Origin of the sequence: Pseudomonas sp. MYb60 (assembly GCF_002979555.1) — a bacterium.
Lineage (GTDB): Bacteria > Pseudomonadota > Gammaproteobacteria > Pseudomonadales > Pseudomonadaceae > Aquipseudomonas.
Genome location: NZ_PCOZ01000005.1, coordinates 338439 through 394596, shown reverse-complemented (window position 1 = coordinate 394596; position 56158 = coordinate 338439). Strand labels below are relative to the sequence as shown.

Here is a 56158-nt window from a genome sequence, read left to right as displayed (position 1 = left end):
CCGGTCAGGACAGCCTGCGGGTTTTCGAAAGCCTCAATCGTGGCATGTCGCGCCGTAACGCCTTGCAGATGCTCGGCGTGGCCGGTGTCGCCGCTGCCGGTGCAGGCAGCCTGTTTGGCGCCGCCGGCAAATTGTTCGCCGATGAAGCCGCCACCCCCGGCAAAGGCAAGCCCGGCGGCAAGATCCGCGTGGCGGGCATGTCCAGCTCTACCGCCGACACCCTCGACCCGGCCAAGGGCGCGCTGTCCACCGACTACGTGCGCCACTTCATGTTCTACAACGGCCTGACCCGTTTCGATAAACACCTGGTGCCGCAACTGGAACTGGCCGAGCGCATCGACAACACCGACGCCACCCTGTGGACCATCACCCTGCGCAAGGACGTGACCTTCCACAACGGCAAGAGCCTCACCGCTGCCGACGTGGTGTTTTCCCTCAGCCGCCACAAGGACCCGCTCACCGGTTCCAAGGTCATGCCGCTGATGGAGCAGGTCACCGAGATCAAGGCCACGGGCCCCAACGAAGTGCAGATCCGCCTCAGCGCGCCCAACGCCGAGTTGCCGTCGATCCTTGCCGTGTCGCACCTGTTGATCGTTCCCGAAGGCACCACCGACTTCAACAAAGGCATCGGCACCGGCCCGTTCACCGTCGGTGAGTTCAAGCCTGGCGTGCGCTCGATTGCGGTGCGCAACAAAAACTACTGGAAACCGGGCCTGCCTTACCTCGACGAAATCGAGTTCATTGCCATTGCAGACGAACCGTCGCGGGTCAACGCGCTGCTGTCGGGCGACGTGCACATGATCAACGAGGTCAACCCGCGCTCCACCACTCGCATTGCCGCCAGCGCCAAACACCGCGTGGTCGATGCGCCGTCGGGCAACTACACTGACTTGATCATTCGACAGGATCAGTTGCCCGGTAAAAACGCCGATTTCACCCAAGCCATGAAACTGCTGCTGGACCGTGAACAGGTCAAGTCCGCAGTGTTCCGAGGTTTCGCCGTGGTGGGCAACGACCACCCGATTGCGCCGGGCTCGCGTTACTTCAATGCCGACCTGCCGCAGACCGTCTACGACCCGGAAAAAGCCAGGTTCCTGCTGAAAAAGGCCGGGATGGAAAGCATCACCATGCCGGTCATGGCTTCGCCGGCCGCTACCGGCTCGGTGGACATCGCGGTGCTGCTGCAGCAGTCGGCCAAGCAGGCCGGGCTCAAGCTGGATGTGAACCGCCTGCCGAGCGATGGCTACTGGTCCAACCACTGGATGAAACACCCGCTGAGCTTCGGCAATATCAACCCGCGGCCGAATGCCGACGTGATGTTCTCGCAGTTCTTCCAATCCAAGGCGCCGTGGAACGAGTCCGGTTGGCAGAACGATCAGTTCGACCAGTTGCTGATGCTCGCCCGTGGCGAAACCGACGACGCCAAGCGCGGCAAGATGTACGCCGACATGCAGACCCTGGTGCATGACCACAGCGGCATCGGCGTGCCGGTGTTCATCAGCAACATCGACGGCGTCGACCAGCGCATCAAGGGCTACGACTCCAACCCGCTGGGCGGTTTCATGGGCTACATGTTCGCCGAGCAGGTGTGGCTGGACGCGTGAACACAGTGAGGGCAGGGCGATGAATAGCAATACACTGTGGTTGATCGGCCGGCGCCTGGGTGCCGGGGTCGTGACCTTGTTGATCGTGTCCATGGTCGTGTTCGCGATCACGGCGGTACTGCCGGGGGACGCGGCGCAACAATCCCTGGGCCAGTTCGCCACCCCCGAACAGGTGGCGGCGCTGCGCCTGAAACTGGGGTTGGACCAGCCCGGCGTGTTGCGTTACCTGCACTGGTTGATGAGCTTGCTCAGTGGTGACTTGGGCGTATCGGTGTCCAACGCCATGCCGGTGGGTGAGCTGATGGCCGGGCGCGTGCCCAATACGTTGATGCTGGCGGCTACCACGGCGCTGGTCTCGGTGCCGGTGGCCCTGGTGCTGGGCATCGGCTCGGCGATGGGCCGGGGCGGGCGCATCGACAGCTTCCTGAGCTTTGTCACCCTGGCCATGGTCGCGGTGCCGGAGTTCCTGGTGGCGACCCTGGCAGTGCTGATCTTCGCGGTCAACCTCGGCTGGTTGTCGGCGCTGTCCTACGCCAGCGACATCACCTCGCCGCTGCAATTTCTGCGCACGTACGCCTTGCCGGTGATGACCCTGTGCTGCGTGATCGTCGCGCAGATGGCGCGTATGACCCGCGCTGCCGTGATCGATCAACTCGACAGCGCCTACGTGGAAATGGCCCGCCTCAAGGGCGTCGGCCCGGTGCGCATCGTGCTGCAACATGCGCTGCCCAATGCCATCGGCCCGATCGCCAATGCCATCGCCCTGAGCCTGTCGTACCTGCTGGGTGGGGTGGTGATCGTCGAGACCATCTTCAACTACCCCGGCATTGCCAGCCTGATGGTCGATGCCGTGACCAACCGTGACATGGCGCTGGTGCAAGCCTGCACCATGTTGTTCTGCGCGGCTTACCTGGGCCTGGTGTTGCTGGCCGACCTGTGCGCGATCCTGTCCAACCCGAGGCTGAGAAACCAATGAACAATCTCATTGTGAAATCAACGCCTGCTACTCCCGACCTGTCGGCGGGCAAAGTTTCCAGCGGGCCGTCCTGGCTGGGGCTGGTGGGTGCCGCTGTCTGTGTGATCTGGCTGCTGGTGGCGCTGTTCGGCCCATGGCTGGCACCGCACCCGGTGGGTGAAGTGGTCTCTGACAATATCTTCGAAGGCCTCAGTGCCGCGCACCCGTTCGGTACCGATTACCTGGGCCGCGACATGCTCAGCCGCGTGCTGGTGGGGGCGCGTTTTACCGTGGGCCTGGCGTTGGTGGCGGCGATTCTGGCCAGCGGCCTCGGCACTGGCTGTGCGTTGCTGTCAGTGGTGTCGCCCAAATGGCTGGATGAAATCATCAGCCGTTTGATGGACGCCTTTATCTCGATCCCGAGCAAGATGCTGGCGCTGATCATGGTTTCGGCATTCGGCTCGTCGGTGACCCTGCTGATCTGCACCGCCGTGCTCAGCTTCAGCCCCGGCGCGTTCCGCATTGCCCGCAGCATGGCCGTGAATATCGAAGCCCTGGAATACGTGCAGGTGGCGCGCACCCGTGGCGAACGCCGCCTGTACATCGCCTGCGTGGAAATCCTGCCCAATATGCTCAACCCGGTGCTCACCGACCTGGGCCTGCGCTTTGGGTTCATCGTGCTGCTGCTCAGCGGCATGAGTTTCCTGGGACTGGGCGTGCAGCCACCGGATGCCGACCTGGGTTCGCTGGTGCGGGAAAATATCGGCGGCCTCGGCCAGGGCGCGCCGGCCATCGTGCTGCCAGCGCTGGCCATCGGCACGCTGACCATTGGGGTCAATTTGTTTATCGACAGACTGTCATCCCGACGCAGTCGCCGCACGGGAGGCCATTGAAATGACCGAATTGATTCGTGTCGAAGACCTGCGCGTGGTCGCCTGTGGCGAGCGCGGCGAGGTGGAAATCGTCAAGGGCGTGAGCTTTGCCCTGGAAAAAGGGCAAGTCCTGGCGCTGATCGGTGAGTCCGGCTCGGGCAAGACCACCATCGCCCTGGCCTTGCTTGGTTATGCGCGGCGCGGCTGTCGCTTGTCCGGCGGGGTCGTGCAGGTGGGCGAGCACGACATGCTCGCCCTCAGCGAAAAACAGCTGCAGGGCCTGCGCGGCAACCGCGTGTCGTATATCGCGCAAAGCGCTGCTGCGGCGTTCAACCCGGCGAAAAAACTCATCGACCAAGTGGTGGAGGGCGCCCTGATCCACGGCCTTGGTAGCCGCGCCGAGCTGCAAGCCAAGGCCATCGGCCTGTTCCGCGACCTGGCGCTGCCAGACCCGGAACACATCGGCCAACGCTACCCGCACCAGGTCTCCGGCGGGCAACTGCAACGGGTGATGGCGGCCATGGCGCTGATCAGCGATCCGGTGCTGGTGGTGCTCGACGAGCCCACCACCGCGCTGGATGTCACCACGCAGATCGAGGTGCTGCGCGCCTTCAAACGCGTGGTGCGCGAACGCGGCGCGACGGCGGTGTATGTGTCCCACGACCTTGCGGTGGTGGCGCAAATGGCCGACCAGATCGTGGTGCTCAATGGCGGGCAGATCCTTGAACAAAGCGCCACGGCGCCATTGCTCAAGGGTCCGGCCCACGAGTACACCCGCAGCCTGCTCGCCGCTGCGCGCCCCGACACCACCATTCGCCCGCCGACCGGCATCGCCGAAGAGGCGCCGCTGCTGACTGTCCAGGGACTCACCGCTGGCTACGGCAACAAGAATCTGCATGGCATGCCATCGATCCGCGTGCTGGAAGACATCGACCTCACCGTGCGCCGGGGCCAGGCCATTGGCGTAATCGGTGAGTCGGGTTCGGGCAAGTCTACCTTGGCACGCGTGGTCGCAGGCTTGTTGACGCCAGCGTTGGGCGGCCTGACGTTCGACGGCCAACCCCTGGGCGGCAGCCTGGCGGAGCGCACCCCGGAACAGTTCCGCCGCATCCAGATGGTGTTCCAGAATGCCGACACGGCGCTGAACCCGATGCACAGCGTGGCGACCATCCTCAGCCGCCCGTTGAAGATGTATTTCGGCCTCAAGGGCGCCGCTTTGCAGGCGCGTGTCGGCGAATTGCTCGACCTGGTGCGCCTGCCGCGCAACCTCGCCGAACGTCGCCCCAACGAGCTGTCCGGCGGGCAGAAGCAACGGGTCAACCTGGCCCGTGCACTGGCGGCCAAGCCGGACCTGATCCTCTGCGATGAAGTCACCTCGGCCCTCGACACCGTGGTCGGCGCGGCGATCCTTGAACTGCTGCGCGATCTGCGCCAGCAACTGGGCGTGTCCTACCTGTTCATCAGCCACGATATTTCCACGGTGCGCGCGCTGTGCGATGACATTGTGGTGATGTACAGCGGTCACAAGGTGCAGGCGGGCAGTCGTCAGTCGTTCAGCGAAGCGCCGTTCCACCCCTACACCGACCTGCTGATCCACTCGGTACCGGAACTGCGCCAGGGCTGGCTGGAAAACTGCGGCACCACCTGCGGTGCATTGCCGCCGATTGGCGAGCGCGCCAACGTGCCGGAGCTGTGCACCTTCCTCAACCGTTGCCCGGTGCGCGTCGATGGCCTGTGCAACCGCACTGCGCCGAACCGGCGCACGCTGGACAACGGTAGCGAGATCCTCTGTCACCACGACGGTGCCCGACTGCTCGAAACGCAGCAGGGCGTCACCACACTCAGCTTGGGAGCCTACGCATGAGCGGGCGTTTTGTGAGGCTGGCCGAACAGGGCCGGCCGACGGTCAGCCTGACCGTGGATGGCGCACCCATCGACGCGCTGCAGGGCGATACCCTGATGGTCGCGCTGCTGACCCAGGGCAACGCGCTGCGCCAATCCGAATTCGACAGCGGCCGCCGCGCCGGCTTCTGCCTGATGGGCGCGTGCCAGGACTGCTGGGTCTGGACCCGCAGCGGCGAGCGACTGCGTGCCTGTTCCAATGAAGTGCGCGAAGGACTGGACATCGTCACCACACAACCGGAGGCGATATGGCCACTGCACGGGTAGTCATCATTGGTGCGGGGCCCGCAGGTGTGCGTTGTGCCGAGACCCTCCTGGCGGCCGGCGTCAAGCCAATCCTGATCGACGAAAACCGTCGCGACGGCGGGCAGATCTACCGTCGCCAGCCCGCAGGCTTCACCCGCGATTACACCACCCTGTACGGCAGCGAGGCCGCCAAGGCTTACGCCCTGCACCAGAGCTTCGACCGCCTGCGTGCGGCCATCGACTACCGCCCTGACACCCTGGTGTGGAACCTCACGCCGGGGCAATTGTGCTGCGTGAGCCAGGGCCGCCACAGCACGGTGGATTACGACGCGCTGATCCTCTGCACCGGCGCCACCGACCGCCTGATGCCCATCGAGGGCTGGCAATGGGCGGGTACCTACAGCCTCGGCGGAGCGCAGATCGCCTTGAAAAACCAGGCCGTGTCGATCGGCCATCGTGTGGTGTTCATGGGCAGCGGGCCATTGCTGTACCTGGTCGCCAGCCAATATGTGAAGGCCGGGGCCGAGGTGGCGGCGGTGCTGGACACCTCGCCGCTGAGCCTGCGGCTCAAGGCGCTGCCCAAACTGCTGGCGCGGCCCGCCGTGCTGTTCACCGGGCTCAAGCTGTTGGCGCAGTTGTACCGGGCCAAGGTCGCGGTGCATCTGGGGATCAAGCCGTTGCAGGTTTTGGGCGACGCTGAAAATGGTGTGATGGGTGTGCGCTTCACCACGGGCGGCGGGCGGGTTGAAACGGTGCAGGCCGATGCTGTCGCGCTGGGGTATCACCTGCGCCCGGAAACCCAATTGGGTGACCTGGCCGGTTGCGCCATGGCCTTCGATCAGGCGTCCAGCCAATGGTGGCTGGATACCGACGGGCTGGGACGCACCTCAGTGCAGGGCGTATACGCGGCCGGTGACGGCTCGAAAATTCGCGGTGCCGATGCCGCTGAACACGCGGGGCGCTTGGTGGCGATGGCGTTGCTGGAAGATTTGAAACTGCCGGTGAACGCTGGCCTGCGTGACGAACAGCAGCAAGCTTTGGCGGTAATGGACCAATTCCGCGTCGGTCTGGCCGAAGCTTTCCCATGGCCCAGCGAACAAGCCAAGGCCTTGCCCGACAGCGCCATCGTCTGCCGCTGCGAAATGATCAGCGCCGGTGAATTGCGCCGCACGGTGAACCAGAAGGGCGCCTGCGAGGTCAACCGGGCCAAGGCGTTCAGCCGCGTTGGCATGGGCCGTTGCCAGGGGCGTTATTGCTCCCAGGCCGGTGCCGAAGTGATCGCCGCCTGTGCGGGTGTGCAGGTGCAGGAAGTCGGTCGTCAGCGTGGCCAGGCGCCGGTCAAACCCTTGTCGATGCTGACTGAAGAGGTTGCGCCATGAGTGTGCAAAAAGCAGATGTGGTGATTGTCGGCGGCGGCCTGATGGGCGCCGCGACCGCATTTTTCCTGCGCCAGCGCGGGCAGTCGGTGATTCTGCTCGAGCGTGACCAGATTGGTCAGTACGCCAGCGGTGTGAACTTCGGCAACGTGCGGCGCCAAGGGCGTTTTCTGGGTCAACTGGCCCTGGCCAATCGGTCGTGGGCATTGTGGAAGCGCCTGCCGGAGCTGATCGACGACGACCTGGAATTCATCCCCAGCGGCCACATGCGCGTGTGTTATCGCGACGATGAAATCGCCGAGCTGGAAGCCTACGCCGCGGCGCCGGAAGCCGCGCAACTGGACTTGAAGATTTATCGCGGTGCCGACTTGCATGCGCGTTTTGGTTTTCTTGGCCCGGACGTGAAGGGCGGTTCCTACGCACCCCATGACGGCCACGCCAACCCGCGCCTGGCGGCGCCTGCGTTCGCTCGGGCGGCCAAGCGCCTGGGGGCACAGATCGAGGAGCGCACCGAGGTCGCCGAGGTGCAAAAGGTCGGGGGGGATTTCCATGTCACCACCACTGATGGCCGCCAATTCCACGCCGCGCAACTGTTGATCACCGCCGGCGCCTGGGGCCAGAAGCTCTCGGCACAGTTCGGCGAACCGGTACCGCTGGACACCCACGGCCCGCAAATGGCGGTGACCGAACCGGTGCCCTATGCGCTACCGACCGTGATCGGCGTGTACACCAAGATCCCCGAGGAAGTGATCTACTTCCGTCAGATCCCGCGGGGCAATATCGTCATCGGCGGCGGCTACCGCAGCAAGCCGGACATGCTCAACCGCCGCGCCTACGTCGAACCGCGCAGCATCCTCAACCAGATCAGCCAGATGCGCCGTCTGCTGCCTGGGGTGGCCAACCTGAACATCATCCGCGTGTGGAGCGGCATCGAAGGCTACCTGCCGGACTCGCTGCCGATCATGGGCCCCAGCGGTACCGTCGATGGGCTGTTCTATGCATTCGGGTTCTGTGGCCATGGCTTCCAGCTCGGCCCCGGCGTCGGCGATGTGATGGCCGAACTGCTCAGCACCGGCGCCACCAGCACCCCCATCGCGCCGTTTTCCATCACACGCTTCGCCCTTCCTGACGTACAACGGAGCCAGGCCTCATGACCCCCCGCGTTCTCGATATTCTCAAGCAGCTGATGGCCTTCGACACGGTGTCATCGGAGTCCAACCTGGCCCTGATCGACTACGTGCGCGACCTGCTGCTGACCAAGGGCATCGAGTCGCTGATCGTCAAGGACGAAAGCGGCAAGAAGGCCAACCTGTTCGCCAGCACCGGACCCAAGGACCAACCCGGCGTGTTGCTGTCCGGCCACACCGATGTAGTGCCGGCGGCGGGGCAGGCGTGGACCTTTCCCGCGTTCGCGGCCACCGTGCAGGACGGGCGCATCTACGGGCGCGGTAGCTGTGACATGAAGGGTTTTATCGCCTTGGCTATCGACGCCATGCTCGACGCCGCCGACCACAACCTGACCCGCCCGCTGCAACTGGCCCTGTCCCACGATGAGGAAATTGGTTGTGTCGGCGTGCGCCGCCTGCTGGATGTACTGCACCTGGCGCCGGTTCGGCCGTTTCTGTGCCTGATCGGCGAACCGACCAACATGCAGTTCGTGCTCGGCCACAAGGGCAAGGGTTCCTATCGCACCTACTGTCGCGGCCTGGAAGCGCATTCATCGCTGGCGCCGCGCTCGGTCAATGCCATTCACGTGGCCTGCGATTTTATCGCCGCCCTGCGCGAGAGCCAGCGCCAACTGGAACAACACGGCGCCCAGGACCACGACTACGATGTGCCCTACAGCACCGTGCACGTGGGGCAGATCGTCGGCGGCAAGGCACTGAATATCGTGCCCAACCTGTGCACCCTGGATTTCGAAGTGCGCAACCTGCCGGCGGATGACCTCGACCAGTTCCTCGACCAGATGCGCGAACGCGCCGAAGTGATTGTGCGCGAGGCGCAGAAACTCTCCAGCGTGGCGGCCATCGAGATCGAAACGATCAACGTCTACCCTGGCCTCGATACCCACCCGACGGTCGAGGCGGTGAGTTTTCTCAAGCGATTCGCCGCGCCGGGCACGGGTACCTCGAAGGTCTCGTTCGGTACCGAAGGCGGGCTGTTCAAACAGCGCCTGGACGTGCCGGTGGTGGTCTGCGGGCCGGGTTCCATCGAGCAGGCGCACAAACCCGACGAGTTTATCGAGATCAGCCAGATGGACGCTGGCGCGCACTTCCTGCAAGGCTTGCTGGGCTCGCTGAAGGCGTAGCAGAGCCTGCCGTCCTGGGCGCAATTTCAGCACGGCGCGCTGCTGTAGCGGCACTTTCGGCATCCTTATCCGTGGCGGCTCCCTAGACTGGAACCTGTCTCGGATCAGGACTCGACCATGCTCAAGAATCGCTTGCAAGACCCCAGCCTGCTGGCTGAATTCGCTTATGTAGATGGCCAGTGGATCGCTGCCGACAGCGGCGCGACCCTGGACATCCGCGACCCTGCCACCGGCGCCGTGTTGGCCCAAGTGCCAGCCATGGATGCGGTGGACACCCGCCGCGCCATTGACGCCGCCGAACGTGCCTGGCCGGCCTGGCGTGCACGCCCGGCAGCAGAGCGTGCGGCGCTGCTCGAGCGCTGGTTCCAGGCGATGATCGACAACCTCGACGACCTCGCGCTGATCATGACCAGCGAGCAGGGCAAGCCCCTCAATGAAGCCAAGGGCGAGGTGCGCTACGGTGCCGGTTTCGTCAAATGGTTCGCCGAGGAAGCGCGGCGGGTGTACGGCGAAACCATGCCGGCACCCAGTGGAGATCGGCGTCTTTTGACGTTGAAGCAACCGGTGGGAGTCTGCGCGGCCATCACCCCCTGGAATTTCCCCAACGCGATGATCACCCGCAAATGTGCGCCGGCGCTGGCTGCGGGTTGCCCGATCATCGTCAAGCCTTCGGACCTTACACCGCTGTCGGCCCTGGCCCTGGCAGTGCTGGCCGAGCGCGTTGGCATTCCGGCCGGGGTGTTCAACGTGATTACGGGTTTGCCTGCCGGCATCGGTGAAGAACTCACCGGCAATCCGGCGGTGCGCAAGATCTCCTTCACTGGCTCCACGGCGGTCGGTCGCCTGCTGATGCGCCAGAGTGCCGAACATATCAAGCGCCTGAGCCTGGAACTGGGCGGCAATGCGCCATTCGTGGTGTTCGACGACGCCGACCTGGAGCAGGCGGTGGCCGGGGTGATGATCAGCAAGTTCCGTAATGCCGGGCAAACCTGCGTGTGCGCCAACCGCATCCTGGTGCAAGCAGGAATTTATGAGCGCTTTGCCGCGCGGCTGGTGGAAGAGGTGGGCAAGCTCAAGGTCGGCAATGGCCTGGAAGACGGCGTGACCATCGGGCCGCTGATCAACCCGGCGGCGGTGGGCAAGGTGGCGCGGCATATCGACGATGCCTTGAGCCAGGGCGCCAAACTGCTGTGCGGCGCGATCCCCGGTGGTGACAGCCAGTTTGTGCAGCCCACGGTACTCGGTGACGCCCATGCCGGCATGCTGCTGGCCAACGAAGAGACGTTCGGCCCGGTGGCGCCGCTGATGCGCTTTAGCACCGAGGCCGAAGCACTGGCCCTGGCCAACGCCACGCCGTATGGCCTGGGGGCCTACTATTTCACCCAGGACCTGCAACGCTCGTGGCGCTTCGGCGAGGCCCTGGAATTCGGCATGGTCGGGCTCAATACCGGGATCATTTCGATGGAAGTCGCGCCGTTTGGCGGTATCAAGCAATCGGGTCTGGGCCGTGAAGGCAGCAAGTACGGGCTGGACGAATACCTTGAAGTCAAAGCCTTCCACATCGGCGGTTTGAACTGAATTCTTACGAGGCATGCACCATGAGCAAGGCATTCAGAATCGCCGCGATTGCCGGCGATGGCATTGGCAAGGAAGTGTTGCCCGAAGGGCTGCGGGTATTGGAGCAGGCGGCAAAAACCTGGGACCTGAACCTGAGCATCGAAGTGCTCGACTGGGCCCACTGCGATTACTACCTGGAACACGGGCAGATGATGCCCGATGACTGGTTCGAGCAGCTCAAGGGCTTTGACGCGATCTACTTCGGCGCCGTGGGCTGGCCGGACAAGGTGCCGGACCACATTTCCCTGTGGGGGTCGCTGCTGAAGTTCCGGCGTGATTTTGACCAGTACGTGAACATCCGTCCGGTGCGGCTGTTTCCCGGCGTGCCGTGCCCACTGGCGGGGCGTGAGCCGGGGGATATCGATTTTGTGGTGATCCGCGAAAACACCGAGGGCGAATATTCCTCGGTGGGTGGCAAGATGTTCGAAGGCACCGAGCATGAGTTCGTGTTGCAGGAGTCAGTGTTCACCCGGCGTGGTGTGGACCGCATCCTCAAGTTCGCCTTCGACCTGGCGCAGACCCGCCCACGCAAGCGGTTGACGGCGGCGACCAAGTCCAATGGGATCTCGATCAGCATGCCGTACTGGGATGAGCGCACCGCGTTGATGGCCGCCAGCTATCCCGAGGTGACGTGGGACAAGCAGCACATCGATATCCTCTGCGCACGGTTTGTATTGCAGCCGGACCGGTTTGACGTGGTCGTGGCGTCGAACCTGTTTGGCGACATCCTCTCCGACCTGGGGCCAGCGTGTGCGGGGACCATCGGCATCGCGCCGTCGGCCAACCTCGATCCCGAGCGGCGGTTTCCGTCGTTGTTCGAACCGGTGCACGGCTCGGCGCCGGATATCTACGGGCAGAACATCGCCAACCCGATCGCGATGATCTGGTCGGGGGCGTTGATGCTGGATTTCCTGGGCAATGGTGATGAGCGCTATCGAGCAGCCCATGACGGAATCTTGCGCGCCATTGAAGCGGTGATTGCCGAAGGGCCGATTACACCGGATTTGGGCGGGAAGGGCTCGACTCAGGAGGTGGGCGCGGCGATTGCGGCCAGGCTGTAACCGGGTCGAAAAATGGGGGAGGGGCGGTGTGTTTGTTGTCTGCGCCTGGCATCGCCCCTCCCGCCTTTTGATCTTCCTACATCCCTCAATAGCCCAGTGTTCGGTCCACTTCGCCCAGCATGGGCTCGCCGCGCTCGAAGCGGCGGATGTTTTCCAGCAACACGCCGAAGGCACTCTGCGGCTGGGTCATCGCCGCAATGTGCGGGGTAAGCACAATCTGCGGATGGGTCCAGAACGGGTGATGTGGCGGCGCAGGTTCTTCCTGCAATACATCCAACACAGCACCACTCAGTTGCCCGCTGTCCAGCGCTGCCAGCAAGTCCGCCTCAACCAGATGCCCGCCACGGCCCATATTGATCAGCGCGGCCCCCTTGGGCAGTTGGGCAAACAGCTGTCGATCCAGAATGCCTTGGGTCTGTTCGGTCAATGGCAATACACACAGCAAGATATCGCACTGGCCCAGGAAGTCTGGCAGCTGCTCTTCGCCCGCATAACACTTCACCCCTGGCAAATGCCGGGCACTGCGCGCCCACCCCGACAGGGCAAACCCCAACGGCGCCAGTGTTGCCAGGATCTGTTGGGCCTGTGTGCCCAATCCCATCACGCCAATCCGTCGATTGGCCGCTGGCTGCAGCAAGTGCGCCTGCCAGCACCGTGCAACCTGCTGTTGACGGTAGCGCAGCATGTCCCGATGCAGGCTGAGTACCGCCCAGCTGGCGTATTCGCACATGCCACGGGTGATGCCGGGGTCAAGTAGACGTACTACCGGCAAGTCAGGCGGCAGGCGCGACAGGTCCAATTGATCAACTCCGGCTGACAGTGCAAACAACACCTTTAGATTGGGCAGCACCTGCGCCACATCATCCGGCGCTGTCCAGGCCGCGAGGTACTCAATCTCTTCGGGGTTGCCAATGTCCGGCCAGGCGCGCCATTCGATATCCGGTGCGTGTTCGGCGAACAGTGCCTGCCAGTGTTGGCCGCGCACCGGGTCAGCTTTGTAGAGCAAGGCCATGGGCATTTCCTGCTGGTTTAAGGAAGGCCTCATCATCGCCCAAACCCCGGCGCAGGATCTGTTGAAACGCGGGTGTAAAACAGTCGATCCGAATTTCTCACGGGCCAAGTTCGGCGTAGTGCGTTGTTCACACACCGTAATCTGGACAGCATCGCAACCACCTCCCGGTTGCCGGACTCACGATGGGAAATGCCATGAATAGCAAAGTCGATGAAACCCCTCATTTGCTCCGTCAGCGCGAGCAGTTCGTGCCCCGTGGGCTGGTCACCGCGCACCCGCTGGTGATCGATCGCGCCCAGGGCGCCGAGTTGTGGGACGTGGATGGCAAACGTTACCTGGACTTCGTCGGCGGCATCGGCGTGCTCAATATCGGCCACAACCACCCCAAGGTGGTCGCCGCTGTGCAGGCCCAGTTGCAGAAGGTCTCCCACGCCTGCTTCCAGGTGGTCGCTTATCAGCCTTACCTCGACCTGGCCCAGCGCCTGTGTGAACTGGTCGGCGGGCAGGAGGCCTATAAGGCGGCGTTCTTCACCTCGGGCGCCGAGGCGGTGGAAAATGCGGTGAAAATCGCTCGCGCGCACACCAACCGGTCGGCGGTGATCGCCTTTCGCGGCGGCTTCCATGGCCGTACCCTGCTGGGCACCACCCTCACCGGCATGAGCCAACCCTACAAACAGAACTTCGGGCCGTTTGCGCCTGAGGTGTTCCATACCCCGTATCCGAACGCCTATCGCGGTGTCACCAGCGAAGTCGCCCTGAGCGCGCTGGATGAGTTGCTGGCAACCCAGGTTGCACCTGAGCGCGTCGCGGCAATCATCATCGAGCCAGTGCAGGGCGACGGCGGCTTCCTCACCGCGCCGCCGGAGTTCCTGAAGGCACTGCGGGCGTTGGCCGACAAACACGGCATTGTGTTGATCCTCGACGAGATCCAGACCGGTTTCGGTCGCACCGGCACCTGGTTCGGTTTCCAGCACGCCGGTATCCAGCCTGACCTGGTCACCGTGGCCAAGAGTCTGGCCGGTGGTTTGCCGTTGTCCGGCGTGGTCGGCAAGGCGCACATCATGGATGCGCCGTTGCCCGGCGGCCTCGGCGGCACCTACGGCGGCAACGCCCTGGCCTGCGCAGCGGCGCTGGCGGTGATCGACGCGTTCGAGCAAGAGCAATTGCTGGCGCGCAGCCAGGTGCTGGGCGACCGCCTGCGTAAAGGTCTACTCGGTTTGCAGGCACGCTACCCGAACATCGGCGATGTACGCGGCACCGGCTTCATGCTGGCCATTGAGCTGATCAAGAACGACGCTGCGCGCACCCCGGACGCCGACCTCAACCAACAGGTGATCGACGCCGCCCGCGCCGGTGGGTTGCTGGTGATCAAATGCGGCGTGCACCGCAACGTGCTGCGCTTTCTGGCGCCGTTGGTGGCCACCGAAGCACAGATCGACGAAGCCTTGCAGATTCTCGACGCGGCCTTGGCACGGGTCTTGAACTGAGGCTGTGCCCGCTACGGGTGAAACGCATCAAGGAGGCTTGACCCACCATGGGGCTGACAGATTATCGGGCGTTACTGATCGATTGCGATGACGTGCTGGTGGACCGCGACTCGGGGGTGTGGGCAGCGTTGCAACCGCTGCTCGACAGCCGTGGCGGGCAGCCGCCGAGGGAGCAGGTGTTGGTGGAGTTCAATGCGGTGGTGGCGAGCCTCTATCCGCGCTTTGCCGAGCTGGGCTTCAGTGGGGTGTTGTGTTTCGCCCATCGCCAACTGGCTGAAACGTGGGGGCTGCACGCCAGTTGGGAGGAGGGCATGAGCTTTGCCCGATCGGCGGGCAACTGGTCACTGTTCGAAGATGCGCCGGGGGCGATGTTGTACTTGCGCAAGTTCTATCGCCTGTTGGTGCGCGGCGACCGCGATGCAGAAGATCGCGGTGCCTTGTGCGAGCGGTTGGGAATTGCACCGGAAGACTTCATTTCCCTGGCGGAAGACCCACAATGGCTCAATCGGCAAGGGGATGAGGTGCAGCCGATCCTGCACATCACGCGTCCATCGGTCGGCGAGCAGGTGGCGCTGGATCGCTGTTTGATCGGCCGCCACCGGGCGCGGCAGCCTTCTCCGTGCGCGGCGGACTACTGCATCAACAGCATGGCGGATCTGGTGGCGCAGCATCAGCTGTCTTTACGGCGCTGATTTTGCTAGAAGATTGTCTTACAAACGGCAGTCACGAGGTACGCAATGGAAGGGCAAGTCAAGCTGGACCGAATCGACATCAGTATTCTGGTTGAACTGCAAAAGGACGGCCGGATGACCAATGTCAGCCTCGCCGACGCCGTTGGCCTGTCGGCGAGCCCTTGCCTGCAACGGGTCAAGCGGCTGGAGTCGGCGGGGTACATCTCCAGCTACAAGGCCCACTTGAACCTGGCCAAGATAACCGATTCGGTCACGGTGTTTACCGAGATCACCCTCAGCGACCACAAACGTGAAGACTTTGCCAAGTTCGAATCCAATATTCGCTTGGTGGATGAGGTACTGGAGTGTCATTTGATCAGCGGCGGGTATGACTATCTCGTGCGGTTCATGACCCGCAGCATTCAGCACTATCAGGAGGTGGTTGAGAGTTTGTTGGACAAGAACATCGGCATATCCAAGTACTTCAGCTACATCGTGATCAAGTCGCCGGTGCTCAAGGATGGGGTGCCGTTGCGCAAGCTGCTGCGGCACTGAGGGCCGCTTTGCTGCCTGGGTGTAAACCGGATCAAAGGTGGGAGGGGGCAACCCCCCCTCCCACCTTTGATTTAAGTTTGGCCCGGACTCGGTGTTTGCTCCGTTGTGACGTTATTCCTGCAACAACAACGCCCGCTGCTTGAGCGCACGCTTACGCTCGAATGGCAGTTTGTCGTCGTCCCCATACGGCGCGCTGTACCAGTTGCCATACGTCGGGTTCGGCAGCAGGAACCAGCGCTGCCCAAACCAGTTTACAAACGGCTCGGCGGCCTTGCGCTGATCAGCAAGGGTGTTGTGTTCGGCTTGCACAAAGTCCCCAAGTGAATCCCCGGCCATCAACAACACCCGAGCATGGCTGGCAATCCACTGTCGCCGGCAGGTCTTGCCATAGCCGGCGCTTTCGCAGTGGCCGGTGGGAGTGCTGGCCGCGAGGATCTGCTCTTCGCTTTCAATCGGAAAACCGCGCAGGCGCAGATTCTTCAAGGTGGCCGCGACCTGGCTGTGTTCTCGATTGGTCACGTAGTACACCTTGATACCCTTGCGCCCGACCGCCTGCAAAAAGGCCGCTGCCCCGGGTAACGCCTGGGCCTTGGCCTCCTCGACCCAAGTGTTCCAGCGGTCGTAGGAATAGATCTGGTTGTAGACCACATCGCGGGCGTTGAGCGGCACGTTATCCAGCACGGTTTCGTCGATATCCACCACCACCGCTGGCGGCAGGCCATCCAGGTTGCGCGGGGCGAAGGGCAGGGCGTCCCAGGTGGGGTCGGCCAGCGCCACGTCAAGTTGGCGCGTGGCGTTGGCGAAGAGCTGGCGGTAGATCAACTCGTGTTCGATGGAGGTCTGTGTCCAGAGCACGGCGTCGAGCTGGTCGTTGGCCGGTGGCGTCTGTTGGCAGCCGGCGAGCAGGCACAGGCTGGCGATAAGCAGGTTTCGCATGAAGGGAATCTCGCAGGTCGGTGGCGCGTGGGCAGCACCTTAACCTGATCCCAGTGGGATTCACCACGTTGCGAAAGGTTTGTCCGAATGAGAGGCTGGCGAAATTGTGCGGAATCATCATGGGGCCGGCCCTTGATCACACCCTCCCGCTTTTGACCACGGGTACCCCTTGCGGCACCATTGCGCCCAACCGCATGCAAAGGAACCCCGCGTCCATGAGCGCACTGATCGAAACCCGCGCCCTCACGCGCCAGGACGAGCGCCGCCAGGTGCTGTTGCTCCAGCCTACCGATTTCATCCTGAACCCCAGCGACCGCGTCTCCATCACCGGCTCTTCCGGTTCCGGCAAAAGCGTATTCCTGCGCGCCTTGGCCCTGCTGGACGCGCCCACCTCCGGGCAGATCCTGTGGAATGGCCAGGTGATCACCAGCGCCGAGATTCCCCATTACCGCTGCCACATCAGCTATTTGTCCCAGCGTCCGGCGCTGCTGGAAGGCACGGTGGAAGACAACCTGCGTTTTCCCTTCAGCCTCAAGACGTCGCGCAAGCGCCGCTTCGACCAGGCGACAGTCACCACCTTGCTGGGCCACGCCGGCAAGGCCCCGGACTTCCTGGCGAAAAACGCTGCCGACCTGTCCGGCGGAGAATCCCAGGTGGTCTCGCTGATCCGCACCCTGCAACTCAACCCCGAAGTGTTGCTGCTGGACGAACCCACCGCCGCCCTCGACCCTACGTCATCGCGCGAAGTGGAGGCGCTGATCGACGCCTGGTTCGCCGGCGATCCCTCCCGCGCGTGCATCTGGGTGTCCCATGACCTGGACCAGGCGCAGCGCATGAGCAAGCGCCACCTGCACATGAACGCTGGCGTATTGAGCGCAGAGGCCCAGGCATGAATTATCAGAACCTTTCTGTCCTGGACATGGGAATCGCCGCGTCGTTGATTTTGATCAACGGCGCGTTGTCGCTGGCCCTGCGCCTGGGCCTGGGGCGCCAATTGTTATGGGCGGCGGTGCGCACCGTGGTGCAGTTGCTGGCGATTGGTTACCTGCTGGGCTGGGTGTTCGCGTTCGCCTACTGGTACGTGGTGCTGCCGCTGATGTGCGCCATGACCCTGATCGCCGGCGTTTCGGCCGCCGGACGCGGGCGGCGCACGTACCGGGGGCAGCGCGTCGACAGCATCCTGTCGGTGTGGGGCAGTTCGTGGCTGGTAACCGCGATCGGGCTGTTCGCGGTGATCCGCATCCACCCCTGGTACGAACCGCAGTACGCGATCCCGATCCTTGGCATGATCCTCGGCAACACCCTCACCGGTGTGTCCCTGGGCATCGAGCGCATGACCCAGGAACTGACCACCGGCCGCAACACCGTCGAAATGATCCTGGCCCTCGGCGGCACCCGCTGGGAAGCTGCCCAGGACGCCATTCGCCAGGCCGTGCGCGCGGGCATGATCCCCACCCTCAACCAGATGACCGTGGTCGGCATCGTCAGCCTGCCAGGCATGATGACCGGCCAGGTCCTCGCCGGAGAAAGCCCGGCGGACGCAGTGCGCTACCAGATCGTGATCATGTTCCTCATCGCCGCCGCCTCGGCACTCGGCACCGTCGGCGCAGTGCTGCTGACGTACCGCCGATTGTTTTCGACCGACCACCGCTTTCTGCGGGAGCGGTTGCAGGAGCGTTGAGCGTTTGTGTAGGTGCCCGTGCTACCTAGCCGTTCGGTCAGTATTTAACCCGCGCCTGATTTGTTAGGTTGAAAAACTTAAAACCAGCCGGGGGCACCAACATGATCAGAGTGGTCGTAGTCGACGGTTTTTCATCCGGCAAATTCGTGGCCAAGCGTTTGAACGAGGAGGGCTGTGTGTTGATGCATGTGGCGTCGTCGGTCAATCTGGACAGTTATTACTACAACCTTTTCGACTACGCGCTGTATGACCAGTTGATCGTCAATGCCGATTTCCCTGCCACCCTGGCAGAGGTCGAGCGATTTGAGCCGCAGTTCATCATTGCCGGTGCTGAAACCGGTGTGTTGCTGGCCGATGAGCTCAATGAACGCCTGCAGTTGCCGTATCGCAACGACTTCGACCAGAGCCTGGCCCGGCGCAACAAGTACGACATGATCCAATGCGTGACCCACGCCCAGTTGCCCGCTGCGCGGCAGTTTGCTGCCGCTAGCTGGGCGCAGGCCGAGGCGTGGGTCATGCTGCACGGGCGCTTTCCGGTGGTGATCAAGCCCCTCGAAAGTGCCGGCGCCGACGGGGTGTTCATCTGTGATGACCTGTACGATTGCGAGGTGGCAGTGGGCAAGCTGTTGGGCAGCACCAACAAGCTGAATATCCTCAATACCCAGGTGCTGATCCAGGAGTACCTGGCGGGGTTGGAGTACGTGGTGAACATGGTGTCGCTCGACGGCCAGCAACTGGTGACCGAGGTGGTGCGCTACCAGAAGCAACGCTCGCGGCACGGCGGTATTCTCTATGACATCGACGAACTGATCGGCCCCGATTCGGCGGTGTACCCGGTGCTGGTGGCGTACACACGCGCGGTGGTGCAGTGCCTGGGCATTCGCAACGGTGCCAGCCACGCCGAAGTGATGTTTACCGATGATGGCCCGAAGCTGGTGGAAATCGCCGCGCGCACCGACGGCATCCTGCGCCCTGGGGTGTCGCGGCAAACCACCGGGCTGGGGCAGATCGATGCGCTGGTCATGTCGATCACGGCGCCGGATGAGTATGCGCAGGTGCTGGCGCGCGGTTATGACTACCGGCTGTTGCAGCACACCTACACCGTGTGCCTGATCAATCGCGCGCCAGGTTGTTTTGACAAGGGGTTGTTCCTGACCGAGTTGCTCAAGCTCGAATCATTTTTCGATGCGGTATTTTACGTTGACGACGGCCAGGAAATCGGACTCACCCATGACGTGTTCAGCCAGCCGGGCACGGTGTACCTGGTGCACGCCGACTCCAGCGTGATCGCGGCTGACTACCGCAGGATTCGTGTTCTGGAGACGCAGGGGATCTATCTGGTCACCGAGTAACCCTGGGTGATTGTTTCGCAGGCTGAAATACTGGATTGTGGAAGCTGGTGATTCCAACGCACGGGGCAGGGGGGGAACATGCCTGGCGTCAACCCCCACTTTTCGGAGCCTTCCATGTCCCAGCCTGCGATCAAACTCTACGGTTTCCCGTTGTCCGGCCACTCCCACCGGGTCGAGCTGATGCTGTCACTGCTCGGCTTGCCCACGGAATTCATCTTCGTGGATCTCAAGCAAGGCGCCCACAAGTCCCCGGACTATCTCGGCGGGATCAACAGCTTCGGCCAGGTGCCGGCGATTGATGACAACGGCACCGTGTTGGCGGACTCCAACGCGATTCTGGTCTACCTGGCGAGCAAGTACGGCAAGGGCCAGTGGCTGCCGAGCGACCCGGTGGGGCTGGCCCGCGTGCAACGTTGGCTTTCGGCGGCGGCGGGGCAATTGCACGGCGGGCCGGCATCTGCACGGCTGATCACCGTGTTTGGCACTGAGCTCGACCCGGTCGCTACAATCAACCGTTCCCACGCCTTGCTCGCCTTGCTGGAACAACAGTTGAGCGACAGCCGCTGCCTGGCGGGTGCTGAACCGAGCATCGCTGACATTGCCTTCTACACCTACGTGGCCCATGCACCGGAAGGCAATGTATCGCTGGCCGGCTACCCTCATGTGCGCGCCTGGCTGGCCAGCATCGAAGCGTTGCCGGGGTTTGTCGGCATGCCGCGTACGGCGGTGGGTTTGCAGTCAGCGTAATTTCAATCGAGGTGTGGATGGATCGATTTCATGAAATGCAGGTGTTCGTGGCGGTGGCCGAAGCAGAGGGCTTTGCCGCCGCCGCGCGTCGTTTGGACACTTCGCCGCCCAGCGTGACCCGGGCCATCGCCGCCATGGAGGAACGCATCGGCACTCAACTGCTGGCCCGCACCACGCGCAGTCTGCATTTGACCGAAGCCGGCCAGCGTTACCTGGAAGACTGTCGGCGCATCCTCGCTGAACTGGGAGAGGCCGAAGAAGCCGCCGCCGGCAGTTATTCCATTCCCTGCGGCCAATTGACGGTGACCGCGCCGGTGCTGTTCGGCGAACTGTACGTGGCGCCGGCGCTCGGCGAATACCTGGACCGCTTCCCCTTGGTCAATATCAACGCGCTGCTGGTAGACCGCGTGGTCAACATGACCGACGAAGGCGTCGACGTGGCCGTGCGCATCGGCCATCTGCAGGAGCCGGGGCAGCAGGCGATCAAGGTGGGGGAGGTGCGGCGGGTGGTGTGTGCCTCACCCACGTATCTGGAGCAGCACGGTCGGCCCCGGCATCCGGCGCAATTGCGCGAAGCCAGGATCGCCACGGCAGCGTCAAGCCAGTCGGCACGCGAGTGGGGGTTTGTCGAGGCCGGCCGGCCGCTGAATGTGCCGATCGAACCGCGCCTGGTGGTGTCGGCCAACAACGCCGCCATCCATCTGGCGCGCCTGGGTTGGGGCGTCACCCGCGTGCTGTCCTATCAGGTGGCGGCGGCGGTGGCGGCAGGTGAGCTGGAGATCGTGCTGGAGGACTTCGAACCGGCGCCGCTGCCGATCCAGGTGCTGTACCAGAAAACCTCGCGCGTGCCGGCCAAGGTCAACACCTTTGTGGACTTTCTCAGCCAGCGCCTGGCCCAGGACGCCGCCCTCAACCCGGCAATCAAGCGGCGCGGCTGATGGAGCGTTATCGCGACATGCAGTTGTTCGCCGCACTGGCCGGACATCCCAGCCTGGCATCGGCAGCGCGCGGTGCCCAGGTCTCAGGGCCGACGGTGGTCCGCGCCGTTGCCCGCCTGGAAGCGCGCCTGCGCGTCGCGTTGTTGCACCGCAGCACCCGCGGTGTGCGGCTGACCGACGCCGGCAGCGCTTACCTGGCGGATTGCGTGCGCCTGCTGGCGGCAGTGGATGCCGCCGAAGCCTCGGCGCAAGGCCTGCACGTGCACGCCCAGGGCAACCTGCGCGTGTTCATGCCGTTGCTGTTCAGCCGTCATGTAATGGCGCCGGTGTTGGCGAGCTATATGGAGCGCTTCCCCGACGTGCACCTGAGCGTTCATTACCACGACTATTACCCCAACCTGCACGAAGAAGGGCTGGACGTCGCGATCCTGGTGGGCGAGCTGCCTGACTCCGCGCTGATCGCCCGGCGGGTGGGCCAGGTGCGGCCGATCCTGTGCGCCAGTCCTGGCTACCTCGCGGAACACGGCGAACCTGAGCATCCGGACGCACTCAAAGACCATCACCTGATCGCCAGCAACCAACCGGTGCACTGGGAATTCAAGGATTACCCGTTGAAAACGCGAGCCCGCCTGGGTTGCACCACGGTGCAAGGCGCGATCAATGCAGCGTTGCAGGGGGCGGGGTTGCTGCGCTGCCTGAGCTATCCGGTTCACGAACACGTGGTCAGCGGGCAATTGCGCCGCGTCCTGGCCGACTACGAGCCGCCGGGGTTGCCGGTGCAGGTGGTGTACCGCGAAGGCCGCAACGCATCGATGCGTGTGCGCAGCTTTGTCGACCACTGTGTCACAGCGCTGCGCGAGCATCCGGCGTTTCAGTTGGCGTAATGGTGGATTGCTTTTGGTGAGTATTCTCTCGCCGGCGGGTAGGGCGCAGCATTGAGTGATCCAACCTGAGGTGCTCGCCATGAACCCTATCGAACAGTCTCCCTGGCATGCCGGTGAACGGCACATGCAAACCCTGATCGGCGTGGCCGAGCGCATGGCGATGATCGGGCCCAAGGTGATTCGCGATCACTTGCCCGAGCAACATCGGGATTTCTACCCCTTGCTGCCGTATCTGGTGCTGGGCGTGGTGGATGCCCAGGGCACCCCGTGGGCAACGATGGTGGAAGGCGCGCCAGGGTTTGCTCATTCGCCGGATCCGCAGTCACTGCAGATCGACAGCCTGCCGTCGGTGGGTGATCCGGCCCGCGCCGCGCTGCGGGACGGTGCCGCGGTGGGCCTGCTGGGTATCGACCTCAACACCCGTCGGCGCAATCGCATGAATGGCCGTGTGGGTGTGCTGGGCCACGACGGTTTTGCCGTGGACGTGGTGCACAGCTTCGGCAACTGCCCCAAGTACATCCAACTGCGACCGGTGGCCGGGGTGGCGCGCAAGCCCGGCACATTGAGTGAGTTGGACAAGGGCCTGGACGCTGCCGATCAAACCCTGATCGGGCATGCCGACACCTTCTTCGTCGCCAGCTTTGTCGACACCGAGGGGGAGCGCTCGGTGGACGTCTCCCATCGCGGCGGCCCTCGCGGCTTTGTGCGGGTGGACGGCAACGTGCTGACCATTCCGGACTTTGCCGGCAACCAATTCTTCAACACCCTGGGCAACCTGCAGGCCAATCCGGTAGCGGGGTTGCTGTTTATCGATTTTGAATCGGGGGATGTGTTGCAGGTCGCCGGGCGCACCGCGTTGATTCTCGAAGGGCCTGACGTCGACGCGGTCGAGGGTGCACAGCGCCTGTGGACGGTGACCGTGGACCAGGTGGTCCGCCGCCCGGCAGCGCTGGCGCTGCGTTGGCAGTTCGCGGAATTCTCGCCGTTCAACCCCTCTCTGCAGGGCCGGTGATCACCGTGCAGTAGTCAGCCCCCCCATCCCTCCCGTACCATGCGCACCCCCTCGCAATGACGCGAGGTGCAGCGCCAGGAGGGCCATCGCATGCTTGTCCTGGATCGTCTGCCGCTTTTTTCAAGCCAGCGTTCAGGATCGATCATGTCGTGCTTTTCCAGGCCCTTGGCCTTGCTTTTGATGGCCGCCGCCTTGTCCGGCTGTGGCACCCAACCGGCGTCGCTGGTCAGCGAGCCGCTGCAACCGGGTCCCCAGCAACCGGTGGCGTATCTCGTCGGTTCCATCGGCCCGCAAAACCTGATGGCATCACCGGCGCCCAACCAGCGCCTGTTGTTTCGCAAGCGCGGATCCGCGTATGGCGCCGCCGGTGTGTGGATCGGCATCGGCCGGGAAACGCCCCAGGACGTGAAGGACCCGGGCGGCGCCGCCAGCGTGTTCGTGCTGCCGCTCAAGCCAGGGGATTACGAGTTTTACGACTTCCAGTTCTTCTCCGCCAACTATTCACCCTACATGGGCACGACCTACACGTCGGTGCAGGCACGTGAGAAATTCAACCTGCCGCTGCGTTTGCAGGCGGGCAAGGCTTATTACCTGGGTGAGTTTCGCTCGTTGTGCCTCGGCGCGCAGTGCGCCTTCCGTTGGCGCGACCAGATGGCCCGTGACGAAGCCATCGCTCGCCAGTCGGCCCCGGGCATGCCGCCGCTGGAACTGCTGCCGCTGGACTACCGCAGCGCCGCCCCTTACATCCTCACGCCGTCGCCTACCTCTGAAGAGACACGCCCATGAACCGCCTCATCGCCCTGAGCGCCCTGGCCATGCTCACCGGTTGTGCCGCCACCAATACCTTGCCTGAGCGCACCTTGACCGATGGTCAGGACTACCTCCAGCCGATCCACGTGATGGTCGATGACCCGCTCAGCGCCGCGCAGATCCGCAACCAGCTGCGGGAAACCGGGGTGTTTCGCAGTGTCGAGACCGGCATGGGCAAACCGGGGGATTATTCGGTATTGATCCGCTACAACAGCCAGCGCGACCTGCCGCCTTTCCCGGTGGTCCTGCTGAGCGCAGCCACGCTGTTCCTGTTGCCGCTGTCCCAGAGCATCGACACCACCACCGAGTTCGCCCTGCAACAGGACGGCAAACCGTTGAAGCGTTACAGCTACCGCAACGTCACCCACAAATACACCTGGCTGTTGGACGGCAGCGGCGGCATGCAGCAGGAGAACGTCGACCGCATCACCCGCGCCTTTGCCCAGGATGTGCAACGCGATGGCCTGCTGCCCAAGGAGCACGTGCAATGATCAGGATGACTTTATTGGCCGCCGTGCTGCTGCTCGGTGGTTGCAGCACCGCGCTCAAACCCCTGGACTACAAGGCCGAGCACGCCTACGTGCCGATGAGCGTCACCATGCCACCGCCGGCGTCGCGGTTCGATCAGCAAAAGCAGCGCGAAGTCATCCAGCGCCTGCGTGAAACCGGGGCCTTCAGTTTTCTTGACGGGGGCTTCAGCAAGACCGGCTACAGCCTGCTGGTGGACCAGCGCGGGGGCAAGGGCGCCGGCGTGTTCCCTGCCGTGCTTGGGGCACTGACGCTGTTGACGATACCCGTACCGTACACCTACGAGCGCCAACTGCACGGCTCGCTGTACAAGGACGGTGAACTGATCAAGTCCTACGCCTACAAGCGCGGTGGCTGGACAGCCACCACCTGGTACATCCCCATGACCGAACCGCGCAGCGAAAGCGAAATGCTCGGCGAACTGATGCGCGACCTCGACCGTGATCGCCTGATTCCCTACCAGTGAATCACGGTGCGCTGGACACCTGCTGCGTCGCATAGGACGCCGCCGGAAACAGCTGGTTGGTCATCTGGATGATCTTGCGTTGCGCATTGATGTACTTGTCCAGGCGCAGCCCACCCCAGGTCGAGTCATACAGTGTCTGGCCCACGCGGCGGCCGTTTTCAAACACCTGGATGTCGGCCCACGCCATATACAAGCCCAGGTCCCAGCTCCATCGGCCGACGTACAGGGTTGACAGGGCACAGGTCGACGGCGGCGTGCCGGGTGGCAACTCACGGGTCTTGAAGCCCTTGTTGCGCAACTGTGCGGTGTAGACGGTATTGAACCCGGCGCGCAGGCCCTCGGCGGGAATCATGCAGATTTCCGGCGGATGGTTGGCGTAGAACGACACCGGCGTAACGGTTTGCTTGATGCTGCAGCCGCAGAGGGCAATGCAGGCCAGGGTGAGCGCGGCGGTGGTTGGCAAGCGCATGAAGACCTCCGTGTCGTTGACGTGTGGCTTGAGGATAGCAGCCGTGGGCCAAGTTGACGGGGCGCCTGAAATCAGCGCCCAACCACCCTCTGCCCGCCACATGGAGATCAAAATGTGCCCGCGAAAGCGGTGGTTCAGCCAATGACCAGTGGGCGTACACACTGCCATCGCAAGCGCGCCGCCACGTGGGCATTGGATTTCCTAGGCCGCTGAAATCTTGCGCAGCAGGGGCAGCACCTCCGCCCCCACATGAATCGCCTCTTCCAGGTGGGGAAAACCCGACAGGATAAAGCTGTCCACCCCCAGTTGGTGATACTCCTCGATCCGCTCCGCCACCCGTGCATAGCTGCCCACCAGCGCGGTCCCCGCACCGCCGCGGACCAGGCCCACGCCGGCCCACAGGTTGGCCGACACCTCCAGCTCCCGCGCGCCCCGACCGCGCCCTTGCATCAGTTGGGTCTGGCGACTTTGGCCGACGGATTCATAGGCGGCCAGGTGCCGTTGGGCCTGGTCGATGGCGTCCTTGGGAATCTCTTGCAGCAGCCGTTCCACATGAGCCCAGGCGGCGTCATCGGTGGACGCGGCGAAGACGTGCAGGCGCAGGCCGAAGCGCAGGGTGCGGCCCTGGGCGGCGGCAAGGTCGCGCATGCGCTGGAGACGTTCGGCGATCATCGCCGGCGGTTCGCACCACATCAGGTAGGTCTGCCCATGGGCCGCGCCGACCCGTTCGGCCGCCTCGGAAGCGCCGCCAAAGTAGATCGGCGGCACCTGTGCCCCAGGCGCAATCGGTGTAAAGACGCCGCTGCGGTAATGACGCCCGGGGTGCAGCGGCGGCTGTCCGGACCACACGGCCTGGAACACCTGCAGGAATTCGGCGGTGCGTGCGTAGCGTTCGTCGTGTTCCAGGAAGTCTCCCAGCGAACGCTGTTCAAAGCGGCTGGAACCGGTCACCACGTGCAAGGCCAGGCGGTTTTCGCTGAGCAACTGCAAGGTGGCCGCACGGTGCGCCGTGTAGGCCGGTAACTCGGTGCCGGGGCGCAGGGTCAGCAGAAATCTCAGCCGGCGCACTTCCTGAGCCAGCACGGCGGTGATCAGCCAGGGGTCTTCGAAGCCGCTGGCAGTGGGCACCATGATGCCGTCGAAACCGGCCTGTTCGGTGGCCCTCACGATCTGGCGCAGGTAGTCCAGGGTCGGCGCGCGCTCGCCCTGCTGGAACAGCCCGACCTTGGGCAGCCCGCTGCTGGTGAGATGGCGGCCGTCCCCGTTGGTGGGCAAAAACCAATCGAGTTGGATCGGCGGGCGTGCCTCAGTGGTCATGGTGCAGGCGCTCCTTGCGCAAAAGGGGGACGACCTGCTCACCGAACCGCAGCACCTCGCTCACCGCCGGGCCGCCTTCCAGGATCAGGTGGCCCAGGCCAAGCCCGTGCAGCTCTTGCAGGCGCGTGGCGATCTGCTGCGCGGTACCCACCAGGATCAACGGCTGCCCCGGTGCCCGTTGCAGCAGATTGGGATGCACCTCCCACTGGCGCAGCGGATGGCGCGCGCGGGGCAGGGTAGCGAGGGGTTCGGCGGGCAGGTCCGCTGCCGGCAACAGGCTGGCGGCGGTTTCCCAGGCGAGGTCTTCGCTGTCTCCAAGAATCAGGCCGAATGTGCAGGCAAAGGTCAGCGAAGGGTCTATCTGCCGCCAGTGCTGGATCTGCTTGGCCAGCCCCAGCGGAGGGTTCGGTGCGAGCAGGCAGGTCTGGGCGTGGGCCGCCACCAGCGTGTGGCTCTGGCTGTCGTCCAGCACCAGGCGGGGGGCGGGCAGTTCGCGGCGTGCGACGCCGGCGTTTTCCAGCTGGAAGTACAGGCCCTGATAGTCCAGACCCCCCTCGCTGGGCGCCAGCAAGTGTTGAAGAATCTCCAGGTATTCGCCAATGCGCTCGCTGCGCTGGTCGCGGTTCAGCCATTCACCAAACGCGCTGCGCTCATTGTTGGGCAGGTGCAGTTGCACGCGGTGGCCGCTGATGGATTGCAGGCTCTGCAAGGTGGTGGCGAGTGCCGCGGGCAGCATCACCTCGGGCGGCACGCTCACGGAAAGTAGCACCCGCCGCGTGTGCGCGCACAACGCCGCCGCCACGCCCAGGCTGTCGGCGCACAGCGCGCCGCCCGGGATCCACAGGCCATCGAGACCGGCGTATTCCACCGCCTGGGCCAGCTGGATCCACTGCCCCGGTTGCGCCGCCCAGTCGGGGGTACACAGGGGCATCAACCAGCTGAATTGAAGGGGCGTGCAGTGACTCATTGTGGTGTCCAGCCCAGCGCCGGGGCGATGTTCAGCGCGAGGATCTCCAGGCGCTTGAGAATCTGCGCCTGGGTCGAGCTTTCGGCCTGGACCACGGCAATCAGGTAATCAGCATAAGGCAGCAGGGAAGGGTCCTGCTGCAAACTTTCGATCACTTCATCGGGATGGCCGTGGTGCACGTTCATCAGGCGCAGGTGTTCCTGCACATCCACGGCCTGATCGATCAGGCCTTCACGTTGCAGGCGCGGGATGTGTCGTTCGATATCCACCGCCAGCTCGGCCTGGGCGCTGGCCCGGTCGGCGGCGGGGAATACCGCGCGCACGACGCCGATGCGCGGTTTGCGTTGCGGGTGAGACCAGGCTTGCAGGTAGGCATCGGCCAAGGGTTTTTGCACCGTCAACGGGTCGTGGGTGGCAGTGCCCAGCAGCAGGCCATTGCCTTGTTGGGCGGTGTACACGGCGCCGTCGATGCTGCCATGGGAATGCCACAGGCGTTCGTTCAAACCGGGAGCAGGCGGCTGCAAGGTCAGTTCACCGGCCAGCGGCTGGCCTTGCACCAGGTGCTGCACGCGCTGCTGGCGCTCGGCGAAATCCACCTGGCGTTGGCCGGGGTCGCGGTCAAATGCGCTGAAGTTATCCAGGTTGGCACCGCCGCTGCCCAGGCCCAGTTGCACCCGGCCACCGCTCAGGGCGTCGAGCACACTGGCGTCTTCGGCCAGGCGGATCGGGTCTTCGAACGGCAGCACGATCACCCCGGTGCCCAGCGCTATCCGTTGCGTGCGCTCGGCCACCGCCGCCAGCAACACCAGGGGCGACGGCAGCCGACCAAAGCCGTTGCTCAGGTGGTGCTGGGCGATCCAGCCACCGTCGAAGCCCAGTTGCTCGGCCACTTCGAATTGCTCGATCAGGTCGCGGTACACCTGCTGCGGGTCGTCGCCAAAGGCATGGCTCAAAAAGCCCAGTTTGAAACTCATGTCGAGGTTCCTGCGGGTTGCCAGCCTAGGGCCGGGGCGATGTGTTCGCGGATGATTTCCAGGGCGCGGATGGCTTCGCGCAGCGGCGTGCGAGTGGTCTGCACTTGCAGGATCAACTGGTCGTGGACGGTCAGGGCCGGGCCCTGCTGCAGCTGCTCGACAATCTGCTCCACCGGGCCATGCAACACGCCAAGGCGCTGGAGCGTGGTGTCGAAGTCTTCATCCGGCGCGCTCTTGAGCACACCGATACGTTGCTGGCGTTGCACATAGGCCTGGATATCAAGGCGGGTGTCGGCATCTGGCGACGGCAGCAGGGCTTGCACCCGTGCGATGCGGGCCGGGGTGCCGTTCTCGCCGGTCCACGCGTTGCGGTAGCGGTCGACCAGCGCCACGCCGGCTTCGGGCGACAGGTGAGGGTTGGGCGCCATGATCAGGCCGTGGCCGCGTTCGGCCACCAACTCCACCCGCGAAGTGGCTTCCCACAGTCGATGGCTCAGGCCAGTGGCCCGGGGCAGCAAGCGCGAGCCGCTGTCCGTCAGCGGCGCATTGCCCAGGGCATTGAGCAACTGATGCAGATGCAATTCGTAGTCGCGATGCCGCTCGGCATGTTCACGCCCAAACGCCACGAACGTCTCGGGATCGAACCCCGCGCCCAACCCCAGCTCCAGCCGGCCATTGCTGATCGCATCCAGCACGGCGGCGTCTTCGGCCAGGCGCAGCGGTGCTTCCTGGGGCAATACGATGATCCCGGTGCCGAGGTTGATACGTCGCGTGCGCTGGGCAACTGCCGCCAGCAACACCAGCGGCGACGGCAGCCGGCCGTGTTCACTGGCGAAGTGGTGTTGGGCCACCCAGCCGCTGTCGAAGCCCAGTTCCTCGGCAACCTTGAACAGTTCCAGCGTGTCGCGGTAGACCTTGGGGTCGAACACCGGGCTATAGACCCGGCTCAAGAACCCCAGGGAAAAACCTGCACTCATGGTTTCACCTCCAGTTGCTTGCGCAGGGCCGGCCCTGCACTGACGGATTCCGGCAGGCCACTGAAGGGGCTGATGGTCAGGTAGCCCTGGTTCAGCCACACCGCTTCATCATTGGCTTGCGCGGCGGTGGCGGCGGGGCTGTACTGGAAGCCGATGCCGGGTTTGCCCGGCAGGTTGAATTGCTTGAGGTCGTCGGTGTACAGCGCCTCGAAGCCCACGTAGCTGCCGACCCGGGTGAGTTTGACGCCCTTGATCTGCGCATCCTTGGGCAGGTTGATATTCAAGCCCAGGCCCTTGGGCAGCAACGCGCCGTCGGGCTGGCGATGCTGGTCGAGGGCCTGCACCAGCTTGGTCACAAGTTGGGCGGCGCGTTGCGGGTCTTTGTCCTTCAGGTCGGTGCTCACCGCCAGCGCCGGAATGCCTGCCTGGATCGCCACGCTGGCGGCGTTGAAGGTGCCGGACGCCATGTTGATCGCCCCCAGGTTGTTGCCGGGGTTGGGGCCGACGATAACCAGGTCTGGGTGCGGCAGCACTTTGTTCAGCCCCATCAGCAGGGCCATCACCGGGGTGCCGCTGATCTGGATCTGCACCTCTTTGCCCGCGCACTCGCTGCTCTGACACACGCCCTCGTCGGTGGTGCTGATGAAATAACTGTCGGGGTAGGCCGGGTCGCTGTCGTGGCCCACGCTGACCTCACGACCGAAGAAAAACGAGCCGCCGCGCGCACTCTGGTCGCTTTGCGGTGCGGCGATCTTCACGGTGTGCCCTTGGGCCTTCAGCGCGGTATAGAGCGCGCGAATGTTGGGGTGCTGATAGCCGTCGTCGTTGCTCAGCAAGATGTTCAGCGCAAAAGCCTTGGGGGCAATTGCGGCGGCGAGCGCGAGCATCCATGCACTGCGTTTCATGCACGGGCTCCGGTGCTGAAGCGGTTGGCCGGGCGTGGCAGGCCAAGGTTTTCCCGCAGGGTGGTGCCTTCGTATTCATGGCGGAACAACCCGCGCGCCTGCAACAAAGGAATCACCTGGTCGACGAACACATCGATGGCGCCGGGAAAGTACGGAAAGAACACATTGAAGCCGTCGCAGCCACGTGCCTGGAACCAGGCTTCAAAGTGATCGGCAACGTCCTCGGCGGTGCCAATCACCGGGTTGCCGCCGGCCAGGCGCAGGTACAGCTGGCGGATGCTCAGGTTTTCCGTGCGGGCCAGTTCGAGCACCTTGTCGCGACGGCTGCCACGCTGGCCCACCGGGGTTTCCAGCAGCGGGCCGTCGAGGTCGTGGCCGGACAGGTCGATGTCGTCACCCAGGGTGTCGGCCAGCAGGCGCAGGCCCAGTACCGGGTCGATCAGTGCCTGGAATTCATCGAACAGCGCCTGGGCCTGTTCGCGGGTGTCGGCGATAAAAGGCGTGACGCCGGGCAGGATTTTCACGTGGTCCGGGTCGCGGCCCAAGGCGGCAGCGCGTTGCTTGATGTCCTGGTAGAACGCCTGGGCGCCTTCGAGGCTGTGGGAGTGGGCAAAAATCAGTTCGGCCACGCGGGCGGCGAGTTGCTTGCCGGGCTCCGACGCGCCGGCCTGCACCAGCACCGGGTGGCCCTGGGGCGGACGCGCGACGTTGAGCGGGCCGCGCACCGAGAAGTGTTCGCCGCGGTGGTGTTGGGTGTGCAGTTTGGCCGGGTCGAAGTATTCGCCGCTGGCCTTGTCGCGGGTGAAGGCGTCATCGTCCCAGCTGTCCCACAGGTCCTTGACCACGTCGTGGAATTCTTCGGCGCGCTGGTAGCGGTCGCCGTGGTCCACGTGATTTTCGCGACCGAAGTTCCAGGCTTCGTCGGAGACCACCGACGTCACCAGGTTCCAGGCGGCACGGCCCTTGGACAGGTGGTCGAGCGACGCGAACTTGCGCGCGATGTGGTACGGCTCGTTGTAGGTGGTGGTGGCAGTGGCGATCAGGCCGATGTTGTGCGTGACCGCAGCCAGTGCCGACATCAGCGTCAGCGGCTCGAAGTGCTCGGCGCGGGCCGTGCGGCTCAGCGCATCGTGATGATGGCCCCACAGCGCGACCACGTCGGCGATGAACAGCGCGTCGAACTTGCCGCGTTCGGCGCTCTGGGCGATGTGCTTGAAGTGCTCGAAATCCAGGCTGGCATCGGCCTGGGCCAGCGGGTGGCGCCAGGCGGCGACGTGGTGGCCGCTGTTGGCCAGGAAGGCGCCCAGCTTGAGTTGGTCGGTGCGGCGGGTCATGGACAGGCTCCCGAAAAGGTGCCACACGGAGCCGGCGCACCGGCTCCGCAGGCGGGTTAGAAGTTGTAGGTCACGCCGGTGTACCAGTAGCCGCCGGTGGTGCCGTAGGGCGAGAAATTGCCGTAGGGGAAGCCGCCGGAGCTGCTGGCCAGGTGGGTGCGTTCCGGGTATTTGTTGAACAGGTTGTTGGCGCCGGCATTGAGGGTGATGGCCGGGGTCAGGTGGTAGTCGATGTTCAGGTCGGTGATCCACGCCGGCGAGAAGGTGCGGTCGAACGTTTCGGCGGTGCCGTACTGGGTGTACTCGCCGTAGCGGGTCAGGTTCAGGCCGACTTCCAGTTTGTCGTAGGTCCAGGTGGTGCCCAGCAACAGCTTGGACTGCGGCAGGCCGTACTTGAGGTTGCCCTGGCGCTGGCGGTCATAGCCGCCGGTTGGGCCGAGGGCTTGCTGGGCCACGCTGGAGGCGTGGATCTCGTCGATCTGCGTGGTGTTCCAGTTGAAGCCCAGGGTGTAGCGCAGGTTGCCGTAGGCACCGATGCTCTGGCGATAGTCGCCCACCAGGTCAACGCCACGGGTGGTGGTGTCGAGGGCGTTGGTGAAGTAGGTGACGGCCTGGTTCGGGTTGAGCCCGGCGGCGGCGAGGATTGCACTGATCTGCGGGGTGCCGCCGAGGTAGCCGGTCTGGGCGATGCGGTCCTTGATCTTGATCTGGTAGGCATCGAGGGTGATGCTGGTGGCGTCGGTGGGTTGCAGGGTCAGCCCGAGGCCGAAGTTGGTGGATTTTTCCGGCTTCAAGGTGCTGGCGCCGAGGGCCTTGGCCACATCGGAATCCACCGCCACGTTGCGGTAGTCGAACAGCTGGCCGTTGACGCTGGTCTGCGAGGTGGAGCTGTAGATCTGCTGCGCCAGGGACGGCGCACGGAAGCCGGTGCTGAAGGTGCCGCGCACGGCGAGGATTGGCGTCAGCTGGTAGCGGGTGGAAATCTTGCCGTTGGTGGTGGTGCCCGAACCGTCGTTGTAGTGCTCGTAGCGACCGGCCAGGTCGACGTGCCATTTGTCGGTGAAATCCTGGCCGATCTCGCCGTAGCCGGCCAGGCTGGTGCGGCCTTTTTCGGCGGCATCTTCCGGCGTGGTGCCGGCGCCGGAGATGGTGCCCGGTGCAATCAGCGCGCCGCCATAAGGGCCGCGTGCGTAGGACGCGTAGTCGCCCTTGCCGATCTTGTAGTTCTCGTAGCGCTGCTCCACACCCCAGGAAATCTGCGTGGGTTTGTACAGGCCGAGGTCGAAGGCGCGGGTCAGGTCGAGGTTGTTGGTCCACTGGCTGAAGGTCTTCACGCCGGTGTCCACCGAGGTCGGCGAGTCGGGGCCGTAGCTCAGGTTGTAGGTGTGGCGCAGGGTGGCTTCGGCGTGGTCCTGGCCGTAGGTGCTGGACAGGTCGTAGTCCCAGCCTGCCACTTCGCCCTTGCCGCCGAAGGCGACCTGGAAGTCATTTTCGATGAAGCGCAGGGTGTCCTCGACGCCTTCCGGGAACGGCGTGGCAATACCGCCGAAGCTTGCCGGCTGGTGGAACGCCAGGGGTTTCTCCGAGTTGCGGCGTGTGTAGGTGGAGAACGAGTACAGGGTGAGGGCGTCGTCCACCGGCAGCTCGGCGTTGTAGCCCAGGCTGAAGTTGCGCGCCTCGGGCAGGCCGGTGCCGTAGTAGGTGTGCTGCAGGCTGGTGTTGCCGGCAGAGTCGGTGTAGGGCGCCTTGTCGGAACGGTCGGAGATCTTCTGTTTTTTCACGTCCAGGGCGAGGTTGATGAAGCCGTCGTTGGGCAGGGCCAGGCCGATATTGCCGGTCTGACGGGTGGTCTCGCCGTCGCCATTTTCATAGTTCTGGCCGTAGCTGGTGGACAGGCTGCCGCCATGGTCGGTCTGCTTGAGCACCACGTTGACCACGCCGCCGATCGCATCCGAGCCGTACTGCGCCGACGCGCCGTCACGCAGCACTTCGACGTGATCCACCAGGGCGGTGGGGATCATGTCCAGGTCGACCGGTTGCGAGCCGGAGTTGAGGTAGGTGCCGTTGTTGAGCAGCGCGCTGTTGTGGCGGCGCTTGCCGTTGACCAGCACCAGCACCTGGTCGCCGTTGAGGCCGCGCAGGCTGATGGGGCGTACCACCGAGGTGGAGCCAAAGCCCGATGACGCCGGCTGGTTGAGGGACGGCAGCACCTTGCTCAACGCACGGGTCAAGTCGCCCTGGCCAGTGGCGAGCAACTGCTTGGACGAAATCACATCCACCGGTGCCGGGCTCTCGGCCAGGGTGCGCGCCTGGCCACGGTTGCCGATCACTACCACCGTGTCCAGCGGGTTGTCGCTGGCCGGGGCGTCGGCGGCGAGGGTCAGGCTGTTGTAGCTGGCGGCTTCGCACAGGGCGACAAACAGCAACGTGTGAGCGAAGGCTTTATGGGGCCTGCGGCGAGATGCATTCATGATGGGCAACACTCCAATGGGTAAGGTGGCTTGTTGAGTTCAAGCTCTGGTGAGGGTGGGAGAGCAAGGGCTGTGCCATGTGGGAAATGCCTTTGAAAACAGAAGGTTGCTTGGTTCTTTCAGGTCACCTTGGTGTTTTTCTAACAAGGCGTCGGGCAGGCTGTTGATTTTTGTGCAGCGCAGAGGCCGCGGTAGCCGCGGGCTTGCTCGCGAAGGGCGTCAACGATGACGACGACTGCCTGAGTGAATGCAGTGCCTTGAGGTTTTTCGCGAGCCAGCTCACGCCCACACAAGTGCCTTGGCATAGGCCTTGCTGACCCCACGCCATACCTCAACCCAAGGAAGCTTTTTCTGTATGCCCAGACCTGGCCCGCGCAACGCCCTCACCGATATCCCAGGCCTCACGGTCGGCCACGCCACGGACCTGCACGTCGACACCGGCGTCACGGTGATCCGCCCCGATGGTTTCTGGACCGCCAGCATCGACATCCGTGGCGGCGGCCCCGGTGGGCGCGAGACCGCCGCGCTGGAACCGGAAAACATGGTCGGCCAGCTCCACGCCCTGGTCTTTGGCGGCGGCTCGGTATTTGGCCTCGGCGCGGCGGATGCGGTGGCGGCCCAGTTGTCCCAGGATCAGGTGGGCCTGCGCCTCAAGCCGGGTGCGCCGGCCATCCCCATCGTCCCGGCGGCGGTGCTGCACGACCTGGCCAACGGCGGCGACAAGGGCTGGGGCCTGGAACCACCGTATCGGCGCCTGGGCTTTGAGGCGCTGGCCAATGCCGGCGAGGATTTCGAACTGGGCTCGGTAGGCGCCGGGCGTGGCGCCATGGCCGGTGTGCTCAAGGGCGGGCTGGGCACGGCCTCGCTGGACCTGGGCGATGGGCTGATCGTGGCGGCGCTGGTGGTCGCCAACCCGATTGGCTCGGTGTACATGCCCGACGGCAAGACCTTCTGGGCCTGGCCCTGGGAAGTGGCGGGGGAGTTCGGCGGCCAGCGCCCGGACACCGAGATGGATTGCAGCGACCCCATGCCTGAGCTGTCGCGCCTGGATTCCATGGGCCGCCTGCAAGCCGGCGCCAACACCACACTGGTCGTGGTCGCCAGCACCGCACGGCTGACCGTGGCAGAGTGTAAACGTGTGGCGATCATGGCCCAGGATGGGATTGCTCGGGCGGTAAGGCCGGCACATTTGCCGTTTGATGGGGACACGGTGTTTGCGTTGGCGTCGGCGGCAGTAGCGTTGACGGACGGGCCGCGCAGGCAGGTGGAGATTGGCAGGCTTGGCGCGGCGGCGGCTGATTGTGTGGCGCGGGCGATTGCGCGGGGGGTATTTGCTGCACGGGGTTAAAAATGTGTGAGGGGCGGTGCGACGATTTGACTTGCTTCCGATAGCGGAGTGTCAGTCACTTTATCTGTCACTGTCCCACCGCTATCGGGGGCAAGCCCCCTCTCACATTTGGATCTGGATTCTTCAGGTAAAGCGCGATAAGCGGGCTTGGGCTTTTGCTGCCTGCTCCGGCAACCCCAGCGCCTCATACACCCGTGCCAGACTGCGATTGGTCGGTACATCCCAGCCGTCATAACGCCGCCTCAACTCCAGCGTCTGTTGGGCACCGAACCAATCGCCGGCCTGCAACCGGGCATCCAGTTCCAGTTGGGCAAACAGGTCGCGCTGGGCATGGCTGCCGCCGATGTCGTTCAAGCGCGGCAAGGCAATTGCCAACTGCTCCAGCGCCTGCTGCCAATCCCCTCGGGCATGGGCCAACACGCCTTTGGCCAACGGCAACGTCACTTCACCCCACACCGGTCGGGCCTGCGCACTGTGCTGCTGCAAGGCCCTCAGCAGCCCGTCTGCTTCGGGCTTGCCGGCGCGCGCCAGGCCATACAGGTACTGCACGCTGAGAAACGGCTGCACGGTATCGCCGACCCGCCGTTGCAGGTACGGCGCCAGTGCCTGCCAACGCTCGCCCACGTCGATGCCGGCCAGTTCCAGCCGCGCCAGCAACGACACGGCACCTACCTGGTCCTGTGAGTATTCCGGGAGGACGCCCCACACGTGCTGGTCGTAGACCTCCAGCACCCGGTGATCTTCACCCCGCGCCAGGTAGAACAACGCCAGGTGCCACCAGTTGTGGGTGTACATGAACGAGTTCAGGCCCTGCCAGTGATGGCTGTTGTTTTCCAGGAACGCCGTGCCTTCCTCGATGCGCCCCTCAGTCAGCAGCACATGCGCCAGTGCGTGCTGGGCCCAGGGCTCGGAGGATTGCAGGCGCAGGGCTTCGCGGGCGCTGGCTTCGGCGTCTTCGAGCAGGTGGCATTGTTCGTAGGCGAAGGCCAGCAGGCCGTGGCTGTGGGCGATGTCGGGGGCGCCAGCGGTGGCCTTGAGGCCGATGCGCAACAGTGCCGGCCAGTTGCCGCGATTGAATTCCAGGTACTGGTTGAGCTTGGCGGCGAACAGGTCGCGGGGGTACTGGTCGAGTAGCTGTTCGCTCAGGTGCAGGACGCGGTCCAGGTCGTCGTTGATCCAGGCGTGAAGCGCGCTCACGTACTGCAGGGCGCGGGGGTGGTCGCTGTTGACGGCCGCGGCGCGCTGGCGGTATTGCTCGGCCAGCACCGGGCCTTCGGGAGACTCGATGAACATCAGCAGCAAGCCGGCGAAGGCGTTGGCCAGTGCCGAGCCGGGGTCTGCATCGGCGGCGGCGAGGATGCTTTCGGCGCGGGGCTGGTAGCCGAGGAAGCCGCCGATGAAATCGTCCAGGCCTTGACGGGTGGACGGGTCGAGGGTGTCGATGGGGTTGCCCAGGTAATCCAGTGACATGGTGAAGAGGCTCGTGGGATCAGGTAGGGATGACAGGGCAAACCCTGTGCCACTTGAGCACCAGCGAACCAATGCAGGAGGTGCCTTGCCCCACCTCCCCCATTGGAATGGCTGTGCTGCTGCTTTTTGCACACTCGCGCGGATCACTGTGGATTTTTCATCACCTCGACCCTCGCCGATTGCAGCACGCTCTGGCCCAACCCCCCCATGGCACAGCCCTTGCAAAATCCCTCCAAGAACTTTTTCTTTCGAGGAGCCTTCATGCGCCCATTCTCTTTCCGCCGCGTCCTGTCATCCGTTGGCCTGTGCACCGCGTTGCTGGCCGGCCAGGCCCTGGCGCAACCTCAGGAGGGCGGGGTGTTGAACCTGGTGGCTCAGCCCGAGCCGCCATCGCTGATGCACGGCGTGGTCAGCCATGTGTCCACCCAATACGTCAGCGGCAAGGTGCTGCAAGGCCTGTTGACCTTCGACACCGACCTCAAGCCCAAGCCGGTTTTGGCCAAATCCTGGACCATCTCCCCGGACGGCCTCACCTACACGTTCGAGCTGCAGGACAACGTGCACTGGCACGACGGCCCGGCGTTCACTGCCGATGACGTGGTGTTCAGCTTCAAGACCTTCTACCCCGAAGTGGACAAACGCCTCGGCGGTGTGATCAGCGAGTACGTGCAGAGCATCACCGCCAACGGCCCGCAGCAGGTGGTGTTCACACTGAAGAAACCCTTTGCGCCGTTGCTCTCGGCGCTGGGCAGCGGCCTGCGCCCCGTGGTGCCCAAGCACCTCTACGAGAACAGCGATTTTCGCAACAACCCGTACAACCTCAAGCCGGTCGGCACCGGGCCGTTTGTGTTTGTTGAATGGAAACGCGGCGCGTACATCAAGCTGGCCAAAAACCCCAACTACTGGAAAAAGGGCCTGCCGCACCTGGACAGCATCATCTTCCACGTGATCCCCGACACCTCGTCCCGCGCCGCGGCCTTCGAGCGCAACGACGTGCAAGTGCTGCGCAGCGGCGATGCCGACTATTCCGACCTCAAGCGCCTCACCGCCTTGCCGGACGTACAGTCGTCGGAGAAGGGCTGGGAGCTGTATTCGGGACTGGCCTTCTTGCAGATCAACACGCGCAAGCCCCCCCTGAACAACCCCAAGGTGCGCCAGGCGATCCTGTATGCGCTGAACCGCCAGTTCGTGGTGGACAACATCTTCTTCGGCTCGGGCAAGGTCGCCCAGGGCCCGTTCGTGTCGACCTCGCCGTACCACGACCCGCAACTGCCGCAGTACAGCTATGACGTGAAAAAGGCCAAGGCACTGATCGCCGAATCCGGCGTGGACGTCGGTGCAGTGCGCATCCGCCTGCTCAACGGTGAGAAGGGCGGCGCCTGGGAGCGGCTGGCCGAATACACCAAGCAATCCCTGCAACCCCTGGGCTTCAAGGTGCAGGTGGTAACGTCCGACTCGGCCACCTGGTTCCAGCGCGTCAGCGACTGGGATTTCGACCTCACCTACAATTTCATCTTCCAGGTCGGTGACCCCTACCTGACCAGTGCCTACCTGTTCCGCTCCGACTACATCCTCAAGACCTCGCCGTTCGCCAACGTCAGCGGTTACAACAGCCCCGAGGCCGATGCCCTGTGGGCCAAGGTCGCCGACACCCCGGAAGGCCCGGAACGCACCCGGCTCTACAGCCAGCTGGAAAACGTGCTGAACAGTGACCTGCCCATCGCACCGATCTTCGAAATGCGTTACCCGACGCTGTTTCACAAACAGGTGAAAAACCTGCTGCAAACCGCCACCAGCCTCAACGAGGACTACGAAAGTGTCTACCTCGACGGCCCCGCGCCATGAACGGTGCGCTGTATGTCGGCGGGCGCCTGTTCAAGGCGCTGTTGATGGTGATGGCCGTGCTGGTGTTGAGCTTCCTGCTGATCCGCCTGGCGCCGGGTGATCCGGCGCTGCTGCTGGCGGGCGAGGCGGGGGTGGACGATGTGCAGTTCATAGAGCAACTGCGCCAGACCATGGGCCTGGACAAGCCGCTGCTCCAGCAGTTGCTGATCTATCTGGGCAACATCGCACACCTGGACCTGGGGTATTCCTATCGCAACCAGACGTCGGTGTGGTCGCTGATCAGCGAGCGTTTGCCGGCCACCCTGGCATTGATGGGCTCGGCATTCGTGCTGTCCTCGGTGCTGGGCGTGACCCTCGGCGTGCTGGCGGCGCGAGCACGGCAGAAGCGCCATTGGCTCGATGGCGTGATCTCTCACGGTGCCTTGCTGCTCTATGCGATGCCGACGTTCTGGCTGGCGATGCTGATGATCCTGCTGTTCTCCGTAAGCCTGGACTGGCTGCCGGCCTTCGGCATGGAAACCGTCGGCCGCGACTTCTCGCTGCTCGACCGATTGCAGCACCTGTTGTTGCCGTGTGTGTCCCTGAGCGTGCTGTTCCTGGCGCTGTATATCCACCTGACCCGCGCGGCGGTGCTCGACGCCCTCGGCCAGGAATACGTGCGTACCGCCCACGCCAAGGGCCTGCACCCGCGGCGGATTCTCTACGTGCACGTGTTGCGCAACGCGTTGCTGCCGGTGGTGACCTTCGCCGGCCTGCAACTGGGCCAACTGGCCAGCGGCGCGTTGCTGGTGGAGGTGGTGTATTCCTGGCCGGGCATCGGCCGCCTGATGTACGACTCCCTGGCGCAACGTGACTACGGCGTGTTGATGGGCGGCTTTCTGGTGATCTCGATATTGGTGGTGGGTTTCAACGTGTTGACCGATGTGATGTGCCGTTTTCTCGACCCGCGCATCGGTGCAGGAGGGCAGGTCTGATGGCGTTACTCAAGCGTTTTATCCGCCAGCCTTCGGCACTGGTGGGCGCCGTGTTTTTGCTGCTGTTGGCAGCGCTGGCGGTGTTGGCGCCATGGTTGACCGACAGTTCGCCCTGGGAAATGAATACCCAGCCGATGCTGCCACCGTTCCGCGATGCGGCCCACTGGCTGGGCAGCGACTTGCTTGGCCGTGACCTTGGCAGCGGCTTGCTCTACGGCGCCCGCGTGTCCCTGGCCGTGGGGGTGTTGGCGAGCCTGTCGACCTTGCTGGTGGGGCTGATCGTTGGCGCCATCGCTGGCTACTTCGGCGGGTGGCTCGATGGCGTACTGATGCGCATCGCCGAGTTCTTCCAGATCATTCCGCAACTGGTGCTGGCGGTGATCCTGGTCGCGGTGCTGGAGCCGTCCCTGGGCTCCATCGTGCTGGCGATCTCACTGGTGGCGTGGCCCGCGGTGGCGCGGTTGGTGCGCAGTGAATTCCTCACCCTGCGCCAGCGTGAATTCGTGCAGGCGGCACGGGTATTGGGCCAGTCGCCGCTGGGCATCATCAGCCAGCAGATCCTGCCCAATGCCCTGGCACCGTTGCTGGTGACCATGACGTTTGTGATGGCCACGGCGATTCTCACCGAGGCTGCGCTGGCGTTCCTTGGCTTGAGCGACCCGGAGGCCATGAGCTGGGGCTACATGATCAATGCGTCACGGGGTTTGCTGCGGGACGCATGGTGGATGAGTTTCCTGCCGGGACTGGCGATTGTGCTGTGCGTGCTGGCAGTGAACCGCGTAGGTGAAGGCCTGCGCGTGGCGTTTGAACCGGGGAGATCGCTATGACTTTATTGAGTGTGGAGCACCTGCGCATCGCCCTGCCCGAGGGCGCGGACCGCAGTCATGCGCTGTATGACCTGTCGTTGCAGGTGCGCAGTGGCGAGTGCCTGTGCGTGGTGGGCGAGTCCGGTTCGGGCAAGTCGATGTTGGCCAAGGCGCTGTTGCGGCAGTTGCCGACGCCGTTGACGGTGGAAAGCGGGCACCTGGAGTTTCGCCAGCAAGACCTCGCCAGCCTCAGTGAAACCGCCATGCGCCAACTGCGTGGACGCGATATCAGCATGGTGTTTCAGGAGCCCATGAGCGCGCTGAACCCGCTGCTGCGGGTGGGCGAGCAGATCGATGAAACCCTGCGCGCCCATGGCGTGAAGTCGGCGAGTGAGCGGCGTCAGCGCGTGGTGGACTTGCTCGGGTATGTCGGCTTGCCCGATCCCGAACGCCTGCGGTGGGTCTATCCGTTCGAGCTCTCCGGCGGCCAGCGCCAACGCGTGGTGATTGCCATGGCGCTGGCGTTCGATCCGGCGCTGTTGATTGCCGATGAGCCGACTTCGGCACTGGACGTGACCACCCAGGCGCAGATCCTCGACCTGCTGCGCAAGATCCAGCGGGACAAGGGCATGGCCTTGTTGTTTATCACCCACGATTTTGCCGTGGTGGAGGCGATTGCCGACCGCGTGCTGGTGCTGGAGAAAGGCCGCGTGGTGGAGCAGGGCAGTGCCCGCCAGGTGCTGCGCGAGCCACAGGCGGCGTACACCCGACAGTTGCTGGCGGCGGTGTCGGCCGAACCGCTGGCGCCGCGCGGCCTGGTCAATGGCCCGGTGGTACTCAAGGCCAAGCAACTGGGCAAGGTGTTCCGCAGCCGCAGCGGTTGGTGGGGTAAGCGCACCACCCAGGCGCTGGACGCGGTGCAGTTGGTGCTGCGCGAGGGCGAGACCCTGGGGATTGTCGGCGAGTCGGGCTCGGGCAAGTCCACCCTGGGCCGTTGCCTGGTGCGGCTGTTGCGCGCCGACAGCGGGCATATCCAGTGGCTGGGCCAGGACGTGGCGGGGTTGTCCGAAGGGCGCTTGCGCCCGCTGCGCAGTGATGTGCAGATGATCTTCCAGGACCCGTTCGCCTCGCTGAACCCGCGCCAGACCGTAGGCCGCATCATCATGACCGGGCCGCTGGTGCAGGGCCAGCCCAAGGCCGATGCCGAGCAGCGTGCGCGTGAACTGCTGGCATGGGTGGGCCTGCCATCCACGGCGTTCGAACGCTACCCCCACGAATTTTCCGGCGGGCAGCGCCAGCGCATCGGCATCGCCCGTGCCTTGGCAGTCAACCCCAAAGTGCTGATCGCGGATGAGTGCGTGTCGGCGCTGGATGCGTTGATCCAGGTGCAGATCCTGGAGCTGCTGGAGTCGCTGCAACGGCGCTTGAAACTGAGCATCGTGTTCATTACCCACGACCTGCGCGTCGCCGCGCGTTTGTGCGACCGCATCGCGGTGATGCAGAACGGCCGGGTGGTGGAGCAGGGCGAGACCGCCACGTTGTTCGCCGACGCCAGCCACCCTTACACCCGCACCCTCCTGCAATCGGCACCGAGTCCTGCGGCCTGCGCCAGTTGAGCCCGTGAGAGGGGGCTTGCTCCCACGATCTATCCAGTTCCTTCATCGAGGCATGTGGTTTTTATGAGTACCCCGTTTTCAGACCTGCCGGTCGTCCGCGGCCAACCCCTGGACATCCGCCCCAACCGCACCCTGAGTATCGCCCACCATGCAGGCACCACCCAGCCCGATACCGTGGTGTTCTTCTGCCACGGCGCCGGCGGCAACAAGGATCAGTGGCGCCCGCAATGGCAGGCACTCAAGGCGCAAGGCTACAGCCTGGTGGCCTGGGACCTGCTGGGCCATGGCGACAGTGCGCGCCCGCGCGACGATCAGGCCTACGCCTGGCCTGAACTGGTGGCGGACTACCTGGCGATCCTGCAACGCTACGCAGGCACGCGGAACCTGATCGTCGCCCATTCCTTCGGTACCGGCTTGAGCCTCAGCGCGCTGCTGGCGAGGCCGACGGTGAAGATCGACGCGGCGCTGCTGCTGGGCACCCAGTTGTATCGCCCGCAGGTCAGCGGCGGCCTGATGGCACTGCCGGCCTGGATCCTCGAATGGCTGCGGCCGCTCCTGGCCAAGGGTTTTCGCGAGCGTGCGTGGCATGCATCCGCCGCCCCGGCGCTGGTGGCCTACGAAGAAAAACTCACCGAGCGCAACCGCCTGCACATGTTCAAGGCCCTGACTAAAAACGCCCAGTGGCCGGACGCCGCACAGATCCCCTCGTTGACGCTGCCGGTGAGCGTATTGGCCGGTGACAGCGACGGGCTAACGCCGGCCAGCGGCGGCAAAGCCCTGGCCGAGCACCTACCGGACGCGGATTTCCAGGTACTGGAGGCCTGCGGTCATCAATTGATGCTGGAGAAACCCGAGGCGGTGCTGAAAGCATTCAACAAACTGCTGGCCAGGGGCTTATAACGCTAAAGCGCATCGCTATTCGATCCAGCTATTGGATTGTTCATGAGGTAATGCATTTAATTCGGGACCTAACTCATTGTTGTGCGGTATAAAACAGCGCATTCAAGCGCTGTAATGAGCCCTCGTTCCGCCTTAGAGATTAGCCATGAGCAACCCGGTTGCCGCTGCACCTGCGCCCCTGGTCCGCGTGCTGGACCTGTGCAAGACTTTTGGTGCCCAACGGGCCCTGGACCAGGTCAGCCTGGATATCTACCCGGGCGAAGGCGTGGCATTGCTCGGCGCCACGGGGGCGGGCAAATCGACCTTGGTCAACATCCTCAGTGGCACCCTGGTACCGGACGCTGGCGAAGTGTGGGTCGACGGCCAGCGCCAGCGCTTTATCTCACCGCTGTCGGCGCGGCGTGTCGGCATCGTCGCTGTCCACCAATGTCCCGACGCTGCCATTGCTCCCGGCCTGAGCGTGGCGGAAAACCTGCTGCTCGACGAACTCGGTCTGCCCGACTCGGATTTCCTGCTCAACCGCAAGAGCCTGCTGCAACGCGCCGACGCCATCGCCGCTGGGCTTGGCCTGGACCTGCCACTGCAACACCCGGTAGAACGCCTCGGCCGGGCCGACCGCCAACTGTTGGTCCTGGCCCGCGCCTTCGCCCTGCAACCGCGCCTGCTGATCCTCGACGAACCCACCGCCGCCCTGTCGGAATCCGACGCCGAACGCCTGCTCGGCCTCATCGACAGCCAACGCGCCCGAGGCGTGGCCATCCTGTACATCTCCCAGCGCCTTTCCGACCTGCAACGGGTCACCAACCGCGCCCTCGTCCTTCAGGAAGGCCGCATCACCCGCGACATCAACACCCGCCACCTGCCGAGTGCGGCCTACACCCTGTTGGGTGACGTGGCTGAGCAGCCGGCGGTGACGCCGGACAAAGCCTTGCCAGTACCGTTCCTGGAGCGGTTCACCCGCGCGGGGTTCATTCGCAATCGGGCGGAAGGGAAGGCGGTGCAGGAGCAGGTGGGGGAGTTGAAACTGGACGTCAGCAGCGTGCCCCTGCAGCGCAAGGGTGGCATAGAGCCCGACGTTTGATTCCATGTACTTGAGCCTGTGAACGGCGTACCGCTTGTCGGATTGATTCTTGCGGCGCGTGAAATGAGCGGGCGTCTTTCACGCAAAAAGTGGGGGGGCAGAGGGCTTGGCTGTTGTTGTGTGTTCATAGCAATGGGGCGTTTTCTGAAATACCTGGATGAAACGTCCTAAGTTCAGGTCTCGATATTCCTACGCGCTGACGTATCAAAAGTTGCAGGTTTTACCCGTTGGAATAGCTTGGCTATGACAAGGGGGGCCGACCCATGCCTATTTCATTACCCAATTATGAAATGCTCAACTTCGTGGTTACCGATGTTGCTGGCGATGGCTTGCGTATCCCGCAGCATCACTCGTCTTCACTGCTGGTGGTGCTTGAACGGCTCAGGTTCGGCGCCATGACGAAAGAAGAGCTCAGCTGTGTATTTGCCGAGAATGGCCTGTATGCACACGACGTCTTTGATGGCTGGGAAGAGAACAACAAGACCTAGACCACCCGACGTCAGGCATCAGGCCATGACGGTCTTTTTGCTGAACTACAAGTGCTTGAGCGCGGCCGGCCAGTCCGGGTTGTTCACCAGTCCGAGGGTCTTGAGCGTGCCGTTGGGCAGTACCTGCACGAACAGTGCGCTGCCGTATTCGGGGAATGTGGCGTGGGGGTAGCCCTGGGTGGCTTCGAAGTCGGCGATGCAACCGCTGTGGGTGACAAATACCAGGTTGCGCCCCGGGGTCTTGTGGCGCAGCAATTCTTCGCTCATGGCCGCGCCGCACACGGCTTGCTGGCCGGCGGTCAGTTCGTTTTTGCCGAACATGAAGCGCAGGGTCTGGGCGGTGCGGATGGCGGGGCTGGCGAGGCTGTCGCTGTTGTCCATGCCCAGGGTCTTGAAGGCGTTGCCGAGGTGCTCGGCGTGCTGGCTGCCATTCACCGTGAGGCCTTCATCCGGGCCCAGGCAAGGGTGGGTCGAACGGTCACAACGTTCTTCGTGGCGCACCAATACAATCAGGTCACCGTCGCGCCACAGTGGCAACACCTGAGACGTCAGCAGGCGGTCGCCTGCTCCCAGGTCGCGCGGCGAGGCATGCCACAGCAGGTTGGCGCCCATCAACAGCGCGATCACCACGATGCCCAGCCACAGCGGCCCCAAGCGTTTGATCATGGCCCGGCGTGAACGCGGTTTGGTCAGGCTCAGGTCAACCAATTCAATCACCCTAAGGCGTGTTTACGAAGGGGGCTCCCCCCGAATGAGCGGCATTAGGCCCAATCCCGAGTGGGCGAGCGGTGAAATCCATGTGAAAAATTTGCGTGCCTCAGAGGCGCAGCCGTTATTCTCGTTGGCCACCCCTCTCAAGCGAGTGTTGCCATGTTGCAGGTGCACGGTGTGTTCAAGAGCTACGCGACCCCGCAAGGCCCGTTAGCGGTGTTGGCGGGTGTCGATCTGCACCTGGCTCCCCGCAGCAGCCTGGCGCTGATGGGGGAGTCCGGCAGCGGCAAAAGCACGTTGTTGCACCTAATCGCCGGTCTCGACCGCCTGGATGGCGGCACTGTCGACGTCGAAGGTCAACGCCTCGACCAGCTCAGCGAGGCGCAGCTTGCGCACTGGCGGCGCACGCAGATCGGCCTGGTGTTCCAGCAATTCAACCTGATCGGCAGTTTGCGGGTGGACGACAACCTGGCGTTTCAGGCCCGATTGGCCGGGCGCTTCGATCCGCAGTGGCAGGCGCATTTGGTGGAGCGCCTGGGCCTGGGGGACTTGCTCAAGCGCTACCCGGAACAGCTCTCCGGCGGCCAGCAGCAGCGTGTAGCGGTGGGGCGCGCGTTGGCTTCGCGCCCGGGCTTGTTGTTGGCCGACGAGCCTACCGGCAACCTTGACGAAGCCACCAGCGACGAAGTGCTGCAGCTGCTGCTGGACCTGCTGCGCGACAGCCCCACCAGCCTGCTGATGGTCACCCACAGCCCGCGCATCGCCGCACGCCTGGACCGCCAGGTGGTGTTGCATCGCGGACGTGTCGTGCCGGCGGACGCCCGCTGAGATGACCGTCTTCTACTGGGCCCTGCGTGCGTTGCTCAGCCATTGGCGGCGCCACCCCGTGCAGTTTTTCAGCGTGCTGACCGGGCTGTGGCTGGCCACTGCGCTGCTGACCGGCGTACAGGCCCTCAACAGCCAGGCGCGGGACAGTTACGCGCGTGCCAGCGCGTTGATCGGCGGCGAACCCCAGGCCAGCCTTGCGACGCCCGATGGCGCCAGTTTTCCTCAAGCGCTGTTTGCCCAACTGCGCCGCGCCGGGTGGCCCGTGTCGCCGGTGGTGCAGGGGCGGGTGCAGCTCAAGGGGCTGGAGGACGTGCGCCTGCAACTGATGGGCATCGATCCGGTGTCGTTGCCCGGCAGCGGCGCGGTGGCAGGGCAGCGCTTGAGCCAGGCGCAGATGCTGGCGTTTTTCGACCCGCCAGGACGCACCTGGATCGCGCCCCAGACGCTGAAGGCCTTGGGCTTGCAGGAAGGTCAGCAACCGTTGGTGCTCAATGGCCAGCGATTGCCGCCGCTGCAAGCGCAGCCGGACATGGCCCCCGGGCTATTGCTCACAGACATCGGTTTCGCCCAGCCGTTGCTGGAAATGCCCGGTCGCCTGACGCGCCTGCTGGTGGACAAAACGTTCGCCGCCGGCCAGCCCACGCCACCCCCGCAGCTGCACCTCAAGCAGGGCGAGGAGAATAACCTCGCACGCCTGACCGACAGTTTTCACCTGAACCTCGATGCCTTGGGTTTCCTGTCCTTCGTGGTGGGGTTGTTTATCGTGCACGCCGCCATCGGCCTGGCGCTGGAGCAACGGCGTGGGCTGCTGCGCACCTTGCGCGCCTGTGGGGTGAGTGCGCGTTTGTTGATCTTCAGTCTTGGCGTCGAGCTGGGGGTGTTGTCGTTGCTGGGGGGCGTGCTGGGTGTCGCCAGCGGTTACCTGCTGGCCAGTCTGCTGTTGCCGGATGTGGCCGCCAGCCTGCGAGGCCTCTACGGCGCCGAGGTGGCGGGGCAATTGAGCCTGAGCCCGCTGTGGTGGCTGGCCGGGTTGGGCCTCAGCCTGCTCGGCGCGGTGCTCGCCGGCGCCAGCAGCCTGTGGCGTGCGGGACGTCTGCCGCTGTTGGCGCTGGCCAATGCGCAGGCCTGGCATGAGGCCCATGGGCGCTGGTTGCGGCGCCAGGGTTGGGTCGCGACCACGGCATTGTTGATTGCGGTGCTGGCGCTGTGGCTGGGCGACAGCCTCGCGGCGGGCTTCGTGCTGATGGCAGCCTTGCTGTTGGGGGCAGCCCTCGGTTTGCCCGTGGTGCTCAATGGCCTGTTGAAAACAGTGCTGGGGCGCAGTCGCTCGGTGCTCGGCCAGTGGTTTCTCGCCGATTGTCGCCAGCAACTGCCGGCCCTGAGTTTGGCGCTGATGGCACTGCTGTTGGCGCTTGCCGCCAATATCGGCGCGGGTTCCATGACCTCCGGGTTTCGGCAGACGTTCGGCCACTGGCTGGAGCAACGTCTCACGGCCGAGCTGTACCTCAATCCGCAGACACCAGCCCAGGCGGAGCAACTCGGCACTTGGCTGGCGCAACAACCCCGGGTGCAGGCTGTGCTGCCCACCTGGCAAGTCGGAGTGCAATTGCAGGGGTGGCCGGCGGATCTGTCGGGCGTGGTGGACGACCCCACCTATCGCCAGCACTGGCCGTTGCTGGAAGCGACGAGCGCGCCCTGGGACCAGTTGCAGCAAGGCGACACGCTGATGCTCAGCGAGCAACTGGCGCGACGGCTGGGCGTGACGCTCGGCGACGCGGTGAGCATTCCCACGCCGCAGGGCTTGTGGTCGCCCAAGGTGGTGGCGATCTACGCCGATTACGGCAACCCCAAGGGCCATCTGCTGGTCAATGCCCAGCACCTGTTGGCGCACTGGCCGACGCTGTCGCCGGCGCGCTTCAACCTGCGGGTGGCGCCGCAGGACGTGGCGCCGCTGGTGCGTGACGTGCAACAGGCCTTCGCCCTCGACGACAGCCGCGTCATCGACCAGCAACAACTCAAGGGCTGGTCGAGCCAGGTGTTCGAACGCACCTTCGCCGCCACTGCCGCGCTGAACAGCCTGACCCTGGGCGTGGCCGGCGTGGCGCTGTTCATCAGCCTGCTGACCCAGAGCCAGAGCCGCCTCGGCCAGCTCGCACCGTTGTGGGCCCTGGGTGTGACGCGCCGGCAACTGATGCTGCTCAACCTCGGGCAAACCTGGTTACTGGCGGTGCTGACGCTGGTGCTGGCCGTGCCCTTGGGCCTGTTGCTGGCCTGGTGCCTGGACGCGGTGATCAACGTGCAGGCTTTCGGCTGGCGCCTGCCGTTGCAGGTGTTCCCGTGGCAGTTGGCGCAGTTGCTGGGGTTGGCGATGCTGGCGACGTTGCTGGCCTCGGCCTGGCCGTTATGGCAGCTGTACCGCAGTCGTCCGGCGGATTTGTTGAGGACCTTCGCGCATGAAGATTAAGGCAGGGTGGTGGGTGGTTTTCCTGCTGCTGGCGGCGTGCGACCAAGCGCCGCCGCCGCAGAGTTTCGCCGGCCTGGGCAGTGACGCCGCGGACTTCGCCCAGGTGGTACCTGGCAAGGTGTTCAGCTTCCCCGAAGACCATGGCCCCCACGCGGGTTATCGCATCGAATGGTGGTACGTCACCGCGAACCTCAAGGACGCCCAGGGCAATGTGTTCGGCGTGCAATGGACGTTGTTTCGCAATGCCCTCAAGGCCGGGCCGACGCAAACCGGTTGGCGGGACGCCACGATCTGGCTGGGCCATGCCGCCGTGACCTCTGCCGGCCAGCACTATGCCGCCGAGCGTTATGCGCGCGGCGGTGTCGGCCAGGCAGGGGCACAGGCGGTGCCGTTCAATGCCTGGATCGACGACTGGAATTTCGCCACTCGGCCCGGCGCGGCGAGCCCCTTGGCGGACATGCAGCTCAAGGCCGCCGACCGACAGTTCGCCTACGACCTGCACCTCACCTCCAGCCGTCCCCTGGTGTTGCAGGGCGACCACGGCTACAGCCGCAAATCCGACCTGGGCCAGGCTTCGTATTACTACAGCCAGCCATTCTTCACCGCCAGCGGCAGCCTGCGCATCGACGGCAAGACCTACCAGGTCAGCGGCCCCGCCTGGCTCGACCGCGAGTGGAGCAGCCAGCCGCTGGGCGCCAGCCAGACCGGCTGGGACTGGTTTTCCCTGCACCTGGACCGTGGCGAGCAACTGATGTTGTTTCGTGTACGCCAAACCGATGGCGGGTCGTACCTGACCGGCACCTGGATCGATCGCGACGGCCAAACGCAAACCCTGCACAACGCCGATATCCAACTGGCGCCACTGGATACCACGACCATCGACGGGCGCAAGATTCCCACGCGCTGGTCGCTGAAGATTCCCGGCAAGCAGCTGGACATCATTACCCAGGCCGTCAACCCCAAGGCCTGGATGAACCTGAGCATTCCGTATTGGGAAGGGCCGGTGCAGTTTGACGGCGGCGTGGGGTACCTGGAGATGACCGGGTATTAACGGTGCCGGTCAGTCACTCCTGTACCAGTGCGTCCTTCAACGGCAATCGCGCCATGCTCGTGCTTTTGAGCGACCCCAGGTACAACCAGTCCCCATACTCGCGCGCCGTGGTGATGGGCGAGTAGTTGCCGGCACTGCCGTCCTGCAGGTTGGCGATCACCTTGCCGTGGGTGTCCAGGCCCAGCACGAAGGCTTTGCGTTCGACAGGCTTGGGCACCACCATCAGCGCGCGCACCATCACCTTGCGCAGTAGCGGGTAGCCAGCAACGCTGTCCAGCAACGGGTTGCGTGGCGAATAGAGCGCCACCCAGAAGCGGTCCTTGCCGTTGAAGCTGAGGTTGTCCGGCAGGCCGGGCAGGTTGTCGATGAACAGGTCGTGGCTGCCAGCGCGCTCGCCCTTGAGCCAGTAGCGGCTGATGCGATAGGCGCCGGTTTCATTCACCAGCACGTAGTTTTCATCCGGGCCCAGGGCTACGCCGTTGGCGAATTGCAACTGGTCGAGCAGCACCTCGGTATGGCCGTTGCTGAAGTCATAGCGCAGCAGCCGACCGTCGCCGCCGTGTTCGATCACGGCCTCGCCGTCCTGCCCGTAGCCCCAACGGCTCGACGCATCGCTGAAGTAGGCATAGCGCCCACTGGCGTCCACGGTGACGTCATCGGTAAAGCCGAACGGCACGCCGTTGGCGCTGTTGCTCAAGGTGGTCAACTGGCCCTTGGCATCCAGAGCGAGCAGGCCCTTGATACCGTCGGCGATGATCAGGCGCCCGTCGGGATGCCGCGCCAGGCCCAGGGGACGCCCGCCGGTGTTGGCCAACACTTCCAGGCTGGGGGTGTCGGGGGCGGTGCGGATGATGCGCCCGTCATGCAGGCCGCTGATCAGGAAGCCCTGGGCATCGAGCAGCAGCGCCTCGGGCCCGGCGATGTCCTGAGCACCGATTTTCTGCACGCCCTTGAGCCGCTGGTTGGCGGCATAGGGGCCCTCGGTCATCGACGGTGCCTTGGGCGGCGCCCAGTTCACCGGTTGGACCCTGGTGGGCATCAGCAGCAGAAACGCCACCACCGCCAGCACCAGTACAAACAGCAGATGACGCAATTTCCGTGTGCCTGTGCCCATGGTCAATCCTGACAATTTTTTGTGGGGCTTGAGCCTAGCCCGACCGGCCAATACTGCTAGCGCTAAAGTGTTTCAAAGTACCGGGTCCCAGCGCTGGGACCAGTCGCCTTCGGCCTTGACCACCTCTCGCAGTAACGCCAGTGCTTGTTGCAACACCGCCGAATCCCGCGCCCGCGAGTACACCAGGTAGGTTGGGAAACTGAACTCCGGTGCCTTGGGCACCCGCTGCATCACGCCGCTGTCCAGGTAGCTCTGCACCACGCGGGTACGGAAGTAGCCGGCGCCGCCGTTTTCGAGGATGTACTGCAAGGCCAGCGGCCCCAGGTTGAAGGTCAGTGCCGCGCGGGCTTTTTCCGGCAGGGCGGCGTCGTGCTGCTGGCGGAAACCCGGGCCCCAGTCGTTGTACACGTAGGGCTGCGGTTTACTGGTCAGTTGCACCAGGATCAGTTTTTCTTCCAGCACCTGCTCCACTTGCAAGCCCGGCCAGTACTGCGGCTGGAACACCAGCGCGGCATCCAGCACGCCCAGTTCCAGTTGGCGCAGCAGGTAGTCGCCTTCGCGGATCTCGGTACGCAGCGCATGGCCGGCGATATGTTCACGCAGCGCCTGCGCCCAGCCGAGCATCAGTGGGTTGCACAGGCTGACTTCGCCCCCGATGTGCAGCACATTGCGATAGCCCTCGGGCAACGGCAGGTCCCGGCGTGCAGCTTCCCAGGTCTGCAGCAACTGGTTGGCGTACACCACGAATGCCTCGCCATCGGCGGTCAGGCGTGCGCCGGCGCGGTTGCGGATGAACAGGGTGCTGCCCAGTTGACTCTCCAGGCTTTTGACCCGTGCAGTAATCGCGGTCTGGGTGACGTGCAGTTTCTCGGCCGCTGCGGCGAGGCTGCCGCAACGGGTGATCTCGAGGAAAGTGCGTGCCAGTTCGATGTCCATGAAACCCCCTGGGATGAATGGGGGACAGTGTAATGGAATGCGGTCAGCACTGTGGAAGCGGGCTGGCGGTGAACTGGGTTTCCGAGCCTGGCACACATCCAATGTGGGCTTGCCTGCGATAGCGGTGGGTCAGCCGGTACATCTATTGCCTGCCACTCCGCTATCGGGGGCAAGCCCGCTCCCTCACAAACCCTGTGCGTATCGTCAATTGCAGCTCAGGTCGGGGTCTGTGGCGTTTGCAGGTGCTGGGTAGGGAAGGCTTTCGAATACGCCTGGCACACCCGCAACACCGTGTCATCGGCAAACCGCGCACCCACCACGTGCAACCCCACCGGCAAGCCGTTCGCCGCCAGCCCGCACGGCACCGACGCCGCCGGTTGTTGGGTCAGGTTGAAGGGGTAGGTAAACGGCGTCCACTCGGTCCAGGCCTGCCAGTCGGAGCCTGGTGGTACGTCGTGGCCGGCTTCGAACGCGGTGATCGGCATCATCGGCGAGACCAGCACATCGTAGTGCTCATGGAACGCGGCCATGCGTGCGACCAGTGCGGCGCGGGCTTCGAGGGCGGCGTTGAAATCATCCAGGCTCAACCGTTCACCCCGTTGTGCGATGCGCAGCAGGCCGGGGTCCAGCAGCTGTTTCTGCGTGTCGCTCATGCTGCCGGTCAGGCGTGCGGCACCCGCAGCCCACAGGGTGGTGAACACCTCCAGCGGATCGCTGAAGCCTGGGTCGATCTGTTCGACATGGGCGCCCAGTTGCACCAAGCCCTCCACCGCCTGAACCACCACCTTGGCCACCTGCGGGTCCACGTCCACGTAACCGAAGGTGGGGCTGTAGGCCACGCGCAAGCCTTTCAGGTCCGTACCCGGTGTCAGCCAGGGAGTGGTCCTCGGCGCGCCGATCAGGCCATCCCGTGCATCCGGTTGGGCGACGGTCTGCAGCATCAGCACGCTGTCTTCCACGGTGCGGGTCATCGGCCCCAGGTGCGACAGGATCGTCATGGAGCTGGCCGGCCACTGCGGCACATAGCCAAAGGTCGGCTTGATCCCGAACGTGCCAGTAAACGCACAGGGAATGCGGATCGACCCCCCGGCGTCACTGCCCTGGTGCAACACCCCCAGGTTCAGCGCCGCCGCCGCACCCGCGCCACCGGATGAGCCGCCCGCCGTGGTGCGGGTGTCCCACGGGTTGCGGGTGATGCCGTAGAGCGGGTTGTCGGTCACGCCTTTCCAGCCGAATTCCGGCGTGGTGGTCTTGCCCAGCAGCACCGCGCCGGCCTTGCGCATGAACGCCGGGAAGGGCGCGTCGATGTCCCACGGACCTTCGGCGCAGGAGGTGCGCGAGCCTTTGCGGGTGGGCATGCCCTGGGTCAGCGTGAGGTCCTTGATCGACGCAGGTACACCATCGAGTGCGCCACAGGGCTGACCCTTGAGCCAGCGCACTTCCGAGGCACGCGCAGCCTCAAGTGCGCCTTGCGGGTCGACATGGCAGTAGGCGTTCACCACCGGGTTGTAGCGCTCGATGCGCAGCAGGGTGTCCTCGGTGACCTCCACCGGTGACAGCGTCTTGTCGCGAAAATGCTGCAGCAGTTGCACCGCCGTCAGTTGGCCGATCTCACTCATGCCTCGTCTCCCTGCGCCGCGTTGACCATGGCGCGCAGCAACACTGCGCAGCCCGCCGCCAGGTCATCCGGGGCGGCGTTTTCGATTTCGTTATGGCTGATGCCGCCTTCGCACGGCACAAAGATCATGCCGGCCGGGCCCAGTTCTGCGACGAAAATCGCGTCGTGCCCGGCACCGCTGACAATGTCCATATGGCTCAAACCCAAGGCGCTGGCAGCGTCGCGCACTGCATTGACGCAGGCCGGGTCAAAGTCCAGCGGCGGGAAGTCGGCCGTGGGTGTCAGCTCGAACGTCAGGCCGTGCTGCCTGGCAGTCGCTTCGATCACACTGCGCACTTCATCGACCATGGCCTGGAGTTTGTCCGCCTGCAGGTGGCGCAAGTCGATGGTCATGTGCACCTGGCCCGGAATCACATTGCGCGAACCGGGGTGCAGGCTCAGGCAACCCACGGTGCCGCAGGCATGGGGTTGCTGTTGATGGGCGATGCGGTTGACCGCGCTGACCACCTCGGCGGCGCCGACCAGGGCGTCCTTGCGCAGGTGCATCGGCGTCGGGCCAGCGTGGGCTTCGACGCCGGTGAGGGTCAGGTCGAACCACTTCTGGCCCAGGCAGCCCATCACCACACCGAGGGTGATGGCCTGGTCTTCCAACACCGGGCCTTGTTCGATGTGCGCCTCGAAATAGGCCCCCACCGGATGGCCGAGCACCGCACGGGCACCGGCATAGCCGATGCGCTGCAACTCGGCGCCCACCGACAGGCCCTGGTCGTCGAGCTTGGCCAGGGTCTCCTGCAAGTCGAACTTACCGGCGAACACCCCGGACCCCATCATGCACGGCGGGAAGCGCGAGCCTTCTTCGTTGGTCCACACCACCACTTCAATCGGCGCCTGGGTGTCGATCTTCAAGTCGTTGAGGGTGCGGATCACTTCCAGGCCGGCCATCACCCCGTAGCACCCGTCGAACTTGCCGCCGGTGGGTTGGGTGTCGATATGGCTGCCGGTCATCACCGGGGGCAGGGCGGGGTTGAGCCCGGCGCGGCGTGCAAAGATATTGCCGATGGCATCCACGCTGACACTGCACCCGGCGGCCTCGCACCACTGCACGAACAGGTCGCGGGCCTGGCGGTCGAGGTCGGTGAGGGCCAGGCGGCACACGCCGCCTTTGGCGGTGGCACCGAGCTGGGCGAGGTCCATCAGCGATTGCCACAGGCGGTCGCGGTTGATCAGCGGGGCGTTGCTCTTGAGCGGTTGCGCAAAACTATTCATGGGCAATCTCCGGTCAGGCACTCAGGGCCAAATAGCGGTTCTTGATACTCGGGTCGGCACGGAAGTCAGCGGCGCTGCCTTCGTAGACCACGCGGCCTTGTTCGAGCACGTAATGGCGGTCGGCGAGCTTGTCGCAGACCATCAGGTTCTGTTCCACCAGCAGCACCGGCAAGCCGTCGTCCTTGACCTTGCGCAGGATCTTCACCAGTTCGTCGACGATCACTGGCGCCAGGCCTTCGGTAGGCTCGTCGAGGATCAGCAGCTTGGGGTCGTTGAGCAGCGCGCGGGCAATGGCGAGCATCTGTTGCTCGCCGCCGGACAGCGCGTGGCCGGCGTTTTTGCGCCGTTCCTTGAGGCGCGGGAACATGGCGTACACGTCTTCGAGTTGCCATCGGCTGGTCTTGCGTGCGGCGATGCGCAGGTTTTCCTCGACCGTCAGCAGGCGGAAGATCCCGCGGTTCTCCGGCACCAGCGCCAGGCCCTGGCGCGCGATCTCGAAGATCTTCTGGCCCACCAGGGCCTGGCCGTTGAAATGGATCTGGCCCTGGCGCGGGCAGATGATGCCGAGGATGCTGCGCAGGGTGGTGGTCTTGCCCGCGCCGTTGCGGCCCAGCAGCGTGACCAGCTCACCCGGGTTGACGGTCAGCGACACGCCTTCGAGCACGTGGCTCTTGTCGTAGTAGGAATGGATGTTCTCGACGATCAACATCAGGCAGCCTCCCCAAGGTATGCAGTGCGCACACGCTCATCGGCGCGCACGAATTCAGGTGTGCCTTCCACCAGGATCTGCCCGTGGCTCATCACCGTGATGCGTTGGCTGATGGACATGACGATGCTCATGTTGTGTTCGATCAGCAGCACGGTGTGGTCGCGGCCGAGGTCGCTGATCAGTTGGGTCATGATCGGGATGTCGTCGATGCCCATGCCCGAGGTGGGCTCGTCGAGCATCAGCAGTTTGGGTTTGGAACAGATCGACATGCCCACCTCCAGCACCCGTTGCTGGCCGTGGGACAACTCGCCGGCCAGGGTATCGGCGCGGGCGGTGAGTTGCAGGCGCTCCAGCACCTGGTCGGCCATCTCCAGGTGTTCGCGCTTGCTGTCGACGCGGCGCCAGAAGTTCAGGGCGCGGGCACCGTCGCGGCCTTGGGCGGCAAGGCGCAGGTTCTCGCGCACGCTGAGGTTCTGGAACAGGCTGGTGAGCTGGAACG

52 protein-coding genes (2 of these 52 only partly in view) are annotated in these 56158 nt (G+C 64.4%); 34 read left to right on the top strand and 18 right to left on the bottom strand.

Features of this window, described 5'->3' with window-relative positions; translation table 11 throughout:
- The 10 genes from CQ041_RS11620 to CQ041_RS11575 form a co-directional block, all read left to right on the top strand.
- Positions 1-1604 carry the 3' portion of an ABC transporter substrate-binding protein gene (locus CQ041_RS11620; RefSeq protein ID WP_105522600.1) on the top strand. 34 nt of this gene lie to the left of the window's left edge, so the window shows 1604 of its 1638 coding nt (coding positions 35-1638); its start codon lies off the left edge, out of view; its stop codon occupies positions 1602-1604.
- Between the two features lie 19 nt (positions 1605-1623).
- The gene (locus tag CQ041_RS11615) at positions 1624-2580 is read left to right on the top strand and encodes an ABC transporter permease (RefSeq protein ID WP_105522601.1); all 957 of its coding nucleotides are present in this window, start codon (positions 1624-1626) and stop codon (positions 2578-2580) included.
- A complete protein-coding gene (locus CQ041_RS11610) occupies positions 2577-3452 on the top strand; it encodes an ABC transporter permease (RefSeq protein ID WP_105522602.1) in 876 nt (291 codons plus the stop codon). The genes CQ041_RS11615 and CQ041_RS11610 overlap by 4 nt, the downstream gene beginning before the upstream one ends.
- A gap of 1 nt (position 3453) precedes the next feature.
- Positions 3454-5295 (top strand): ABC transporter ATP-binding protein, encoded by a 1842-nt coding sequence (locus CQ041_RS11605; RefSeq protein WP_105522603.1) that lies wholly within the window; start codon positions 3454-3456, stop codon positions 5293-5295.
- Positions 5292-5600 carry a (2Fe-2S)-binding protein gene (locus CQ041_RS11600; protein ID WP_105522604.1) on the top strand — a complete coding sequence of 103 codons (309 nt, stop codon included), beginning with the start codon at positions 5292-5294 and terminating at the stop codon, positions 5598-5600. Before CQ041_RS11605 ends, CQ041_RS11600 begins: the two co-directional genes overlap by 4 nt.
- A complete protein-coding gene (locus CQ041_RS11595; protein WP_105522605.1) occupies positions 5582-6958 on the top strand; it encodes an NAD(P)/FAD-dependent oxidoreductase in 1377 nt (458 codons plus the stop codon). The genes CQ041_RS11600 and CQ041_RS11595 overlap by 19 nt, the downstream gene beginning before the upstream one ends.
- A complete protein-coding gene (locus tag CQ041_RS11590) occupies positions 6955-8109 on the top strand; it encodes an FAD-binding oxidoreductase (protein ID WP_105522606.1) in 1155 nt (384 codons plus the stop codon). Before CQ041_RS11595 ends, CQ041_RS11590 begins: the two co-directional genes overlap by 4 nt.
- On the top strand, positions 8106-9263 hold the full coding sequence (gene argE / locus CQ041_RS11585) for an acetylornithine deacetylase (RefSeq protein WP_105522607.1): 1158 nt from the start codon (positions 8106-8108) through the stop codon (positions 9261-9263). Before CQ041_RS11590 ends, argE begins: the two co-directional genes overlap by 4 nt.
- A 117-nt stretch (positions 9264-9380) precedes the next feature.
- Complete coding sequence (locus CQ041_RS11580) at positions 9381-10841, top strand: NAD-dependent succinate-semialdehyde dehydrogenase (protein WP_105522608.1); 1461 nt, start codon at positions 9381-9383, stop codon at positions 10839-10841.
- 20 nt (positions 10842-10861) lie between these two features.
- Positions 10862-11941, top strand: a complete 1080-nt coding sequence (locus CQ041_RS11575; RefSeq protein WP_105522609.1) for a tartrate dehydrogenase — start codon at positions 10862-10864, stop codon at positions 11939-11941.
- 85 nt (positions 11942-12026) lie between these two features.
- Here CQ041_RS11575 and CQ041_RS11570 read toward each other — a convergent pair whose 3' ends face one another.
- Entirely contained in the window at positions 12027-12953 is a 927-nt protein-coding gene (locus CQ041_RS11570) for a glyoxylate/hydroxypyruvate reductase A (RefSeq protein WP_105522610.1), read from the bottom strand.
- Positions 12954-13147: 194 nt separating this feature from the next.
- Between CQ041_RS11570 and gabT the strand changes: the two genes are divergently transcribed.
- The 3 genes from gabT to CQ041_RS11555 are packed head-to-tail and all read left to right on the top strand — an operon-like array spanning position 13148 to position 15666.
- Complete coding sequence (gene gabT / locus CQ041_RS11565; protein ID WP_105522611.1) at positions 13148-14440, top strand: 4-aminobutyrate--2-oxoglutarate transaminase; 1293 nt, start codon at positions 13148-13150, stop codon at positions 14438-14440.
- A gap of 47 nt (positions 14441-14487) precedes the next feature.
- Entirely contained in the window at positions 14488-15132 is a 645-nt protein-coding gene (locus CQ041_RS11560; protein ID WP_105522612.1) for a 2-haloalkanoic acid dehalogenase, read from the top strand.
- A gap of 45 nt (positions 15133-15177) precedes the next feature.
- Positions 15178-15666 carry an Lrp/AsnC family transcriptional regulator gene (locus CQ041_RS11555; RefSeq protein WP_010449292.1) on the top strand — a complete coding sequence of 163 codons (489 nt, stop codon included), beginning with the start codon at positions 15178-15180 and terminating at the stop codon, positions 15664-15666.
- A 111-nt stretch (positions 15667-15777) separates the two neighbouring features.
- Here CQ041_RS11555 and CQ041_RS11550 read toward each other — a convergent pair whose 3' ends face one another.
- On the bottom strand, positions 15778-16602 hold the full coding sequence (locus CQ041_RS11550) for a 5'-nucleotidase, lipoprotein e(P4) family (protein WP_105522613.1): 825 nt from the start codon (positions 16600-16602) through the stop codon (positions 15778-15780).
- 215 nt (positions 16603-16817) lie between these two features.
- Here CQ041_RS11550 and CQ041_RS11545 point away from each other — a divergent pair, with 215 nt between their 5' ends.
- The 10 genes from CQ041_RS11545 (at position 16818) to CQ041_RS11500 (ending at position 25020) form a co-directional block, all read left to right on the top strand.
- The gene (locus CQ041_RS11545; protein ID WP_105522614.1) at positions 16818-17495 is read left to right on the top strand and encodes an ATP-binding cassette domain-containing protein; all 678 of its coding nucleotides are present in this window, start codon (positions 16818-16820) and stop codon (positions 17493-17495) included.
- Positions 17492-18283: an iron export ABC transporter permease subunit FetB gene (gene fetB, locus CQ041_RS11540; protein WP_105522615.1), complete on the top strand. Its 792-nt coding sequence runs from the start codon at positions 17492-17494 to the stop codon at positions 18281-18283. Before CQ041_RS11545 ends, fetB begins: the two co-directional genes overlap by 4 nt.
- A 101-nt stretch (positions 18284-18384) precedes the next feature.
- Positions 18385-19635: an ATP-grasp domain-containing protein gene (locus CQ041_RS11535; protein ID WP_105522616.1), complete on the top strand. Its 1251-nt coding sequence runs from the start codon at positions 18385-18387 to the stop codon at positions 19633-19635.
- A 114-nt stretch (positions 19636-19749) separates the two neighbouring features.
- Positions 19750-20382, top strand: a complete 633-nt coding sequence (locus tag CQ041_RS11530) for a glutathione S-transferase family protein (protein ID WP_105522617.1) — start codon at positions 19750-19752, stop codon at positions 20380-20382.
- A gap of 17 nt (positions 20383-20399) precedes the next feature.
- Positions 20400-21320, top strand: coding sequence for a LysR family transcriptional regulator (locus CQ041_RS11525; protein ID WP_105522618.1), 921 nt, complete (start codon positions 20400-20402; stop codon positions 21318-21320).
- Complete coding sequence (locus tag CQ041_RS11520; RefSeq protein ID WP_105522619.1) at positions 21320-22204, top strand: LysR family transcriptional regulator; 885 nt, start codon at positions 21320-21322, stop codon at positions 22202-22204. The genes CQ041_RS11525 and CQ041_RS11520 overlap by 1 nt, the downstream gene beginning before the upstream one ends.
- Before the next feature lie 79 nt (positions 22205-22283).
- A complete protein-coding gene (locus CQ041_RS11515) occupies positions 22284-23216 on the top strand; it encodes a pyridoxamine 5'-phosphate oxidase family protein (RefSeq protein ID WP_105522620.1) in 933 nt (310 codons plus the stop codon).
- A 144-nt stretch (positions 23217-23360) separates the two neighbouring features.
- Positions 23361-24002 (top strand): hypothetical protein, encoded by a 642-nt coding sequence (locus CQ041_RS11510; RefSeq protein WP_105522621.1) that lies wholly within the window; start codon positions 23361-23363, stop codon positions 24000-24002.
- The gene (locus CQ041_RS11505) at positions 23999-24517 is read left to right on the top strand and encodes a hypothetical protein (RefSeq protein WP_105522622.1); all 519 of its coding nucleotides are present in this window, start codon (positions 23999-24001) and stop codon (positions 24515-24517) included. Before CQ041_RS11510 ends, CQ041_RS11505 begins: the two co-directional genes overlap by 4 nt.
- The gene (locus CQ041_RS11500; protein ID WP_105522623.1) at positions 24514-25020 is read left to right on the top strand and encodes a hypothetical protein; all 507 of its coding nucleotides are present in this window, start codon (positions 24514-24516) and stop codon (positions 25018-25020) included. Before CQ041_RS11505 ends, CQ041_RS11500 begins: the two co-directional genes overlap by 4 nt.
- A 1-nt stretch (position 25021) precedes the next feature.
- On the opposite strand, the gene CQ041_RS11495 is transcribed toward CQ041_RS11500, so the two are convergent.
- The 8 genes from CQ041_RS11495 to CQ041_RS11460 form a co-directional block, all read right to left on the bottom strand.
- Positions 25022-25489, bottom strand: coding sequence for an Sbal_3080 family lipoprotein (locus CQ041_RS11495; RefSeq protein ID WP_105522624.1), 468 nt, complete (start codon positions 25487-25489; stop codon positions 25022-25024).
- 201 nt (positions 25490-25690) lie between these two features.
- Positions 25691-26806, bottom strand: a complete 1116-nt coding sequence (locus CQ041_RS11490; RefSeq protein ID WP_105522625.1) for an LLM class flavin-dependent oxidoreductase — start codon at positions 26804-26806, stop codon at positions 25691-25693.
- Positions 26796-27773 carry an LLM class flavin-dependent oxidoreductase gene (locus tag CQ041_RS11485; RefSeq protein ID WP_105522626.1) on the bottom strand — a complete coding sequence of 326 codons (978 nt, stop codon included), beginning with the start codon at positions 27771-27773 and terminating at the stop codon, positions 26796-26798. Before CQ041_RS11485 ends, CQ041_RS11490 begins: the two co-directional genes overlap by 11 nt.
- Complete coding sequence (locus CQ041_RS11480; RefSeq protein ID WP_105522627.1) at positions 27770-28747, bottom strand: LLM class flavin-dependent oxidoreductase; 978 nt, start codon at positions 28745-28747, stop codon at positions 27770-27772. The genes CQ041_RS11485 and CQ041_RS11480 overlap by 4 nt, the downstream gene beginning before the upstream one ends.
- Complete coding sequence (locus tag CQ041_RS11475; protein WP_105522628.1) at positions 28744-29724, bottom strand: LLM class flavin-dependent oxidoreductase; 981 nt, start codon at positions 29722-29724, stop codon at positions 28744-28746. Before CQ041_RS11475 ends, CQ041_RS11480 begins: the two co-directional genes overlap by 4 nt.
- Entirely contained in the window at positions 29721-30629 is a 909-nt protein-coding gene (locus CQ041_RS11470) for a 5'/3'-nucleotidase SurE (protein WP_105522629.1), read from the bottom strand. The genes CQ041_RS11475 and CQ041_RS11470 overlap by 4 nt, the downstream gene beginning before the upstream one ends.
- Positions 30626-31963: an LLM class flavin-dependent oxidoreductase gene (locus CQ041_RS11465; RefSeq protein ID WP_105522630.1), complete on the bottom strand. Its 1338-nt coding sequence runs from the start codon at positions 31961-31963 to the stop codon at positions 30626-30628. Before CQ041_RS11465 ends, CQ041_RS11470 begins: the two co-directional genes overlap by 4 nt.
- Before the next feature lie 56 nt (positions 31964-32019).
- Complete coding sequence (locus CQ041_RS11460) at positions 32020-34434, bottom strand: TonB-dependent siderophore receptor (RefSeq protein WP_105522631.1); 2415 nt, start codon at positions 34432-34434, stop codon at positions 32020-32022.
- 355 nt (positions 34435-34789) lie between these two features.
- Between CQ041_RS11460 and CQ041_RS11455 the strand changes: the two genes are divergently transcribed.
- Entirely contained in the window at positions 34790-35782 is a 993-nt protein-coding gene (locus CQ041_RS11455) for a P1 family peptidase (RefSeq protein WP_105522632.1), read from the top strand.
- Between the two features lie 123 nt (positions 35783-35905).
- On the opposite strand, the gene CQ041_RS11450 is transcribed toward CQ041_RS11455, so the two are convergent.
- The gene (locus CQ041_RS11450) at positions 35906-37252 is read right to left on the bottom strand and encodes a tetratricopeptide repeat protein (protein ID WP_105522633.1); all 1347 of its coding nucleotides are present in this window, start codon (positions 37250-37252) and stop codon (positions 35906-35908) included.
- Between the two features lie 261 nt (positions 37253-37513).
- On the opposite strand from CQ041_RS11450, the gene CQ041_RS11445 reads away from it, so the two are divergent.
- From CQ041_RS11445 to CQ041_RS11415, 7 genes are all read left to right on the top strand, one after another.
- Positions 37514-39097, top strand: coding sequence for an ABC transporter substrate-binding protein (locus CQ041_RS11445; protein WP_105522634.1), 1584 nt, complete (start codon positions 37514-37516; stop codon positions 39095-39097).
- A complete protein-coding gene (locus tag CQ041_RS11440; RefSeq protein WP_105522635.1) occupies positions 39094-40071 on the top strand; it encodes an ABC transporter permease in 978 nt (325 codons plus the stop codon). Before CQ041_RS11445 ends, CQ041_RS11440 begins: the two co-directional genes overlap by 4 nt.
- Complete coding sequence (locus tag CQ041_RS11435; protein ID WP_105522636.1) at positions 40071-40898, top strand: ABC transporter permease; 828 nt, start codon at positions 40071-40073, stop codon at positions 40896-40898. Before CQ041_RS11440 ends, CQ041_RS11435 begins: the two co-directional genes overlap by 1 nt.
- Positions 40895-42493, top strand: a complete 1599-nt coding sequence (locus CQ041_RS11430; RefSeq protein ID WP_105522637.1) for an ABC transporter ATP-binding protein — start codon at positions 40895-40897, stop codon at positions 42491-42493. Before CQ041_RS11435 ends, CQ041_RS11430 begins: the two co-directional genes overlap by 4 nt.
- A 63-nt stretch (positions 42494-42556) precedes the next feature.
- Positions 42557-43393 carry an alpha/beta fold hydrolase gene (locus CQ041_RS11425; protein ID WP_105522638.1) on the top strand — a complete coding sequence of 279 codons (837 nt, stop codon included), beginning with the start codon at positions 42557-42559 and terminating at the stop codon, positions 43391-43393.
- 145 nt (positions 43394-43538) lie between these two features.
- On the top strand, positions 43539-44474 hold the full coding sequence (locus CQ041_RS11420; RefSeq protein ID WP_105522639.1) for an ATP-binding cassette domain-containing protein: 936 nt from the start codon (positions 43539-43541) through the stop codon (positions 44472-44474).
- A 263-nt stretch (positions 44475-44737) separates the two neighbouring features.
- Positions 44738-44962, top strand: coding sequence for a hypothetical protein (locus tag CQ041_RS11415; RefSeq protein WP_146116058.1), 225 nt, complete (start codon positions 44738-44740; stop codon positions 44960-44962).
- 45 nt (positions 44963-45007) lie between these two features.
- Here CQ041_RS11415 and CQ041_RS11410 read toward each other — a convergent pair whose 3' ends face one another.
- Positions 45008-45628, bottom strand: a complete 621-nt coding sequence (locus CQ041_RS11410) for a histidine phosphatase family protein (protein ID WP_105522922.1) — start codon at positions 45626-45628, stop codon at positions 45008-45010.
- Between the two features lie 204 nt (positions 45629-45832).
- Between CQ041_RS11410 and CQ041_RS11405 the strand changes: the two genes are divergently transcribed.
- The 3 genes from CQ041_RS11405 to CQ041_RS11395 are packed head-to-tail and all read left to right on the top strand — an operon-like array spanning position 45833 to position 50016.
- The gene (locus CQ041_RS11405; RefSeq protein WP_105522641.1) at positions 45833-46501 is read left to right on the top strand and encodes an ABC transporter ATP-binding protein; all 669 of its coding nucleotides are present in this window, start codon (positions 45833-45835) and stop codon (positions 46499-46501) included.
- 1 nt (position 46502) lies between these two features.
- Entirely contained in the window at positions 46503-48965 is a 2463-nt protein-coding gene (locus tag CQ041_RS11400; protein ID WP_105522642.1) for an FtsX-like permease family protein, read from the top strand.
- Complete coding sequence (locus tag CQ041_RS11395) at positions 48955-50016, top strand: lipocalin-like domain-containing protein (RefSeq protein ID WP_105522643.1); 1062 nt, start codon at positions 48955-48957, stop codon at positions 50014-50016. The genes CQ041_RS11400 and CQ041_RS11395 overlap by 11 nt, the downstream gene beginning before the upstream one ends.
- A 13-nt stretch (positions 50017-50029) precedes the next feature.
- Here CQ041_RS11395 and CQ041_RS11390 read toward each other — a convergent pair whose 3' ends face one another.
- From CQ041_RS11390 to CQ041_RS11365, 6 genes are all read right to left on the bottom strand, one after another.
- Positions 50030-51130, bottom strand: a complete 1101-nt coding sequence (locus CQ041_RS11390; RefSeq protein ID WP_105522644.1) for an SMP-30/gluconolactonase/LRE family protein — start codon at positions 51128-51130, stop codon at positions 50030-50032.
- A 72-nt stretch (positions 51131-51202) separates the two neighbouring features.
- On the bottom strand, positions 51203-52066 hold the full coding sequence (locus CQ041_RS11385; protein ID WP_105522645.1) for a LysR family transcriptional regulator: 864 nt from the start codon (positions 52064-52066) through the stop codon (positions 51203-51205).
- 215 nt (positions 52067-52281) lie between these two features.
- Positions 52282-53685, bottom strand: coding sequence for an amidase (locus CQ041_RS11380; protein ID WP_105522646.1), 1404 nt, complete (start codon positions 53683-53685; stop codon positions 52282-52284).
- Positions 53682-54950 carry a Zn-dependent hydrolase gene (locus tag CQ041_RS11375; RefSeq protein WP_105522647.1) on the bottom strand — a complete coding sequence of 423 codons (1269 nt, stop codon included), beginning with the start codon at positions 54948-54950 and terminating at the stop codon, positions 53682-53684. The genes CQ041_RS11380 and CQ041_RS11375 overlap by 4 nt, the downstream gene beginning before the upstream one ends.
- A 13-nt stretch (positions 54951-54963) precedes the next feature.
- Positions 54964-55659 (bottom strand): ABC transporter ATP-binding protein, encoded by a 696-nt coding sequence (locus tag CQ041_RS11370; RefSeq protein ID WP_105522648.1) that lies wholly within the window; start codon positions 55657-55659, stop codon positions 54964-54966.
- Positions 55659-56158 carry the 3' portion of an ABC transporter ATP-binding protein gene (locus CQ041_RS11365; RefSeq protein WP_010209301.1) on the bottom strand. It continues 250 nt past the right edge of the window, so 500 of the gene's 750 nt are visible here — the last part of the coding sequence; its start codon lies beyond the right edge, outside the window — the gene reads right to left on this strand; it ends in the stop codon at positions 55659-55661. Before CQ041_RS11365 ends, CQ041_RS11370 begins: the two co-directional genes overlap by 1 nt.

Coding starts and splice junctions, on each gene's coding strand:
- CQ041_RS11615 (WP_105522601.1), top strand. CDS start 1,624: ATGAATAGCAATACACTGTGGTTGATCGGCCGGCGCCTGGGTGCCGGG.
- CQ041_RS11610 (WP_105522602.1), top strand. CDS start 2,577: ATGAACAATCTCATTGTGAAATCAACGCCTGCTACTCCCGACCTGTCG.
- CQ041_RS11605 (WP_105522603.1), top strand. CDS start 3,454: ATGACCGAATTGATTCGTGTCGAAGACCTGCGCGTGGTCGCCTGTGGC.
- CQ041_RS11600 (WP_105522604.1), top strand. CDS start 5,292: ATGAGCGGGCGTTTTGTGAGGCTGGCCGAACAGGGCCGGCCGACGGTC.
- CQ041_RS11595 (WP_105522605.1), top strand. CDS start 5,582: ATGGCCACTGCACGGGTAGTCATCATTGGTGCGGGGCCCGCAGGTGTG.
- CQ041_RS11590 (WP_105522606.1), top strand. CDS start 6,955: ATGAGTGTGCAAAAAGCAGATGTGGTGATTGTCGGCGGCGGCCTGATG.
- argE (WP_105522607.1), top strand. CDS start 8,106: ATGACCCCCCGCGTTCTCGATATTCTCAAGCAGCTGATGGCCTTCGAC.
- CQ041_RS11580 (WP_105522608.1), top strand. CDS start 9,381: ATGCTCAAGAATCGCTTGCAAGACCCCAGCCTGCTGGCTGAATTCGCT.
- CQ041_RS11575 (WP_105522609.1), top strand. CDS start 10,862: ATGAGCAAGGCATTCAGAATCGCCGCGATTGCCGGCGATGGCATTGGC.
- CQ041_RS11570 (WP_105522610.1), bottom strand. CDS start 12,953: ATGGCCTTGCTCTACAAAGCTGACCCGGTGCGCGGCCAACACTGGCAG.
- gabT (WP_105522611.1), top strand. CDS start 13,148: ATGAATAGCAAAGTCGATGAAACCCCTCATTTGCTCCGTCAGCGCGAG.
- CQ041_RS11560 (WP_105522612.1), top strand. CDS start 14,488: ATGGGGCTGACAGATTATCGGGCGTTACTGATCGATTGCGATGACGTG.
- CQ041_RS11555 (WP_010449292.1), top strand. CDS start 15,178: ATGGAAGGGCAAGTCAAGCTGGACCGAATCGACATCAGTATTCTGGTT.
- CQ041_RS11550 (WP_105522613.1), bottom strand. CDS start 16,602: ATGCGAAACCTGCTTATCGCCAGCCTGTGCCTGCTCGCCGGCTGCCAA.
- CQ041_RS11545 (WP_105522614.1), top strand. CDS start 16,818: ATGAGCGCACTGATCGAAACCCGCGCCCTCACGCGCCAGGACGAGCGC.
- fetB (WP_105522615.1), top strand. CDS start 17,492: ATGAATTATCAGAACCTTTCTGTCCTGGACATGGGAATCGCCGCGTCG.
- CQ041_RS11535 (WP_105522616.1), top strand. CDS start 18,385: ATGATCAGAGTGGTCGTAGTCGACGGTTTTTCATCCGGCAAATTCGTG.
- CQ041_RS11530 (WP_105522617.1), top strand. CDS start 19,750: ATGTCCCAGCCTGCGATCAAACTCTACGGTTTCCCGTTGTCCGGCCAC.
- CQ041_RS11525 (WP_105522618.1), top strand. CDS start 20,400: ATGGATCGATTTCATGAAATGCAGGTGTTCGTGGCGGTGGCCGAAGCA.
- CQ041_RS11520 (WP_105522619.1), top strand. CDS start 21,320: ATGGAGCGTTATCGCGACATGCAGTTGTTCGCCGCACTGGCCGGACAT.
- CQ041_RS11515 (WP_105522620.1), top strand. CDS start 22,284: ATGAACCCTATCGAACAGTCTCCCTGGCATGCCGGTGAACGGCACATG.
- CQ041_RS11510 (WP_105522621.1), top strand. CDS start 23,361: ATGTCGTGCTTTTCCAGGCCCTTGGCCTTGCTTTTGATGGCCGCCGCC.
- CQ041_RS11505 (WP_105522622.1), top strand. CDS start 23,999: ATGAACCGCCTCATCGCCCTGAGCGCCCTGGCCATGCTCACCGGTTGT.
- CQ041_RS11500 (WP_105522623.1), top strand. CDS start 24,514: ATGATCAGGATGACTTTATTGGCCGCCGTGCTGCTGCTCGGTGGTTGC.
- CQ041_RS11495 (WP_105522624.1), bottom strand. CDS start 25,489: ATGCGCTTGCCAACCACCGCCGCGCTCACCCTGGCCTGCATTGCCCTC.
- CQ041_RS11490 (WP_105522625.1), bottom strand. CDS start 26,806: ATGACCACTGAGGCACGCCCGCCGATCCAACTCGATTGGTTTTTGCCC.
- CQ041_RS11485 (WP_105522626.1), bottom strand. CDS start 27,773: ATGAGTCACTGCACGCCCCTTCAATTCAGCTGGTTGATGCCCCTGTGT.
- CQ041_RS11480 (WP_105522627.1), bottom strand. CDS start 28,747: ATGAGTTTCAAACTGGGCTTTTTGAGCCATGCCTTTGGCGACGACCCG.
- CQ041_RS11475 (WP_105522628.1), bottom strand. CDS start 29,724: ATGAGTGCAGGTTTTTCCCTGGGGTTCTTGAGCCGGGTCTATAGCCCG.
- CQ041_RS11470 (WP_105522629.1), bottom strand. CDS start 30,629: ATGAAACGCAGTGCATGGATGCTCGCGCTCGCCGCCGCAATTGCCCCC.
- CQ041_RS11465 (WP_105522630.1), bottom strand. CDS start 31,963: ATGACCCGCCGCACCGACCAACTCAAGCTGGGCGCCTTCCTGGCCAAC.
- CQ041_RS11460 (WP_105522631.1), bottom strand. CDS start 34,434: ATGAATGCATCTCGCCGCAGGCCCCATAAAGCCTTCGCTCACACGTTG.
- CQ041_RS11455 (WP_105522632.1), top strand. CDS start 34,790: ATGCCCAGACCTGGCCCGCGCAACGCCCTCACCGATATCCCAGGCCTC.
- CQ041_RS11450 (WP_105522633.1), bottom strand. CDS start 37,252: ATGTCACTGGATTACCTGGGCAACCCCATCGACACCCTCGACCCGTCC.
- CQ041_RS11445 (WP_105522634.1), top strand. CDS start 37,514: ATGCGCCCATTCTCTTTCCGCCGCGTCCTGTCATCCGTTGGCCTGTGC.
- CQ041_RS11440 (WP_105522635.1), top strand. CDS start 39,094: ATGAACGGTGCGCTGTATGTCGGCGGGCGCCTGTTCAAGGCGCTGTTG.
- CQ041_RS11435 (WP_105522636.1), top strand. CDS start 40,071: ATGGCGTTACTCAAGCGTTTTATCCGCCAGCCTTCGGCACTGGTGGGC.
- CQ041_RS11430 (WP_105522637.1), top strand. CDS start 40,895: ATGACTTTATTGAGTGTGGAGCACCTGCGCATCGCCCTGCCCGAGGGC.
- CQ041_RS11425 (WP_105522638.1), top strand. CDS start 42,557: ATGAGTACCCCGTTTTCAGACCTGCCGGTCGTCCGCGGCCAACCCCTG.
- CQ041_RS11420 (WP_105522639.1), top strand. CDS start 43,539: ATGAGCAACCCGGTTGCCGCTGCACCTGCGCCCCTGGTCCGCGTGCTG.
- CQ041_RS11415 (WP_146116058.1), top strand. CDS start 44,738: ATGCCTATTTCATTACCCAATTATGAAATGCTCAACTTCGTGGTTACC.
- CQ041_RS11410 (WP_105522922.1), bottom strand. CDS start 45,628: ATGATCAAACGCTTGGGGCCGCTGTGGCTGGGCATCGTGGTGATCGCG.
- CQ041_RS11405 (WP_105522641.1), top strand. CDS start 45,833: ATGTTGCAGGTGCACGGTGTGTTCAAGAGCTACGCGACCCCGCAAGGC.
- CQ041_RS11400 (WP_105522642.1), top strand. CDS start 46,503: ATGACCGTCTTCTACTGGGCCCTGCGTGCGTTGCTCAGCCATTGGCGG.
- CQ041_RS11395 (WP_105522643.1), top strand. CDS start 48,955: ATGAAGATTAAGGCAGGGTGGTGGGTGGTTTTCCTGCTGCTGGCGGCG.
- CQ041_RS11390 (WP_105522644.1), bottom strand. CDS start 51,130: ATGGGCACAGGCACACGGAAATTGCGTCATCTGCTGTTTGTACTGGTG.
- CQ041_RS11385 (WP_105522645.1), bottom strand. CDS start 52,066: ATGGACATCGAACTGGCACGCACTTTCCTCGAGATCACCCGTTGCGGC.
- CQ041_RS11380 (WP_105522646.1), bottom strand. CDS start 53,685: ATGAGTGAGATCGGCCAACTGACGGCGGTGCAACTGCTGCAGCATTTT.
- CQ041_RS11375 (WP_105522647.1), bottom strand. CDS start 54,950: ATGAATAGTTTTGCGCAACCGCTCAAGAGCAACGCCCCGCTGATCAAC.
- CQ041_RS11370 (WP_105522648.1), bottom strand. CDS start 55,659: ATGTTGATCGTCGAGAACATCCATTCCTACTACGACAAGAGCCACGTG.